Source organism: Peribacillus sp. NPDC006672 (assembly GCF_050274955.1).
Classification (GTDB): domain Bacteria; phylum Bacillota; class Bacilli; order Bacillales; family DSM-1321; genus Peribacillus.
In genome coordinates this window covers 173014-230684 of record NZ_JBNNOR010000005.1, presented here as the reverse complement: position 1 = coordinate 230684, position 57671 = coordinate 173014, and the positions used below count along the sequence as shown (strand labels likewise).

Below are 57671 nucleotides of genomic sequence, written 5' to 3'. Positions count from 1 at the left end.
TTGTTCCTCAAGCGTCAAGGCAGGTTTCTTCATTTCGATCGAAAGCTTTGGATATCGCTTTTTCACTTGATCGATCAGTTGGTAAGTTTCCTCGAAATGTACATCAGTATCCAGAAAAACAATTTTTGCCGAAGGGTTGACCTTCGCTAATAAATCCGTAAGCACAATTCCTTCAATACCAAAACTACAGGCATAAATGAGTTTGTTTCCATATTGTTCATTCGCCCATTGCAGAACTTCCAAAGCACCTTTTGTCTCACTATCTTCAGGAAATATAGGTAAATCCCCGGTGTTGAAATTTTCATAATTTATTAATGCAGCCAACTTTATTGCCCCCTCTAAGAACTTGCTCTATCTTTCACAGGTTAGAGTAACTGTGGATCAATACCCGTTGTATTCTTCTCGAGTTTATATAAGCTTAGGAAAAAGAGACGAATCTAACCAATACTCTCTTTATATCAGTTAAACCCGCCTCTAGTTTTTCTAGTCAGCAGATACCTTATTTAATTCTTAGTTTTTCATTTCTTTCCATTTGAATGATTTTACCATCTTGAACAATAAGTGTAATGGATCCATATTTCATTGAATTAAGCATTTCTTGAAGTCGTTCAAATATTTCTACAAGCTGATTCTCTTTATCCAAACCTGTTCCCCCTTTAAGAAATTCCGTGAATATCTTATTTTCGACGCTGATTAATGAATTTCTTAAATTTATATAATTCCAAACAACCTTACATTGTTATGGTTTGCCAATGATTTTTTCGAAAAACAAAAATCTTTCCATAATAGAAAGATTCCAAGGTAAATATTCATTACCTTATCTTCCAAAATGATCAACATTTTGTTGGAGGTAGCACCTTGCATATCATGCAGGTTGCTGGACTTCAAAGGGCCAATTCCCTCCGTCACTCTGGATAAGTTTTATTATTTTAAATATTAACACATATTAAATCCTTGTCAATGGAGTTTTCTTATAAAATAACTTGGTTTAATATAATGGATGAACTGTTATTTTTATACACACTATTCCATTTATGATTTTATGTTCATTTAAATACGAAAATAGACTCGTTTTTTTAGATAAAGTCTCCAAAAAAATGAGCCTATTTTCATTAATTAGCCTATTATTGACGTCTAGCATTATTTAAAAAAATAATTATTCGAATTCCAGTCCTTTTGTTGAAGTCGCTGCAGTCTTAATTTCTTAATTGAATCGCTTCTACAAATTCCTGAACCTGACTTTGAACTCGATCAACTAAATTCAAATCATTTATCGGGTTTTCTGAATTCTGTTTATCTATTTCCTTATCCACAAAATATATGCCCTGCAACGGCTCGCCTTTCAATATTGAAATTAATGGTTTAAGCGCATAGTCAATCGCCAGTAAATGCCTGTTACTTCCGCCAATCATAATTGGCAGTACTGGCTTTCCCTTAAAAGCCCCTTCTGGCAGCAAATCAATCAAGGCTTTCAATACACCTGTATATGAGGCCTTATATACTGGTGAACCAATAATAATTCCTCTAGCTTCTTGAATTTTTTCTGAAAGCTTTAAAATATCTTCGCTATTATACCTCCCCTCGAATAAATCATCTGCTGAGAAATCCGTAATTGAGTAATAAGTTGTGGTAAATCCTTCGTTTTCAACTAAAGATTGAATATGTTTTAGTGATATGTCCGTTCTTGATGGAACCGCTGGACTTCCTGATAAAATTACGATTTCGCTCATTATAAATCCCCTCCATGTAACATGATTTCCAGATAAGATCCTCATAATGTCATATCATGCAGTATGCATTTATCGTAATAGTCTGAAAAATATAAGTCAAATCTTACACTCGGTTTATTTAATTCACAAATTGACTTCGTCAACAAGAATGATCGCTTCCCATTAAAAATAAAACGGTCATATTTACGGCTTGATGTTCATGCCTTTAATATGACCGTTACATTATGTATGATTTTTTTTTCCATGTATACCATAAACCAAAAGTTGAGCAATGCTCTTAATTCGCTCAGCAGTAAAATATGGTTCCTTTTTCTGTTGATGAATCTCATAATGAGTGGATAATGCCAATGTGAAAGAAATGATCCCTACATTAAATAGGATAATATCAGAAATATAGTGTATCTCTCCGCTATCTATTCTCTTTTGTATTTCTACATGTCTGGCATTCGCCTTGAAAATCTGATCCACATATTGCTTTGAAATATCTTGATCGAATTGCGTTTCCCGAAATAATATCGAAAACTGTTCTTTATTTTCCAGAATTTTGTTTATCATGGTGCAAACATGATTCTCTACAAGATCATCCGTAGATAGATAGCTAGTCCCGTCTTCAGACTCCTCTTTTTCATTAGGAGTAATTGTTGCCAGAAGCAAATCTTTTTTGCTTTCAAAGTATTTATAAATAGTAGCTTCGGAAACATTGCATGCAGAGGCAATTTCATTCGTTCTTGTCATGTCAAAACCTTTGGTGGCAAAAAGCGTCCGGGCTATATTTATGATTCGTTCTTTGGTTTGCTGCCCTTTTTTCAAAAATATCAACCTTCTTTTATAAAGATAAGACCGGTTTCACCAATCTATTTTCCATGATATCTCGATGGTGCTAATCGGTCAATATTACCTTTGATCTATAGAAATCAATATTCCCATATATCATATGTAGAAAACATCGTCTGAATGCGACGATGTTTTCTTTTTCAGAAAATCATTTAAAAGATGCATAGCCATCATCAACCATGACTACACTTCCATTGATTGCATCCGCTTCTTCCAAAGATAATAGATAGACAGCATTTGCGATTGCTTCTGGTTTAATTAATTTACCGCGCATTTGACTTGCATTCAATTTATCGATGATTCCCATATCTTTATAGCCTTGTATGATAGGAGTGTCAACACCGCCTGGTGCAATACCCACTACGCGTATTCCGTAAGCACCCAATTCCAAAGCAGCTGTCTGTGTCATCATCCTTACGGCGCCTTTAGACGCCTGATAGGCGAAAGTCCCGTGAGAAGCTAAGTAGCCAAACACAGAGGCTGTATTTATAATGACACCATTGTTACCTAGTTCCTTCATTTTTCGTGCTGCTGCCATGATTCCAAAGGCCACGCCGTGCTGGTTCACTCCAATCGTTTTGAAGTACCCTTCCATATCTTGATCGAGGATCATCCCACCACCCCCGATGCCGGCATTATTAAACATGACATCGATCCTTCCGTATGCTTCCACCGCTTTATTGATTAACGCTTCAACATCTTCATGCTTAGAAACATCCGTTTTTACATAAATGGCCTCTCCGCCATCCGCTATAATCCGTTCAACGGTTTCCTGTCCCATTTCATCATTAAAATCCGCAACAACGACCTTGTCCCCTTTTGCTGCGAATTTCAAGCATGTTGCTCGGCCAATTCCGCTTGCTCCTCCTGTAATAACTGCAACTCTTGCTGTCATATACATTCCCCTTTCAATGCCAAAATAAATATGTGAGTAAATACTTACTTATTTATTATAGGACTAAAGAATAGTAAATTCAAGCAATATATTATTTTAATCGCTTTCAGTCAATAGCGCATAAAATAGGAGTATTAAAACTTGAGGTGATGACGATGCTTTCGAAACATCATTCTATTCAGCGAGATCAACTTGAAATGATTACTTTGGATCAACTGGTGCCAGCGAACCATTTGGTTCGTAAAATTGAGGCGACCATTGACTTCACTTTCATTTATGACTTGGTGGAAGATATGTATTCAGAGGAGATAGGGCGCCCAAGTATTGATTCAGTTATTTTAGTTAAACTGACATTCATTCAATATACCAGCTTATAAAACACCGACGATTACAAGTTATCTATTTGTTACCTTTGCCAAAATCGGGCGGGATTTTAAAGTACTCAACAACAAATAAAGAGGGCTATTGCGAGCACAAATCACCCAAACACATTTGTGTGACATGTCCATTTTTATCAAAGTGTACCGAAAGTAAAGACCATCAAAAAGTAGTGACACGTCATATTTGGCAAGATTAATAGAAGAAGCAGATCATTTACGTCATCATCAAGATGTAAAACCTATCTATGCGAAACGTAAGAAACGATTGAGCGTGTTTTCGCAGATGCAAAAGAAAAGCATGGCATGCGTTGGACTACTTTAAGGGGACTTAAAAAATTGTCGATGCAGGCGATGCTTACTTTCGCTGCCATGAATGTAAAGAAGATGGCCAATTGGACATGGCAAAGTCCAAGAATGGCTTAATATAGAGGACTCGTAGAGGCCCAATCTCTTAATCTCAAAATTCAAAGGGGATTTCAAAAGGGGTCCGGAATTAAACATTCCGAACCCCTTTTGTCTACAAACTGAGCTGTCCTAATAATAGGACAGCTTCATTTTGTTTAACAGGTTTTCAATTCTTCTTTAATTATGGATGTCTTCACCATTTCTATGAAAAGTTGCAAGAAACGATCATCCCCTGTTAATTCTGGATGAAAAGCACTGACAAGGACATGTTTTTGTCTCGCAGCCACAACATTCTCTTCATAAACAGCCAATATCTCCACATCTTTTCCAATTCCATCCGCGAATGGCGCTCGGATGAAAACTGCCTTAAAAGGTTCTTCCAGTCCTTTGATTGATAGTTCGGCCTCGAAACTATCCCTTTGGCGTCCAAATCCGTTTCTTTTCACGGAAATGTCCATTAGTTCAAGATAGGCCTTCTCATCACCAGTCAATTCTTTGGCCGCCAATACCATCCCTGCACATGTACCGAAAATAGGTTTTTTATGTTCGAAGAAAGTTTTAATCGGTTCCAAAAATCCGTATCGATCCATTAGCTTTCTCATCGTAGTGCTTTCTCCACCTGGAATGATTAAGCCATCGATTTCATGCAACTGTTCGGGTTTTTTTACTAATATTGCTTGTTGGCCGGCAGCTTTGATTTGGTTCAAGTGTTCTTCGACTGCACCCTGTAATCCCAAAACACCGATAGTTATCATATTACCATCCACGTTCCTGCATCCGTTCTGCTGGAGCTAGTTTAGAAATATCAATTCCTTTCATTGCACTGCCCAACTCTTTGGACAACCGACCAATCAATTCATAATCGGTGAAATATGTAGTAGCTTGAACGATTGCCGATGCGAATTTTTCTGGATTCTCCGATTTAAAAATACCAGATCCCACGAATACGCCATCTGCTCCCAATTCCATCATAAGTGCTGCATCTGCTGGAGTGGCAATTCCGCCAGCTGCAAAATTAACTACAGGCAGTTTTCCTGTCCGTTTGATTTCTCTTAAAATTTCGAAAGGGGCACCGATATTTTTTGCTTCAGTCATTAATTCATCATCACTCATGATGCTCACTTTACGAATTTGGGACTGTACCTTTCTCATATGACGCACAGCTTCCACAATATTACCCGTACCTGGTTCTCCTTTTGTACGAAGCATCGATGCTCCTTCGCCAATGCGGCGTGAAGCTTCGCCTAGATCACGGCAACCACAAACGAATGGAACGGTGAAATCACTTTTTAAAATATGATATTCTTCATCGGCAGGAGTCAGCACTTCACTTTCATCAATATAATCCACTCCCATGGATTCCAAAATCCTTGATTCAACAATATGGCCAATCCTTGCTTTAGCCATGACCGGGATGGATACAGCATTCATTACTTCCTCAACAATTCGCGGATCTGCCATTCTTGCTACCCCGCCAGCCGCACGGATGTCGGAAGGAACTCTTTCCAATGCCATGACAGCGACAGCACCTGATGCTTCAGCGATTTTTGCTTGTTCTGCATTAATGACGTCCATGATTACGCCACCCTTTTGCATTTGTGCCATTCCTCTTTTTACTGTGTCAGTTCCTAATAATTTTTCCATTTCTCTTCCTCCTAATATTTGCATTTTTTAGATTTGTTAGATTTAGTATAGAAAATAGTTGACCGCATTGAAAGTGTCAGTTTTAATAAACTTAATGGGTTCAGCATAAATTTTTCTAAAAGGTGGAAACAAAATGAATATGCTTTCTTGTGATTTAAATCGGTTAAGTGAAGTACCTTTGTACGAACAATTATATTCATATATTAAAAAAGAAATCATTGATGGCCGTCTTCTTTACGGTACAAAGCTGCCTTCCAAACGGAAATTGGCAGAGTTCCTTCAAATAAGTCAAAATACTGTCGAGACTGCATATGAACAATTGACTGCTGAAGGATACGTTGAAGTCATACCACGAAAAGGGTACTATATTCAAACATTCGAGGATTTAGAGTATACACAAACTAACCAAGTATCCTTGGAACAAATCAATCATAAAGAAGGGGAATTGCTTTATCATTTTCATCCCAGCCAAATTGACACGGAACACTTCCCGTTTGAAAAATGGAGAAAATACACGAAAAGCAAAATCGATGAATCGCATCAAGATCTTCTTTTACTGGGGGATTCTCAAGGGGAATATGAATTACGATGTGAAATTGCCCATTATTTGTATCATGCACGCGGTGTACAATGTGTTCCCGAACAGATCATCATTGGTGCAGGAATGGAAATTTTATTGCAGCAGCTTGTCCTTCTTTTCGATAAAAATGCCATCTATGGTGTTGAAGATCCAGGGTATCACTTGATTCACCGGATTTTACGCAGCTACCCAAATGAAGTCCATCCACTTCAAATTGATGAAGAAGGCGTAAAAGTGAACCAAATTGAAGATTCAAAGATCGACGTCGTGTATGTCACTCCCTCACATCACTTCCCCAATGGGACGATCCTATCCGTTAACAGACGGACGCGATTGTTGAATTGGGCTCAAGGGGCAGCTAACCGCTATATTATCGAAGACGATTATGATAGTGAATTTCGTTATAGTGGAAAAACAATTCCTTCATTACAAAGTATGGATGCTGGTGATAAGGTGGTTTATTTAGGGTCATTTTCAAAATCATTGATGCCATCAATTCGGATCAGTTATATGGTTCTTCCCGCTCCATTGTTACAAATGCATCAACAGGAATTATCTTTTTACCATTCAACCGTTTCTCGGATTGATCAACATGTATTGACACAGTTCATGAAAGAAGGGGATTTCGAAAAGCATTTGAATCGGATGAGAAAAGTTTACCGGCGCAAGTTGGATAAAGTGATCGATCTGTTTAAACCCCATCAACAAATAAAAATCATTGGAGAGCGGTCAGGATTGCATATCGTCCTCATCGTTAAGAACGGCATGGATGAACAGACACTTATTCAAAAGGCAAACGAAGATCAAATTAAAATTTATGGACTTTCCACATATTCAATCGAAAAAATTGACGAAAATCCTCCAAAAATTATATTGGGCTTCGCGGGGATTCCTGAAGATGAATTGGAAAAGGCCATTCACCTTTTATTGAAATCATGGGGTTTATAAAGACGCGAACTTCTTTAAGTTTGTCGAAAAAATGGGTTCGGAATGGTTACCATGATTTTAATACAAGACTTATATTTGTGATGAAACCACATTAGATTGAAGAATTTGCGACACTCCTGCCGAATGTCTGGAACCGAGACTCCGCTAGATGCTTGCGGTGAGGAGGTTTGGCAAGAAGCCGGCGGAAAGGGAGCAGATTTCAATATGAACCGCAAAAAAGAATGCTCTGGAATCCGAATAATGCGGTGATGGTCGAAAAAATTTCGCAGACGGTCGAATAAAGTGTGGTGTAGGACGAAAAAAATGCGTAGGCGTTCGAATTAAGCTACGTATGACGAAAAAGTGCTCCTGCTGAAAACAACTGAGACGTTTTTTTAAAAAAATACTGCAGACAAACTCGCTTTTCTTCGAGTTTGTCTACAGTCTGAAAGAAGTTCACTGTCGTGAGCTTCTTTTTTAACTATTAGATAAATATTGATCCATCACGAATCTATCCAATCTGTCCTCTGCCGATTTAACCTGTTCCGCTTGGACGATTGGATCTTCTTGATCGGCACCGAAATTTGGATTGAAACAGAAAACTCCATCCTTCTTTATAAGATTTTTAAGTAATGGATCTTTCGCCTTCCGCTCCGTCATCGATAAACCTGCGATTTTTTGCTTCTCCATAGCAGTCCCGCCTAGAATATGTATGAAACAGTATTCATCATCTACCTATAACGCAACAAACAGCCATGGAGATTACATAATTTTTTTAGGGAAAATCAGCTTAGAATGTTAAATTCACTTTTAATTTCCCTCGCACACTATTAATAAACCAAATTTCCTCAGCGTTATTAAGGTCAGCTTTAAAAATGGGTTTTTCCTTGATTTCCTTCATCCTTATTAATTCTTGACGAAAAGTTCCAGCGAGCAGACCTGATTCCACTGGAGGGGTATAGAAGTCACCATTTATCTTCATCACTACATTCCCGTTCGTGAATTCCGTGATGAATCCTTCTTCATTCCAAAGTAGAACGTCATGGAAATCAGGATTATTCCTTTGAAACCCTTCATATACATCTCGATTAGTCGTCTTATGAAAAAGAAAGGGATTTCCACTTGATATAGGAGCTTCAGCCAAGATTGCCGTTAATTCTGAATCAAGGGGCTTTATTGCTTGTCCGGTAACTTCAAATTCACCAGTTTCTTTAAGTAGTACCCTTACCTTTTGCAACATACCTTGGTTTAAATCCGCATATTTTTGGAGTTCATCTCTAAGATTCAATTCAGAGAACCGATAATTGAAGTAATCAGCAGATAGTTTCATTCGATCGATATGATCATTCAACAAATAATATTCGCCATCGCTGAGCTTCATCGATTCCAATAATTCGTAGGCAGGCCTTTCCACCGTCAATAATTTGGCCTTTAAAAAGGCTTCGTCATATTCTTCGGTTAACTCGGAATCCCAAGTGATTCCCCCGCCTACCCCATACTCGGCATTACCTGTTTCCTTTTCGATCACGACCGTTCGAATCGGCACATTAAAAACAGCTTCGGATTCAGGGGTAATAAACCCGATTGCACCGCAATAAACTTCACGTGGTGAATTCTCGATATCGGTGATGATTTCCATCGTTTTTATTTTAGGTGCACCTGTTATCGAACCACATGGAAAAAGGGCCTTGAATATATCAATGATTGTTGTTCCGGGTTTCGTATCAGCTGTTATTGTGGATGTCATTTGCCAAACGGTCGGATATTTTTCAATTTCCTTAAGTTGTGGAACCTTGACGCTTCCTGGTTCTGCAATCATTCCCAAATCATTTCTGAGCAGGTCCACAATCATGTAGTTTTCAGCTTGATTCTTTTCAGAGGCTGCTAACCAATCTGCATTGAACTGATCCATTTTCAATGTCGTTCCCCGCTTTACCGTTCCTTTCATAGGCCTTGTAATTAGCTGGCCATCTTCCCAGCGGAAAAATAACTCGGGTGATGCCGAGAGGATTCGATGCGTCCCCACGTTCAAATATGCACTATAATTCGATCGTTGAGCTCTCTTCAAACGATCAAAGAAAGCGAAGTCGTCCCCTTCGAACTTGGATTGCAAACGCATCGTATAATTCACTTGATACGTATTACCTTTCTCAATTTCGGATTTTATTTTTTGAAAGCCCGAATGATAGGTAGTTGAATCCGTTTCTGATTGCCATTCAGCTAACTTAAAAGGCCCGGGCATTTTTTCAGGTAATTCTTCCGGTTTATCAAAAATACCGAACCATAATAATGGCATTTTGGCTCCATCTTTTACTTTAAAAGATTTTTCAAAAGCAGGTGCCGCTTCATAGGATACATATCCCGCTGCATAATGCCCCTGCTCGATTGCTTCCTGGACTTTTTGAAATTGAGGAAGGACATCCCCAATGGAATGGGCAGTGAACACTTTTTTGGGCTTCGAAAAATAGAGCGGCCTGCTCTCACCTTGTTTATCTGTGAAGTGAAATATTAAGGATAAAGGATCTTCTCGTTTCATTCTTCTCTCCTAACTTTGTTTAAAGAGTCAATCGGTATGTATTTTATAAAAAAGCTTGCAGACATGTGATCTGCAAGCTTATTCATTGACACTTATTTCATTCCAGTAACTTCTGCAATGATTTCATAAGAACGAAGGCGTGCATTCTGATCATATATGGCAGAGTTTATAATCATTTCATCCGCCTGTGTTTCATCTAAAAAGGTCTGCAACTGCTCTTTTACCTCTTCCGGATTTCCGATAATGGAGGCATTCAGCTGTTTCATGACAATGGCCTTTTCATATTCTGTCCAGATGCCTTCCATCGTATCAACTGGAGGAGCAAGTTGGCCAGGTGTGTTCCTTATCAAATTCAAAAACTGCTGTTGATAAGATGTGGCAATCCTTTGTGCCTCATCAGTAGTATCAGCTGCAAATACATTAACGCCAACCATCACAAAAGGTTTATCTAGAACGTTGGATGGTTGGAAATTATTGCGGTAACGAGCTAAAGCTGGTTGAGTATTTTCAGGGGAAAAATGGCTTGCAAATGAAAATGGCAATCCCAGCTGTGCCGATAATGCTGCACTGAAACCGCTTGAACCAAGCAGCCAAATCGGGATGTCCTGTCCTTCGCCAGGGATGGCCCGAACACGATTATGCTTGGAATCCGCATCTAAATAACTCCGGAGCTCTGCCAATTGTTCAGGGAAATCCTGTCCATTATTACGCACATCACCCCGGAGCGCCATGGCAGTAAATTGGTCGCTTCCCGGAGCGCGACCCAGTCCTAAATCTATTCTACCAGGATACATTGCTTCCAATGTTCCAAATTGTTCTGCGATAACCAGTGGTGCATGATTTGGTAGCATTATGCCTCCAGAACCCACACGAATTCTTTCTGTCTTCCCTGCAACAAAGCCTATCAGCACGGATGTTGCAGAGCTTGCGATCCCTGGCATGCTATGGTGTTCTGCAACCCAGAAACGGTTGTAGTTCCATTGCTCCGCATGTTTTGCTAAATCTTCAGTATTTTTAAAAGCTCCCGAAACTGTACCGCCCTCAACTATGGAAGCCAGGTCCAGTACGGAAAAAGAAATGTCGCTAAGTTTTTTTCCATGTTGATCAGCATTCATATCTTCAACTTCTTTCAATTATGATATTAATTGGACGCAAAGTCATCATATAGAAAATGCACACAAAATGCACATAAAATGCTCGAAGGGATTAATTGTTAAGGAGTTCCTTAGCAATCAAACGATAAGAATTCAGCTTGTCCTCCAATTTATGAGTGATGGTTATCAGCATTACTTCATCTGCTTGATATTTCTCCTGAATCTCCAAAAGGCGATACTTCACTTGAGAAGGTGTACCCATAATCAGTTTTTCATGCATGGTTTCCATCAGTACTTTTTCTTTTTCAGTCCAATCATGATTCCTTACCTCTTCTATACTTGGAACCTGTTTTCTTTCCCTTTGTCCACTTTGTATTTTCCAAAGGGTGCTGCTAAGAGCGATTTCTTTCGCAAGTTCCTCGGTTTCTGCACATATGGCTGCAACCGAAACGATCGTTTTGGGCTCTTTAAGAAAACCTTTTGTTTGGAAGTTTTCACGGTACTGTTGAAGACTCTTCAATCCATCATTTTCACTCATAAATTCACCAAATGCGTATGCAGTACCATTTTCAGCAGCAAGTTTTGCACTTTTTCCGCTTGTTCCCAATATCCACGGTTCAGGCGGTTCCTTTGGGATAGGAGCAGCAGAGGTATTTGAAAACAAATGTTCTTTCGGAAATTCATTTCTAAGAAAATTCAACAGTTCCTGAACAAGTTCTGGCATTTTGTAAACATTCTGCAAAAAATTATCGGATAATGCCATCGTAGCTTCGGCAGATCCCCCAGGAGCACGTCCTATACCCATATCGACCCGGCCTGGAAATAGGGTGGCAAGCATATTATAAATCTCTGCTATCCGATATGGCTTATAATGCGGAAGCAAAACTGCCCCAGATCCAATTCGGATATTTTTTGTTTGCGCACCAATATAGCTTATCAATACCTCTGGAACGGAACAGGCCAATCCCGGCAGATCATGATGTTCAGTTAACCAGATCCTGCTATAACCGAGTCTATCTCCTTCTTGTGCAAGTTGCAGTGAAGCCTGCAATGCTTCTTGTGCTGATTGTCCGGATGCAATTGGTGATTGATCTAAAATGCCCAGTTTCATATTGTTACCTCCTTTCTTGTCTTTCGTAACGTAATGGTAAATCATAACTAGCCGAAAGTCGCCTTAAATGCTTGCTTTGTTATTTTAGTTTGCAACCTTTAGCGGAAATTATATGGAGTTGAATCCATACTGGAGTTTGTGAGTGGATTATATATTCTGGCGAGGTCTTTGGTTTAATATATAAATATTTTGGAAGGTGTTCGTATTAATATATATTCTATCGAGGTCATTTAAGGAATATTTACTTTTAAAAACAAAGAAAAGCCCTAATATAGGGCCTTTCCAGAGCTATTCACTTTTTTTGAATTGAGATAGTAATTCACCAGCCATTATTTGCGAATCCAAACGAGCTGCTATAAATGGGGGTTGGATCCGATTATTGGACTCTATAGGCAAACCTAACCAAATAACTCGTTTATCAAAGATGATAAAGGAAAAGGAAACTGGTGAACAAATAAAATGATCAGAGATGATATCAGGGTTCTTTTTTGCTGATATGATCGTCAATTTCACTTCAGGGTTTCGTTTCATTAAATACCCTTGCCATTCTGCCGACAAACTGTTCAAATCCGGCACTGCCATTACCATCTCTTGTTTTGTTGAATCAATATCTTCCAGAAAGTCTCCTAACTTACGGGCATGCATCCACTTTAATTTCGGGTGCTGGTGTTTAACCCATTTTCCAATGTCTTTCTTTGACACAATCTGATCATTTTGAATTTGATGATCGACAAGTTGACGAAGTGTTTTGCTGCGATAAACATGTTTGTTAACAAATGAAGTGTCACTAACATGTACGAACTTACCCTTAGTCCTTGTTATTGCCACATTAATGAGCCTTTCACTTTCTCTTCCGGTCAATAACATTCCTGCCCTGTTTTGCGGATAACTATCGACTGTGTCAAAAATCATCATCTCCCGTTCGCTTCCCTGGAAACGATGTACAGTTGCAGCGATGATATCGGCCGTTTGCCGTTCTTTGGCATATAAATCATCCAATAGTTTTTCCATCAAGTCTGCCTGAGCACGATAAGGAGCGACATAACCAATTGACCTTGTCCCTCCCACATAAGCTTCATGAATCAGTTGAAAAGATAAAAGTAATTGCCATATATTCATTCTCGAGTGGGATGTGCGTTCAGTGATGCAATATTCCCCTGATAAGCTAGTATCTACAAGTGCTGCTGCCATATTGGCAAACGGTTCCGCCAGCATTATGCTCTCCCTGCTAGTCGCAACACTTTCATGATCACCTACAAAATTGTTATAGACGACACGATTAGTGAATGCTGAAATATCCGGATGCATGCGGCGCTGTTCTTTTAGTAGGAATAAATGAGGATGAAGTTCCCCTTCCTCCACAGACTGAGCGACACCCGCCCGATGAAAGATGTCTTCCTTCAGCCAAAGTTTCACGAGTGAATCACGAGCGGAAGCAATCGGGGGCAATTGTTTGAAATCACCACAAACGATAATATGTTTGGATAACGCTGCAGCGAAAGCCACCTGTGGTACGTAAGCCATGCTCGCTTCGTCTAAAATTACTAGATCATATTCCTTTTGATAAACCGTTTCATCATTTGCGGCTTTAGCCAAGGTCGTTCCGATGATTTTTGCTTCTTTTACGAATTGCATCTCTTTATGGCGTATTTTCTCCAAGATTTTTGCCAGTTTTTTCTCTATCTCGATTAATTGATCCGTATCCCTTTTGCTGAAGGAGCCAGACAAGTCATGTTTTAATAAACGTTTCTCTTCTGCTAGCTGTTCTTTTTCATTAATTAATGCCGGCTCATGTTTACCTAATAATTGTCCCGTAACAATATCATCATGTATGGCTAGGGATTCACCGATCTGAGACCCATAGCGAAGCACATCGCCTTCTTTGAAAAGATCTTTCTTTTTAATGAATGAAGAAATCTCAGCCATCAAAACATCGACAGCCTGGTTGCTATGGGACAAGACCAACACTTTTTTCTCTTGTAAATAATGATTGGCTACTGTACGTGCCAATGTATAGGTTTTTCCTGTTCCAGGTGGACCCCAGACGAATGTGACAGGATTGAACTTCGAGCGTGCATATAATTCTTTCACACTGCTTAGTTTTTCATTTACAGGATGTTTTTGCGGCATAGACGGATCCATCAGGCGTTTGATCCGAAGCCTTTTCTTTTTGCTTCTCTTGATTTCGTCCAAGCGGATAATCAATTGTTCTAGCAATTCCCATGGATCATGGTATAAAAAGGCTTCGCCGATCATATCGCCTAACGAGCGATCAAAAACAATGATTATACTTTTTCCTTCCGATGAGAGGATCCTGCCATCCTGTTTAATTCCTCCCCATTCAAGTCGAACGACTGAACCGACTGGAATTTTTATCGATGAACCTGTTTCAAAATAATAGCTGAAAGAACCGTCACTTGTAAGCAGATGACCGTTCGAAACCAGGTATTTTGTGCTGCCATATTTTTTTAAATGCAGGATTTCAAGCTGAAGTGCCTGCTGCCATTCTTTTATAAAATTAACTGTTGAATTCATTTTTTCACTTTCCTCACAAAATATGCCATTGAAGTATAAAGAAACTTGCCCATTGGCTAGGCTTTGATGCAGAATAATTTACTGTCCCTATGACCTTTTTCACAAAGGCACCTATTTTTTACCATATGAAAGAAGGCCCAATCAATAGATTGGGCCTCTCATACGCCAATAAAGTAACTATAGCATTTTTATAGCAGACTTACCATGGGCTCTTTTGGAAGAAATGGTTTAGATTAGCCCTCTGACAACCCTGTGAATTCGTCGACAAGATCACTGAAAATCCTCATGGCGTTTTCTATGGGATCAGGTTTAGTCAAATCAACGCCTGTTTTCTTAAGCAGCTCCAATGGGAAATCGGAACTCCCGCTTTTCAAGAAGGTTAAATAACTTTCAAGAGTTTTTTGGTCTCCAGATAGGATCTTATCTGCGATTGTAATAGCTGAAACGTAACCAGTGGCATATTTGTAGACGTAAAACGGACGATAAAAGTGTGGGATGCGTGACCAGCCAAACTTCACTTCTTCATCGAAAATTATCTCATCTCCATTATAAGCACGGAATATCGATTCATAAGCTGTGTTAAAAACCTCGGCATTTAGAGGCTCATCATTTTCAGCTTTTTCATGTACGATCTTTTCAAATTCCGCAAACATCACCTGTGTGAAGAATGTTCCTTTAAAACTATCTATGAAATGGTTAAGTAAGTGTTTTTTCTTTTGCACGTCTTGTGTTGTTTTAATTAAATGACGAATCAGCAGGATTTCATTAACAGTGGACGCAACCTCAGCAACAAAAATGGAATACCCTGCACTTATTTGCGGTTGGTATTTTGAGCTATAGTACGAATGCATGCCGTGTCCGGATTCATGTGCAAGTGTAAATACACTGTCTAAATCATCACGGTGATTTAATAAGATGAACGGATGAACACCATAAAGTCCTAAATTATAAGCGCCTGAACGTTTTCCAGGTGTTTCCCTGACGTCGATGTATCTTTTTTCCTTAAAGGTTTTTAGGATTGTGATATATTCTTCGCCTAGAGGTTTCAATGCTTCCACCATCAAAGCAAAACCATCCTCGTAAGAAATCTCCTCTTTAGCACCTTCGACCAATGGTACACTTAAATCATATGCACGTAGTTCCTCTACCCCGAGCAATTTTTTTCTTAAATTGATGTATTTATGCATGGGTCCGATATTTTGTTTAGTAGACATAATCAAATTATCATATACTTCTTTTGGAACTTGATCTCCGAATAAGGATTTTTCCAAGGCAGATGGATAATTTCTTAGTTTTGAAAGATTCACATTATTCTTGATTGCTGTAGAAAGTGTGGAAGCGATGGTATTTTTCAAATGTACATATGGCTGATAATATGCGATATACGCCTCTTTTCTTCTATCACGATCATCGTGTTCAATCAATTTGGAATACATTCCTCGTGTAAGCTCAACCCTTTCGCCGTCTTCATTCGTGACTTCCCCAAATTTAATATCAGCATTGTTGATCATCCCGAACGTTTTTTGTGGTGCTGAAAAGGCTTCACCTACTTGGGAAAGGACCTCTTCTTGTTCTTTCGTTAACACATGGGCTTTATAGCGATAGGAATCCAGTAGATCTTCTTCAAAATATTTTAAGCCCTCAATTTCTTTTATGTACCCTTTTAATGTTTGTTCTTCAAGACTCAAAAGAAATGGCATGAAAAATGCAGATGCATTACTAATTTTTTGCCCTAACTGACCTGCTCTATCAAGTAATGCCTGCGATGAGGTAACACGTGTATCCAAATCTGTTTGCAGCATGGCATATACATATAGCTTGTTATAAATGTAGCCGAGCTCCTCACTTAATCGTAAATACTCGAACAAATCTTTAGCAGACTGAATATGCCCATCATAATTTTTTAATTTTTCTGTCATACTAAGGACTTCTTGATAATCTTTTTCCCAATTGGCCTGATCATCGTAAATATCCTTTAAGTTCCATGTTTCTTCTTCTTTGATTTCATTCCGTGATTTAAACGTTTGCATATTATGGCACTTCCTTTCAGACTTATAGGCTTACCCTTTATTATAATCGACTTTCAGAAAAATCTGCATAGAAAAACCAGTATGCTAAAAATACATACTGGTTTTTCTTTTTATCAATTAGAATTTTGCAGCAGTTTCAGCAACTTTCGCCAATCCTTCTGCAACGATATCCTGTGTACGGTCTGGATATTGATTATGTCCCTCGATAACAACGGTTTCCGGGTTCGTTATGCCCCATAATTTTAAATTCATCGTTACGTATTTCACTGCCATTTCAGCAGCTTCCATTCCAGGTAAAGCATAATCCGATCCGCGAGCATTAAGTACAGCCACTTTTTTCTCAGGAATAAGACCAACTGGGCCTTCAGCAGTGTATTTAAAAGTTGTACCCGCTTGAGCAAGATAAGAAATATATGTTACAAGTGGAGCCGGTACCGTTGCGTTCCATAGTGGGAAGGCAAATACCACTTTGTCGGCAGCAAGGAATTGATTCAAGTATTGTTGCACGATATCAGCAATCTCCACTTCTTCCTCAGTCAATTCCATACCTTGACTGCGTTTATATAGGGCAGTAATTGCTGTATTTCCATAGTAAGGTAAGTTCAGTTTAAATAAGTCCAATTCAGTTACTTCATCGTTACTATTCGCTTCCTTGTAAGTGTTCAAAAACGCTTCATACATTTTCACGCTAATAGCTTGATCAGCTGGACGGTCATTTGATTTAACAAATAATACTTTAGACATTGTCAGTTCCCCCAATAGTTAATTTTTATATAATTGCCATGAAAAATAGGACAGTTTCAAAAATATTCAATCCATATATCTCGAATTAACTGCAATTACTACATTCACATTATAAAACTGCTAATCCAATAAGGCAAGAAATATGTTTTTAATATTAAAATGGGCATTTCAAGAATTTCCTCCTGTTTTTTTACAACCCCAAAGCCAAAGAAACCGAGAGCAATTTGCTCTCGGTTAAGTTAACTCTTTATGATGGAAGGGACATTTCCCTTTTATCGGCTCTATATCATCCCCGATGAAAAATTGTTTCCATTCATTATGATCTACATCACCAAAGTGGCTAATATCAGGATGTTTAGGCAGGTTATCCCATTCCTCTACTCGTTCACGAACCTTTTCACGTGACATGATCCCGCCTTTTTCCGTCCCTTCTAAGCCTTCAAATATCATCCGGGGTTGGAATCCAAGAACAAGGCTATTTCCTAAATCTCGGGTTTTTCGCTGTTTATAAGCAGGTGAATTGCCAAAGACGAAGATTGGTTCGCCTGCAAAATGATAGTCCCATAGATAATGATCGGGATCTTTCGGCTTATTAATTGGCCAAGGTTTTTTATCCTCTTTATGCAGGTATTGCAGGATCTCCCAAAACTTTTTTCGGTACAGTCCTATATCTCCTTCTATTGGTTCAGGCTCCATAAAGACAAACAGGCCATGCCTGATATATGGGGGTTCCTGAAATAAATCAAGAAAGCTTTCCACTGCTTTTGGAAGATTGGACCAATCTTCCTGTGTGATATAAGCATAACGAAGTTCCCCTTTATTTTCAGCTTTCATACCAAAATAACAAGGAAATGTTTTATCCGTCACTGTATTATGGAAAGTTTGATATTCTTTAATTAGCCATTGCGGCACTCGATCGGGATTTGTCATATCTTCTTTCGTTAACAAATTTGAATTAGCAGTCAGCATCATTGTTCTCCTTAAATCGTTTTACTATATGATACCCGCTTTAAATAAACTAAAACTTCTTCGAACTGCAAATCACCACAATCAGGTACACCACATGTAAATTCTGATAAGTGCCTCCCCGTTCCATTTTGATTCCAATTCCCACTCAAGAAATGTAATACCGGTTCAGCAAAAAAACAATTGATGCGCATGATAATCATTTTCTTTCCTTTAGGTTAACCTAAGAAAAAACAAGGAGTGATGTTTGATGGCAAGGAGAAAAAAAATTCTGGTAGCTGAAGCGCGTAAAGGACTCGATGATTTAAAAGCCAAAGTTGCTGGTACAAAGAATCCTGAAGAGGCAAAGTTTGAAGTAGCAAAAGATATTGGCGTACCGCTGAAAAAAGACTATAACGGTGAGCTGACATCCACGCAGAATGGAAAAATAGGCGGAAAGCTAGGAGGCGGCATGGTCAAGGAACTTATAAAGATGGCACAGGAAAACTTAGGAAAAAAACATTAACCTTTCGATCCAAATTGTTACGCATGCTTCAGTAGACATATCATCGAAATTATTATTAAACGAACAACTGACAAAACGAACATTTTGTGACTTAACATGATGAAGGGCAGTTATTACACTCGCAAAAAAGCTACCCTTCTGGGGCTGGTTTTTTTAAAAAATTTTATTAATGCTCATGGGTAAAACCCTTGAAATTACTGAGCTTATTAATTCTGACGACAGAGGAAGCCCAAGATCAAATAAGAAAACCCGGAGCTTTTCTACCACTTTCGCCTAAGATCCCATTTGAATCTTCATCAATATTTTCACTTTAAAGGCTTCCGCTATTAAATGGCCTATGGCAGATATAACTCCGGGTTTTACTCCATGACAAACGGCAATAACACCGCATTGGCCAAACCATACGGTATACGGAATAACGCTCCATATGCGTGAGCAAAGTTCTGAACTGGAATCACATTCTGCGCACTACAAAATGCCCACATTCACTTGCTGTGTGTAACCTCGAGAAACTTCCCCAACTATTTCAGCTTTGGTGACTAAAGTCGTCTGCTCAAAAATTTCGGAAACTTTTTTAACGACAACTGCATTTTCCAAACCCACATTACTCACGAGAAGAATCCTTTGGGCCCCAATACCATTGACTAAACCCGGAATGATTGAACGAGTATTCGGACCACTGTAAATCTAAGCCCTTAACCAAAAATTGGAACGGCCGTTTACCTTCATAAATTTTCACCTCAGGTAAATTTGTCTTTATTTGCGATTAAGATTTTTCAATTCCTGCTTCCATGTTCCTGGTGTCCTTCTTTAGGATCCAAAATTCAGAAATGCAACATAGTAAGCTGTATCGGCTTCACAAAACCCCATATTCCTTTACGTTACTTTGATAGATCTCTTCAATTCCCTTTCCTTTTGCCCTTGCCAAGATCTCCATCCGTACTGATAATTGTTTCATGGTAAAATCGTAAACAGCTTGTTTGTCATTACCAAATGGATTGCCTAACCGATCATATCCCTCTGTATTTAGCGCGATGGCTAATGGTGAAAGTTCCTCCATCCTCTTTTCAACTTGTTTAAAGATATGTGGATGTTCACTGATGATTCTCTGCAGCAGGAAAGTCCCATAAGCAATATGGCGTGATTCATCTTTTTTCAAAAGACCCACGCCCTTTAATAAACCAGGCATCATTTTACTAGCTTCAAGAGTCTGATAGAACCCAAAATATCCAGTTTCTGCAAGCACGCCCTCTGTAAACATATTATAAACAGTCGCCGCTTCTGCCAATGCTTCAGGGGATTGATCGGATAAAAGTTTCCCCATCGCTTCCGGCAATATTTCATGAAAAATGGATTTATAAATGTCTGAGTGATAAATCGACAAATCACCCGTTTCACCAAGTTGATCTAATGTATATCGAAAGAACTCCGTATGCTTCGCTTCTTCGAACAAGAATGTCGTTAAGTACATTTCTTCCTCAATTCTACCTTCTTTGGCTATCGTCATAATGAGGGGGAGCAAATCCAAAGTCACGGCTTCTTCTCCGCCCTGAAAAAGGGAGATGATCCGTAATAATACTTCCCTTTCATCATCAGTAAATGACTTCCAATCTTCTTTATCTTGGCTGAAATCAATGTCACGAGGATTCCATATACCGAATTTCTTTGCCTTTTGATATAGTTTAAATGGTAGGGTATCTTCTCTAAAACTCTGGCTGGTGGTCGTTAAATTCTTTCTTTTCATGTTAATGCCTCCTTGAATTTATGAACTGAAAACTTCTGAATCCATAAGGAATTATTTAATTTGTAAGGGTTTTCATTATATTGTAAGATATTAGTAGCATTTATCCTAGCACTGAAAATGTAGGGAGGAATAAAGTCGAATGCTTGAGGAAACCCTGATGAATCATGTAAAAAAGATTTCCCATCAAAAAGATATGGCAAATAAATCACAAATGATTGTAAAGGGCTGTGTGGATTTTTTTTCTTTTCAACGTGCATCTTTATTCAGTTACTCATGTTTAACAGGAGTGGGTGAAGGAATATGTGCATGTACTAGTGAAGATACCTTTTCATTACATAATATTAAAGAAAAAATTCATGATATATACCCCATCCACCAAGCTGTCATCCATAACAAACCCATATACTTAACCATCCAACATGCGAAATCCTCCATCCCTGCAAAATACGTTAAAAGATTTTCCATCTCATCATTGGCAATCATTCCGATGATGGTAAATGACATGGTCATCGGTTTTGTTTTGGTTGACCCCATTCAGGCAAACGAGTCAGTTACCAAGAATGATTTAATGAAGCTGTCCCATTATTTGAAACTGACTGTCAGTTCAACATCGGATTCCGCTCCTCCCTCTTACCTTCTAAGTAAACGTGAAACGGAGGTCCTTCAATATTTAGCCAATGGTTTAGGATTAAAGCAAATGGCACCAAAAATGAGCGTTAGTGAATTTACTGTCAGAGATCATATTTCATCTGCAATCAGGAAATTAGGAGTGAATCACCGGACTGAGGCCGTGGCGGTTGCTATAAGGCACAAAATGATTATTTAAAAACACAAAGAAGGTTTCAGTCTGTAGACAAACTCGATGAAAATCGAGTTTGCCTACAGTTTTTTTATGGCTTTTACAATTTGTTGATTGGAACGTAAGGCACTCGCTTTCCGCGGGCGGGCGGGCGGGCGGCCCGCCCTCGGCTTGCGCCTGTGGGGTCTCCCCTAGACGCGCTTTTCCCGCAGAAGTCTCGCACACCCGTTCCAATCAACTTTGAGTATTAAAACTTAAACATGATTCTATTCAGTGAGATCAACTGGTGCCAGCGATCCATTTGGTCCGAAAAATGGAGGCCGCCATTGATCTCTCATTCATATATGACTTGGCGAAAGATTTGTATTCAGAGGTAGGACGCCCAAGTATTGATCTAGTTATTTTAGTTAAACTGACATTTATTCAGTATACAATTCGGTATTCGTTCCATGCGTAAAAAGCTTGAAGAAGTCGAAACATATATGGCTTACCGTTAGTTCTTAGGCTATGGTTGCCATGATAAATGCCTCTTTCAAAATTCGGGAAAAATTATGAGCGACGCTTTAAAGATACTTATTTGAACAGATATTCTAAAGCATCTTAATGACAGCTGCTGATAGAAAGTTAATCAGTGCAGAATACGTATTTGTTGATTCCACACATTTGAAAGCCAGTGCAAATTAGCGGAAATTCGAAAAGAAAATCGTTCGCAAGGAAACACGCGCGTATCAAGGACGACTTCAAGAAGAAATAAATCAATGACCTGAAAACCATAATAAAAAACCTTTTCAGGGCCAGTAAAGGTCTTAATAATGACCTCGGATAAGACACTATTCTATAACTGCTTCAAATCCAATAAAAAATCAAAAAGGTTTCGGAATAAGAACATTCCGAAACCTTTTCATCTACAAACTGAAACCTTCAAGAAGGTTTTTTTGTTTAAGTATCATTGAGTCACTTTTTCTTCAACTTTCGTAGTCCAATTTAACTCGTCTTCAATTTTACCTGTTTGGACACCTGTCAGTGTATCATATAGCTTTTTAGATAGTTCCCCAGTTTCCCCGCTTTGAACGACCATTTCTTCACCATTCCACAAAAATTCACCAATTGGCGATATCACCGCGGCTGTACCCGTTCCGAAGGCCTCTTCCAGGTGACCTGATTTATATGCTTCTTGGACCTCCTCCATGGAAATGCGTCTTTCCGTCACGGGAAGATTCCAATGTTTAAGCAATTCTATAATGGAATCACGAGTAATCCCCGGAAGGATACTTCCATTTAAAGCAGGAGTGATAATTTCACCATTAATTTTGAAGAAAACATTCATGCTTCCAACTTCTTCAATATATTTTTTCTCTACTCCGTCTAACCAAAGAACTTGGGCATAACCCATCTTTTCGGATACTTCCTGGGCTTTTAGGCTCGATGCATAGTTCCCGCCCGTTTTAGCTTCTCCTGTACCGCCATTAACTGCACGTGTGAAAGCTGACTCCACTGCTATTTTAACTGGATGAATGCCTTCTTTATAATAAGAACCTACAGGTGACATGATGATGATGAACTGATATTTTTCTGATGGAGAAACTCCAAGGTAAGGCTCAGTAGCTATAATGAATGGTCTGATATATAAGGAGGTACCTTCTGCCTGAGGAACCCAATCCTTATCAACGCTAATTAAAGTTTTTAAGGCCTTCAACGCAAAATCAACGTCGATATCCGGTATGCATAATCGGCTATTTGAACTATTTAAGCGTTGGAAATTCTTTTCCGGACGGAATAATATAATTTCATCTTCTGGTGATGCATATGCTTTTAATCCTTCAAAAACAGATTGACCATAGTGGAAAATCATAGCTGACGGCTCTAGTGCGAGCGGTTGATAAGGAACAATTCTTGGATCATGCCACCCTTGCCCTTGTGTGTAATCCATAATAAACATATGATCGGTAAACTGCTTACCGAACTCAAGCTGGTCCGCCTGTGGTTTTTCTTTCTTTGTTGTACTAAGCGTGATTTGCATGTCATGTTCCTTCATTACCAAAACCCCTTGTTGAATAAATTTACAAGATTTCACTTCCATAAAATCTATCTTTAATTAGTTTACTCCTATCAGGAATCATAGTTCAAGCCTTTTGACCAAATTTTCGGAATTCTTTTAAAATAAATGGGTTTTTTTCGACTTACTTACTATGATTCCTGAAAAAAGAACCGGTTATTCCTAAAACCTCTCAATAAATACCAAATCTGGTTGTTCGTTCAAGTTTAATTGAATTCCTGAATATTAGGGTTAATTTTAACAAATTATCTACAATAATGCCAATGTGATTTTTGTAGTTCTTCCTACATGGAACAGGTAGTAATCCGCTTGAATCGTTTCCACTCCTTTAAATGGAGAATGACTAAATAAAAAGATGTGCAGGCAGATTCCTTTTGAGTTGCACCTCCATAAGACTTCGAACCGATACTCAACTAAATCCTTATATGTATATTAACAAGGAACATACAAGGAAATGAAACATTTTATATACTATTTCATAAAGTGGGATCATGAATGGTTTTTTTAGATATTTTTCCAATTCCAATCCATTATGGGATATAGCTACAAATTTGTTGTGAAATTCAATTTAGTAGTTTACTACTAAATAATAATCTTATATACTTATCCCACAAGATAGATAAAATGCATGCAAATCAAATTATTATAGATAGAACGCATGGTACTTTATTATTTTTGACGAAAAGGGGTAACAACATGACAAAAAACAGGTGGTTAATCGCTTTATCCGCTATCGCTATTCACCTTTCCATTGGTGGTGCATACGCATATAGCGTATACAAAAAACCTTTGGTTGAGACTATGGGGTGGTCAGAAACTGAAGTCACGTTAGCATTCACAATTATGATGGCGCTTGCAGGAACTTCTGCAGCCTTCTTTGGGAAATTCGTAGAAAAAAATGGTCCAAGAAAATCAGCTTTGGTTGCTGCTGTATTATTCGGCTTAGGACAAGCTGGTTCCGGGTTGGCCGTAATGGTCGATTCACTACCACTTTACCTATTGACATATGGGGTTTTAAGTGGTCTTGGTATGGGGATTGGGTACATTTCACCAGTATCCACTTTAGTCAAATGGTTCCCTGATCGCAGGGGATTGGCTACAGGAATGGCAGTATTAGGTTTCGGTGCCGGAGCCCTCATAACAGCCCCAGTAGCTGCAAGCCTTATGGAGTCCGTTGGCATTTATACAACTTATTATATTTTAGGCGCAGGCTATTTCATCCTAATGTTCTTAGGTGCAACCTATATTGCACCTCCAAAGGCCAACTGGTTACCTGAAGGAATGATGAAGGATATTAAATCCGGTAAAAAAGAATTGAAGAAAGACCTAAGGCAATTAACTGCAAAAGAAGCGGTTAAAACTAAACACTTCTGGATGTTATGGTCTATGAAATTGATTAATACAAGTGCAGGGATCATGATGATTTCGGTAGCGTCACCTATGGCTCAAGACGTTGTAGGGCTTTCTGTGGCAGGTGCTGCAACATTAGTCGGTGTTATGGGAATCTTTAATGGTGGAGGTAGACTTGGCTGGGCAGCGGCCTCTGATTATATAGGCCGTCCAAATGTCTTCGTCATTTTCTTCATCATACAAATCGGAGCGTTCCTTTTACTTCCAACTACTACAAATACATTATTGTTCCAAGGACTCATCTTGTTAGTAGTTAGTTGTTATGGAGGAGGATTTTCAAATCTACCTGCATTTGCCGGGGATTTATTTGGAACCAAGGAAATTGGGGCCATTCACGGTTATCTTTTAACTACATGGTCTCTAGGCGGAGTTTGCGGACCAATGTTGGTTACTGCAATTAGGGAAAGTACGAACAGTTATATCCCGGTATTCTACGTTTTCGCCGTATTAATTGCGATTGCATTCGCTATCTCCATCTGGTTGCGTTTGGACATAAAAAAAATGCAAAGGGAACAGAAACAAGGATTAACGAATACATTAAGTAAAATATCCTAATTTATAACAGGTATCTTATGACCTTGCAAAAAGGCATGATCAAGTAAGCTTCCAAAAGCGGAGGTTAGCTTTGATCATGCCTTTTTTAGTTTTTGAACATTATCCAATGAATATAAGTCTTCACAATCTCCTGGACATACTCCCCCTTTCCTTCCTTGGCGCCCGTCAACAATATGGGAATTTCAAAAGTAAAAGAAATTCGAATTCCAGCTTTTATCTGTTTTCCGATTCCCTGTTACTGGTCATAGGAAACTGAACAAGTTATATAGTTTAACATTAAGCCAAATAAGGGAATCAAGTAAGAGATGGAATTAGGGGGGATTGTCTTGTGGATCAATAAACCGTTTTTTAAATATGCAAGCGCAATAATTTTGATCATTTTAATTATATTTTTACTAGGTAAGATTGATTATATTTTGCTTCCGCTACAAAAAATCATTGCAGCTATATTCTTCCCCATTATAGTGGCTGGGCTTTTATACTACATATTACGGCCAGTCGTTAACTTTTTAACTGAATATATCCCTAGGACTATTAGCATTTTCATCGTCTTTTTGATTATATTCAGCATGATTGGGATGGTAAGTTACTTTGGAAGTCCTGTAATTGTGGACCAATTTCAAAAAATATCTGAAAACCTCCCAAGTAAAGTCAAGGAATTCTCTAAAGAATCCGAAGATATAATTGAAAAAAATGATTTTGGCATGGTTAATATGGAAGATTTGAAAGAAAAAGCGGTCACACATTTAAAAGATTACTCGGAAAAACTCATAGGGAATGTCCATACTATTTTCTCCACGATCACTAGTGTATTAACAGTTTTGGTCATTACACCATTCATTTTGTTTTATTTCTTGAAAGATGGAGATAAACTAAGACCATTTCTATTAAAATTTATTCCGAACGACGTAGAATCAGAGGGTAACACGATTTTAAAAGACGTTGATAGAGCCCTATCAATTTATATTATCGGACAATTCATCGTATCAATCGTCATTGGGACTTTGATGTATATTGGCTACCTAATTATCGGTCTCGATTATGCACTCGTTTTAGCCCTATTCGCTATGATTTTTACTGTTGTACCATTCCTTGGTCCATTAATAAGCATCATCCCTGCCCTTTTCATCGCCTTACAGCAAGACATTGGGTTGGCAGTGAAAGTACTCATTGTCCTTACCGTCGTTCAACAAGTCGAGGGCCACTTGGTTACACCGAATATTATGGGAAAACGGCTCAACATTCATCCACTGTCCATTATTTTATTGCTGCTTGCTGCAGGTTCAATATACGGTTTCATTGGCATTTTAATAGCTATCCCCACTTATTCCGTAGTAAAAACGATTATAGGAAACTTTAGGAAATTTTATAGGTTACGAAAAAGGATCCCATAATCAGGAATGGTTTTCTCCACCCTTTATATCCACCCAATTAAGAGGGACCTATCCTTGAACTGCACCCCAATTGTTGATAACAGTCTAACAATTGGGGGTTTTTTATGACCAATTATCATTAAGATAAATGTAATAGCTGTTTTGGCTTAGAAGGAAAGGATTCTTTTTCAACGGTTGCTACTGGAATATAATGCTAATCTAATACCTAAGAATTGGGAGGCTCATTTTAAAGAACATGGTATGGAAGGTTTTACTCTTACCTATTCAAACTATAATCGAAGATTTAAAATGAATGCGCTAACTTATATGACCGATATTGGAGTGTCCATTACACAAGCGCCGAGTTTTCTTAGACTATCCAGAAATGGATGAAGAAACTTGATGAACACGGAATAACGGTCTAGAAACGAACCATTAGAGGCTGAAACTGAACGTTTACGTACGGAAAGTGCCTAATTTCAGAAAAGTGTATTGTCCAGCCGCAAGAAAAAGCGAAAGTAGTTTACGGGCTAAGGGGAGATATTTAGTTAGGCAGCATGAACCCGGTAACTCGGGCTCATGCCTTTAAATTTTAGCTTGATTCGTTGATGATTGCAGGAATGTATATAATCTTCTAGCTTTTGTCTAAAAAAATGCACAATGCTCTCGAATTCCTGTAAATAAGTATTTCAGATATTAAACATCTGTGACTCATTTTTCATTAGGCATTGTTCTCATCAGTGTTTGTTTAATATTTTTTTAATCCACCGTTTGAAAAACGCTTTGACACTTTTCTTTTTTATTTCTTGAATGGCTTGATTTTGCTTTTCAATATAAATTACTTCATTGTTTATGGCATTATTTTCTGCTAGAACTAGACCCAAATCGGAGTTATGGTCTTTGTTGAGAACAATTTTGTAAGGAATATTATGACTCATCGCCAATTTAATATATTTCCCTAGATATTGATAGTCCATCTGACCATTTAAAAATAAATTTGAATGGGGATGCCGTTTCATCATTTGCTCAATCTCCGGATATACATTCATTTCAAAGACTTGGCTTTTTTTTAGGACGATGACGACTCGCTCCCGTAATGTACCCAGGTATTTCCTTCGTTCGCCAGGCTTGATTTCTTTTGGACCGTAGATTCCTTGTTCTAGATAGTCCTCCACTTTTGGGCGTGACAATTCTTTCCACCTCCGGTTTCACTTCAATAATGTATGAAAAATGGCCAAAAATAGTGCCCATCTTCTTTAGGAATGCATAAATGTAAAAAGTAGTTGGGGTTATCTTTCCCCTTTTTTAGTCTACCCTTCCTTTATAAAATTGTCACCCCAGCTTCGCTTCATGCATAGGATAGTATATGTGTGAATGTAGGTTGCTTAAAAGAGGGACGGGGAAAAACATGAAAAAATTAATTGTATTTGTATTGATATTCTCCTTTAGTTTCGTTGCGTTCAGCAATACTTCAGGTGCGGCGGCGAGACAACTGATTATCATCAATAAAGCCAATAATCAGCTAGCCTATTATGAAAATGATAAATTGGTGAAGGTGTTCATCGTGGCAACAGGAAAAAAAGCCTCCTATACTCCTGAAGGAAAATTCAAGGTCGTGACTAAGATTGTGAATCGTCCCTATTATAAAGGCAACATTAAAGGAGGAGACCCCAAAAATCCTCTGGGGAAACGATGGCTGGGGATAAATGCACGGAATACGCCAGGTAATACGTACGCAATACACGGCAATAATGATTCTAAAACCATTGGGAAGTATATAAGTGCCGGTTGTATTCGCATGTATAACGATGATGTTCAATGGCTGTACGATAAAGTGGGAATGAACACTGTTGTCTTAATTGCCAGTTCGAATAAATCATTTGCTTCCATAGCTGCTACGAATGGATATAAGGTGAGCGGATCTAAAAGTCTACCTGTACAGACTACCTACTCTATCCTGAAGAAAGGAAGTAGTGGCCCCCAAGTAATTGAGCTACAAAAAAGATTAACGAAACTTGGATACAGCACTAAAGGAATTGATGGGGGATTTGGAAAAAATACCGAAATGGCTGTAAAGAAATTTCAAAAGGCTAAAAATCTTACATCTGATGGAGTTGTCGGACCGCAAACGAAAAAAGCGCTTGGGCTTAAATAATTACTATTACTGATATCCCCTGATTAGAGGATATCTTTTTTATGTCTAAACTGTAACAAACCATACATTATTACCCAAATTGTCTGTAATTTCCCACCATCACTTATTGGCTTTATGTTATAATTTATACATAAACAGCTAATCATAATCGCACTGCATTACATACAAGGAGGTAATACAAATGTACGATGATCTTCTCATATTATCCATTAAATCAATTTTTGTTATCGGCACCATTGCGATGTTTGTGATTTTAGGATTCGTAAAAGGACGCAAGTTTTAAATTTACCCACTTCTTTAAAATATCCTCATTGCCTGATTACTTGTATTATTTTCATACTGGTAATCAGGTTAATTTTACTCAGAAAAAAAAGCATATCCTAACTGGGCATGCTTTGCTTTACCAATTCCAGTAATCCGTTTTTTCTAAAAGTTGATCAATATCAAATGTATCAAGAGGGATTGGAACTGATTCTTCTGCAATCTCTTCAGTCGCTAGCAATAATTGGTCGATATCAATAATGGCCAAAACAGTCCTCTCCTTTTTTAATGGTCTTTACCCTCATTTTTAATACATTAAACATTTCGTTCAAAAGATATTTTATTAGAGGGTAGCCCTTTAATTTTACATTTGACAATTATTTAAGGTGCAGTGAACCATTTTTTTCCGACCCTTCCGGAGAAAGCGTATGTATCAATTTAACCAGCTTATAAAATGTCCCGCTGCAGATGGTTACCTCGGGCAGATTATGAAAAATTGATTTTTTATTAATATGATAATTGTCTTTCTCAGGTGAATACACAATAATTTTCTTATTTAATGATAAAGCATATCCAAGCTCATAAAGATTACCTTTACCTGCAGTTAGGAAGATCAGCATGAAATCAGCTTCCTCAATCCCCTTTTTTTCATATTCTCCAATATCTTCAGCATTTTGGTTATTCTCATCATCCTCAATTAAATTCCAGTCATTCACACATGTAAATCCTTTTGAAGTCAATTTCTTGATCAATGACCTTACTTGCTTTAAATTTTTTTCGTCAGATGCTATATAATATTTCACTCATACACCTCCAAAATATATAACCATTGATACTTTTTACCTATATTAACTATACTATACATATTCGTTATAAAGAACGCAATATCCTTTCCCTAAAAATTAAAAATATTTAAATGACACAGTTTCAATCAAAGAAATTTTAAGCGAAAAAAACCATCATTCCTTTACAGATAATGATGGTTTTTCGTTTAAAAAATTAAATTCCAGAATTAACCTTACAAAAAAGATAATGTAATTATGTAAAAAAGTTTATAATTTAGGACTATTAGAATCCACCGATCCATTTTGTATAGATGGTCATTCTTATAAATCTGGCATTCCGGGTAATAAAGTATAGATTAACCCTTCAATAAATCCAAAATAAAAACCTTGTCCTCTACCCGGCAAGGTTTTTTTATTTTTCATATGTGATATTTTCTATTTCAATCCTGAAGGGTGCAGCCTCACATATATTAATTCCCCTATCTAGATTCACCTTTTCCAAATCACTTGCATCCGGTATTGTTTTTTTATCGTGAATAAAATGTTCGACCATGGATTCCAATAGTTCTTGAGCACAAGCTAAGGCATCTACCCGATTCCTGCCGCTAACGGAAGAAATAATTCCTTCTCGCCTAAAATCCGGGAAACAAACTTGAACGGAAAAAGAGTCGATAATCAATGGGTGTTTTTCATAATAGAATACGGCTGGATACTCAAATATTTGAATGGTCAAAATATCATCCCTTCATACAATATATAGGATTTTAAGTTAATTATAACATGAAATTCCATTAAAAATAGATTTACTTACTTTTTCTTTGTTTGTCAAGTTTATTTTTACATTCAATAAGTTGTTATGTCCGTAGATACTACGAAACCAAAAAACACCAGAAAAATCAAAATCACGATAACATTCAAGATTATTCCAATAATGCTGCACACTTTACCAGCTGTCACTAAACCATTTCCGGATTCATCAGTAAGATTAATTTCTTTTTTGCTCTTAGATGCAAATATTAAACCTAGAATACCTAATATGATGCCGATGAATGGAATTAGCAGGGATAATACCCCTAGTATTAATGATACAATCGCTTTGCTGTTGATTGGTTTAATTTCCGACATATATTCCACCTTCTTTCTTCCCCTTATATATACGGTTATTAAAAGCAAAAGATTCATTTTTTTTGTATTCATCCATCTCTAAGGTTCCTTGCTCCCCTCCCCCGGTATTAGACCGCCCGCGGAAAGCGAGTGCCTTACGTTCCAATCAACGTTCAAATTGTACAAGTCATAAAAAAAACACCCCGTAAATGTTAGTTTGGTGTTCAACATTTACGGGGCAGTTCAACTTGATTTTCATCGAGTTTGTCTACAGTCTGAAAGACAGCAATCGCTGTCTTTTCCATCATTCCTTTATCGCATCTTCAAATGGTGCTGAAAATAAACCACTTGGCGCCAACATATCCGTTTCCGATTCACGATTTTCACCAACTACAATATATGAACCAGCTGGAAAAAAATCAAACATCTTACTTTCCTTATGTATGATTAGGAAGTATTCATATAAATCATCCATAAGTTCCTGATGTTCGTCTAATTTCATGATTTCTCCACATTCATCAATGTCAAAGTTTTCATTAATTGCATCTTGGAGTTCTTCATTATTTGAATACGCGATATAAAAATCCACATCTCCACACTCCATGCATAGCAAGAGTTTTTCTTCTAGTGCTTCTTCATAGGATTTCTGGACGAGAGCTTTTAAAATGGCATCAACCCTTTCAGAATTAGTTAGTTTAATTTTAGTCTTGAACACAAAATCCCTCCCCAATTAAATACAATGGCATATGAAAATTATATGACAGTTGAATGAAAAATAAAAAAAGTAAGCTCACCCTTAGAGTTCAATTAATAAAAAACCGTAACGCTCCGTTTCCTATTAAGACCTAAATCAAATCCATAGTTCGTTCTTTATCCAGGACGCGTATGATATTCATGATTCCACCCGCTCTCAACAAGGGCAATGCGTGTAATCTGGCCGGATCCCTTTGTAATTTCCTCCCTTATAATATCTTGATAGGAATCCTCCGCCCCGTACATATATTCATTTTTCCGGCATATTTAGAATGATAATCTTCTATAATACAAAGAAAAAGATGATCGGAAGCGTAATCAAGCTTAATGAAGTACTAATGAACGTAGCACTTGATACGAATTCAGGCTCCGTATTGAATTGGAGCGCTTACATCGTAGTATTGGCCGCCGTTGGCATGGCAGCTACGATGATCATGATATGTCTGACCATTTCATCCACTGGTAAAGCAAGTGATAACAGGAAAACAATGGCTGGGGAAACAGCAAGTTTAAGAAGCAGCGAAACTGATAGCTTTCGGTAGGCAATATTTTTCAGCGAAATGTTAGCAAGCTGCAGCCCGAGTGTAATCATGATTGTTGGAATCGCTGCATTTGTAACAAGGTTAACAGCTTCCAAAACCGAATTGCTTAAAGGAATGTTCACAAACTGAAAAACCGCACCTGCAATTGCCCCATGCACAATTGGCATCCTACATACTTCTTTAAGCGCTGTTTGAGCCCCGTTGCCTCTGGGCTCCCCTTCGCTGCGAAATAAATGCCAATAGTACACATGACTAACTGTTGACCCACCATCAGGATAATTGCATAATCGAGGCCTGCCGCTCCGAATAACAGGGAAATGACAGGTGTTCCGTAATTCCCGTTATTCATGAATGCGGACGCCAAAATCATTCCGCTTGTTTCAGTGACTGTATAATTACCTTTTATTCAGCAGAATTTGATTAATTATTTTTACCTGTTCTTATTCACGATAGTCCTCTGCCTTTCTCTCGTCTTGGTAGTCTATATTATATCGTTTTGCCGTATCGTGGAAATGGATTTTGGATCAAGTTTAAACTTTTTCTGACCGACGAACCCTAAAATAAAAATACCGAATATCGGTAAAAGAACACCCAAAAACCCCATAATATTACCTTCATAATCCTAATGATTTTCTTCTAACAATATCATATTTGTAATTTTTTGTAAAAATCCTTTCAAACCGTTCCTGATTGAAATGTTATATATTCTCACAAGAAATTACTTTTCTTTACTTTCAGAAAATTTAATTCTGGTTTCGTCTTCACATCAATATTTACGTTAAAAAAAGTAACATCTAAGCTTTTGGCTTATTAAATATGAAGGGGTGTTTTTTAGTGGATGTAAAATTCATGGAGATGGCTGTTCGGCTTGCATATGAAAATGTAATCGCAAAGAACGGAGGTCCTTTTGGTGCTATAATCGTAAAAGATGGCAAAGTCGTAGGAAAAGGATGTAATAATGTGACAACAGCCAACGATCCTACAGCTCACGCCGAAGTACAGGCGATTCGTGATGCATGCAGGAATCTCGACACCTTCCAGCTTTCAGATTGTGAAATATACACTAGCTGCGAACCTTGCCCCATGTGCATTGGTGCCATTTATTGGGCACGTGCTAATGCCATTTATTACGCATGTACGAAAGAAGACGCTGCACACATCGGCTTTGATGATCACTTTATCTACCAAGAACTTGCACTGCCAATGGAAAAGCGCAAAATAAAAATGGAACAAATGTCATTTAATGACCACGATTTACCATTCCGAACATGGGAAACCAATACTGAAAAAGTGAAATATTAACCGGTTTTATTTTTGCCAAAGGGGTTACGATATGAAAAAAAACTTGCTTAAAAGGAGAATAGACGTTGCTGCAGGGAGAATGCCTGCGGATTGCGTCATTAAGAACGGGAAAATCATAGATGTTTTCAATGGTGATATTTATACAGGCGACATTGCTATCATCGATGGTTTTTTTGCCGGAATTGGGCGTTATGAGGGTATTTCAGAAATCGATGCAGCAGGAAAATTCGTATCCCCTTCATTCATTGATGGCCATGTCCATATTGAATCATCGATGGTCAGGCCTTCTGAGCTGGCAAAAATCCTCCTTTTACATGGGGTGACCAGCATTATTGCAGATCCACATGAGATTGCCAATGTTTCTGGCAAAAAGGGCATGGAATATATGATCGAACAATCCGATCAAATTCCGTTCGACTTTTACTTCATGATGCCCTCTTGTGTACCTGCTACGGAGTTTGAACATTCTGGTGCTGTCTTAAGAAGTGAAGATTTAATTCCGTTTTATCAAAACCCGAGAGTGCTCGGTTTAGCCGAAGTCATGAATTTCCCGGCCGTTTCACATTTGGAGGAGGATATGCTGCAAAAAATATACGATGCTAATAGATTAGGCAAAAGCATCGATGGTCATGCGGCAGGATTATCCGAACAACAGCTCGATGTTTATATGTGTGCAGGCATTAAAACGGATCATGAATGCACTACAGCGGAAGAGGCAAAAGAAAGACTGCGTAAAGGAATGTATCTTATGATCAGGGAAGGCACCGTTGCCAAAGACTTAATAAACCTGATTCCAGTTATTAATGAGAAGAACTCCCGCCGTTGTTTATTCGTCACCGATGACCGGCACCTTGACGATATTGTATCTGAGGGTAGTATCGATCACAACGTTCGACTTTCCATAAAAACAGGTGTCCCGCCAATTACCGCCATTCAAATGGCGACCATTAATGCAGCAGAATGCTTTGGCTTAAAGGAACATGGTGCTATAGCACCTGGATACAAGGCAGACTTCCTTCTATTAGATGAACTTGATTCAGTCATCATCCACTCGGTCTTTAAAGAGGGAAAGCTTATGGTGCAGAATAATCGTTTATTTAACTTTCCAGATGTATTGGAACAGGTTATTGACGACGGATTGAAGCACTCCGTTCAATTTCATGAAATAACGGAGAAGGATTTGGCGATACCTTTTAGAAATAAGTTCGCTAATATTATTGAGATAACTCCAAACAGCTTGATTACAAAACATTCGATTGAACCGGTTACACTTAATCATGATGGTCTATTCCAGTTCTCCGAACATGTTGATCATATAAAACTTGCTGTTATTGAACGGCATCATATGACCAAACATGTAGGTCTTGGAATCGTCAAAGGGCTCGGTTTGAAATCAGGCGCAATTGCCACTACAGTAGCCCATGATTCACATAATTTGATTATTGCCGGCACGAATGACCAGGATATACTAATGGCAGCAAAGGAAATCAAAAAGATGCAGGGGGGATTGGCCGTAATCCAAAATGGGGACATACTCGCTTCCCTGCCCCTTCCAATAGCTGGATTGATGAGTGAATGCAATTATATGGATGTGGTTCATTCATTGAAACGAATCGATGAATCCCTATTGAAACTCGGTGCAAACCAGCATTTCAACCCCTTCCTTACACTTGCATTCTTGGCGTTACCTGTCATCCCCGAAATTAAACTGACGGATCAGGGTTTATTTTCCGTTTCTGAGTTTAGGCATATTCCAATCGAAGCATCAAAGCCAGTCGATAAAATTTGACCCCCTAGTCGGGGTTTTTTTCTTCTCACCCCAGTAATTTCTATATGAATCAGGTTCCAAATCGACTTAAACTGGGAAAAGGATATAATGGGTATCATCTATGTTAAAATAAAATTAAACACAAATCTTTCTTGGAGGAGATAAATATGGCAAAACATGATCAACAAACCATAATTGGATACATAGGAACTTACTCAAAAGGAAATAGCAAAGGTATTTACCGCTTCACTTTAGATACAACAGAAGGAAAACTCAGTACACCGGTACTTGCAGCTGAATTAACCGATCCGACTTATATCGCCATAAGCCAGGACAAGAAGAATCTATACGCCATTTTAAAAGAAGCGGGTAGTGGTGGTGTTTCAGCCTACTCGATTAATGAAGATTCAGGTGAGCTTACCTACTTGGGCAAACAACTAACACCCAATGGTTCTTCCTGCCATATAAGTGTCGACAGCAAGAAACAGGTATTGGTCACATCCAGTTATGGAGAAGGCGTGATTGAATCATATCCGCTTCATGACGATGCGACCCCTTTGTCCGTTTCATCCACTGTTCAGCATGAGGGTCAAGGACCTAATGAAGAACGTCAGGAAAAAGCGCACACTCACTTCGCCGGGTTCACACCGGATGAAAGGTTCATTGCTGCAGTCGACCTCGGAATAGATAAAGTAATAACCTATAAAATAGATAATGGGGTTTTGGAAGAAGTAAACAGCTTATCTGTTGCTCCCGGCAGCGGACCACGGCATTTGACCTTCCATCCAAACGGAAAATTTGCGTATGTTATGGCAGAGCTTGTACCAGAAGTCATTGTTTTGACCTTCGATAGTCAAGCCGGGAGCTTTTCTGAAGTACAAACGGTTCGGTCCGTCCCGGAAGATTTCAAGGAAAATAACCAAGGAAGCGCCATCCATGTTTCTGATGACGGGCAATTCGTATATGCCGCAAACCGCGGACATGATAGTATAGCCGTTTACCAAATCAATCAAGAAACAGGCAAACTGGCATTTGTGGAACTGGTCAATTCCGAAGGGCATTGGCCACGTGATTTTTCATTAGACCCTAGCGGAAAATTCCTGATCGCTTCCAATGAACAATCAGGAAACCTGACACTATATGCACGGAATGAACAGGACGGAAAATTAACATTATTGCAAAAAGATGTTCAAGTTCCCTTCCCTGTTTGTGTGAAATTCCTTTAGATCTCTCATAAAAAAGGATTGAAGCTTTTACCACAGCTTCAATCCTTTTTTATAAATCCTTCTTTAACTCCATTTCTCCGCCATTTCGGGGAAATCTATAAATGGGTTTCGATTACCCTGAATCTCATGTATAGCCAGGTTTCTATGTTTTTCATAAGTGCTGACCGGAAAAAGCCGGTGCCACTCCATAAGCAGGGCCAGGTTAATTTTGCCGCTATCGATGATTCCCTCATATCTAAGTAAAAAATACATGGTAGCCCTCGCTACGATGCCTTTGCCGTATTCAGGTTCGAATTTACCTTCGTCTGATTTCCCGCAACCCGCTTTTATTCCGGCAGCCGATGCTTCTGGGATATAATCCTCAAAATCATGGTATGGATTGTTACCCCGGCTACTGTTACAAGTTGGTTCGCAGGCGAACAGATGGTGCAAATCCCCCCTCATCGGTTCTTTTTTATTGAACCATGATTGAGGTACAACATGTTCACAATTAACGAGCATGTTCTCCCTCTCCGTTGATTCAATCCCTTTTGACAACACTTCAAGTATACGGATATCTTCCTCAATGACTTCCACAGGATCCATTCCTTTACCGGAATATAGACTTTTCAGCTTGCCATTTTCCTGTAGGTCAACCCAAGGGTAAACATAACGATGTGGTGAGTAGTTCAGCTGGTTTTTATGGGTTGCTACTAGTAGTTTCTTCAATCCTTCTCGGTCCAAGGAACCATCTTGATAATATACTCGCTTAAGTTCCTGATCTTTGATTTCATCGTAGTATTCGCGGTTTTCATTGAAGTTCACAAGCGCAGCCATTGCCATTTCCCGTTCTTTTTCAAGTATTTCAAAACTATTCTTCATCCACTCATCCCCCCCGATTCTATTAAAAACCTAACTTTTACCATAATTTAAGTTTAATAGAAATCCATTGAGAAAAAAAGGTGCTTTAGAAGTGTCTAACGAAGAATTTCTATAAAATGGGTAAGGATTTTCGCTGTCATTCCCCAGATTACTCGATCATTATATAAGTAAAAATATTCTTCCATTTGTTTTGGCTGCCATTTATAATTCTCCCCGCCAACGATTAAATCTTGGGGGAAGTTTTCATGTGGTTCTATTTTATATTTCACATGATAGATCTCTGGCGGTTTTTCCATGAAAAAGGAAAGCGGTACACTAAAAATGGTTTCTACCTCAGCTGGATTAGGTATTATCCGTTGATGGTTACGAACAAATCCTGCATAGGGATATACAATCATCCCAAAAGGGGATACCAAATAATCAATTGGAAAGACATTATAGATATCTTCTTTTTTTAAACCTAGTTCCTCATGTGTTTCCCTTAGGGCAGCCGATTGTTCATCATGGTCCAACTTGTCTATTTTCCCGCCTGGAAAACAAATATCCCCCGGCTGCCTCCTTAGTGTGTGTGAGCGCTCTTCAAAAAGAACATGTACTCCATCTTCTTTTTCTATAAGCGGTACCAATACAGCATACTTTGAAAAATTCTCACTACCTAAAATTTCAGGGTTATGTAATATGAGTTTTTTTGTTATATCTTCATTTTTCATGTCCCACACCTCTTCTGACGTTAATATTGACAATATGAAATTGGTATTTTCAACCACTCATTATCATTCCATTTTCAAACATCCTCGATAACTAAGCAAGGAAAACGATTCCACAATGTTCCCTTTAATTCGTCATATCTCTCTTATTCTCTGTATCTGTAATTTCATATAGCCTTTTTATATCTATGTAATGGAATTAAATCTATATTTAGCCTATGGGACAAGCTAATTTATGTATGGACAAATTACAGACTTTTAGTGGTTTATTCCGCTTTATACTCGGACCTTTAACTATAAATAAAAGCACCGTTCAATATTTCTGAACAGTGCTAAAACTAAACGCAGCATCCTCATTTAAAAGGAAATCTTCCTGCTATTTAAATACTGGATTTTCAGAAAACGTATTTCAAGGCCACCTATTTTATTCTGGAGTTTTTTTATTATAGTTCTGTTAGTGTTCGCTTTACAGTCGTTACGATGAATAAGAAATCCTCTTCGGTGATACTTAATGGGGGAGCAAGTGTCAGGACATTATTGAAGCCTGCTACTGTATCACCATTTTTACCTATGATCAGCCCTTTTTCTTTGCATGACGTAATCACTTTATTGATTTTAGAAAGATCGATCGGTCGTTTTGTCTGTTTATCTTCCACTAGTTCAATCCCTATCAACAAACCTTTCCCACGTACATCCCCAACATTAGGATGAGATTTGATTTCTTCAAACTCCTGCAGAAAACGAAGCCCTAAGTCTTTAGACCGTTCTATTAGTTTTTCATTTTCATATATTTCAATATTCTTTAAAGCAAGGGCACAGGAAGCTGGATTGCCACCAAATGTATTTACATGTCGAAAGCGATCATATTCATCTGAACCAATGTACGCTTCATAAACTTCTCGTTTGACGGCTGTAGCGGATAATGGCAGGTAAGCGCTAGTGATTCCTTTAGCCATTGTTACGATGTCCGGTTTTACATCATAATTCATAAATCCGAATTTCTTTCCAGTACGGCCAAACCCGCAAATGACCTCATCCGAAATGAGAAGGACACCATTTTTCTCACAAATTTCTTTTACCCGTTTCATATATCCATCAGGTGGCATCAGGATCCCGCCTCCAGTGATGATCGGTTCCATGATTACCGCGGCCACCGTTTCTCCCAACTCCCACGTAATGGTACGGTCAATTTCCGCCGCACTTTTTTCACCGCTTTCATCCTCTGGATTTCGGTATGAATCCGGCGGTGATACATGAAGAAACCCAGGGGCGAGTGGTTCATATTTAAACTTTCGTTGTGCCTGCCCGGTAGCTGCCAGTGCCCCCATTGAATTGCCATGATAACCTCGATAACGGGAAATGAATTTATAACGTCCATGTTCACCTTTTTGCTGATGGTACTGCCGAGCAATTTTAAAAGCTGTCTCATTTGCTTCTGAACCGCTGTTAGAGAAGAAAATCACATAATCCCCACCCAGCCATTCATTTAACTTCTCTGCTAGCTTAATAGCCGGAATGTGGCTGTTCGTTAAAGGGGCATATGGAAGCTCTTTCAACTGCTCGTAGGCTGCTTCGGCCAACTCCGTGCGACCATATCCTACGTTGACACACCATAAACCTGACATCCCATCTAGGAAACGATTCCCATCAACATCCGTAATCCATGCTCCTTGCCCTTTTTGGACCACCATTGTCCCAGGGTTTGGTTCAGCCCCTTTCATATGATGCCATACATATTTGCCATCCATCGTTTTAAGATCCTGACCCTGTTTTTCAACCGGCATATGCCACACTCCTCCTATAATAGTGAATAAAGGTATAAAGGAAGGCCGACCACAAATTGCGTCGACCCCTTTTTCCTATCAGTATCTTGCCGTTAACATTTTCTTTCTAGTGTAAAATTCCACGCCGTCCTTCCCATTGGCATGAAGGTCTCCATAAAATGAACTTTTATAGCCGGAAAAAGGAAAGAATGCCATAGGGGCGGGTACGCCAAGGTTAACACCAAGCATCCCTGCATCAATTTCTTCACGAAATTCCCGGATGGCTTTTGCACTATCCGAATAGAGGCAGGCACCATTGGCAAATTCGGATTGATTGGTCAAATCGATTGCTTCTTCAAGCGTATTAACCCTTACTATGGATAAAACAGGGGCAAAAATTTCATCCTTCCATATTTTCATGTTAGTTTTTACATGATCAAATAATGTCGGTCCAACATAATAGCCATTTTCCTGATCGCCTTCATTCCTGCCATCACGAAGGAGAACAGCTCCTTCTTTTTCCCCGATTTCAATATATTGTTCTGTTCTCTTTTTATGAGTATCACGGATCACAGGGCCCAAGAAAACGTCCTTATCCATTCCATTACCAATCTTGATGTCATCGGCTGCAGCCTTTAATCTCTCAACGAGCAAATCTCCCACTTCTCCCACCGCAACAACCACCGACGCGGCCATGCAACGCTCGCCTGCTGATCCGAAGGCGGCATTCGTTATGTTCGTTACCGCATTATCCAAATCCGCATCAGGCATGACGATTGAATGATTTTTCGCTCCTGATAAAGCCTGGACACGTTTTTTATTGGCAGCTGCCGTTTTGTATACATACTCTGCTACAGGCTGGGATCCAACAAATGATATCGCTTTAATGTCTTCATGCTCCAAAATCCCATTCACGACATCGTGGGCACCATGGACAATATTGACAACACCATCCGGTATGCCGGCTTCCGTCAGTAATTCTACAAGGCGGTTAGCTAAGAGCGGTGTCCGTTCTGAAGGTTTTAAGATAAACGTATTTCCACAGGCTATGGCAAGCGGGAACATCCAACAGGGAACCATCATTGGGAAATTAAATGGCGTAATCCCTGCAACGACACCCATTGGATAACGATACATGCCAGATTCAATTCCAGGGGATATATCAGGAAGCTGACTGCCCATCATCAAGGTAGGCGCACCTGCAGCGAATTCCACGCATTCAATACCACGTTGAACCTCACCATATGCTTCCGTATAACTTTTTCCATTTTCGATCGTGACCAGCTTTGCAAGTTCATCCCAATGTTCTATCAATAATTGCTGGTAACGGAATAAGAAGCGCGCTCTTTTTGGCACGGCCACCTTTTTCCATTCTTTATACGCCTTTTTAGCAACCTGCACCGCCTGGTCGACATCATCCTTTGTGGAAAGGGGTACGATTGCCAAAGCTTCTCCTGTTGCCGGATTAGGCACTTCTTCATGTTTCGATGTTGTGGAATTCACCCACTTGCCACCGATATAATTTTTCAACGTTTCTACATCATTGATAACTGTCATTAAAGAAACCCTCCATTTCAACACAATTTCATAGTTTTATTATATTTTTCAAACGGGCTTTTTACATTAGACGTTTTGTATAGTTTTTGATTCAATATTTGCACATATTGTTTGATTTCGATTTTCCTATATTCATATAATCATGAAAAGAAATTACCCCTGTCAATACTCATGTAAAATCCGCTTTTAACCTTTTACTTTCCCTTTAATCAGCAGGCTTTCAAATCATCATTTAATAATGGAGTATAACTTTAGATCCTCATGCTTCCCTTTAACAAACATCCCTTTCCTTATGATTCCCTCAAAAGACATTCCAGCCTTTTGCATGACTCGCTCCGAACCCAAATTCCCTACGAAGCAGCGTGCTTGTATTCGGACAAGGTTCATATTATCGAAACCAAATTCGATTATCTTTTTGGCTGCCTCCGTCATCAAGCCCTTCCCCCAATATTCTGGTGCCAGCACATACCCAATTTCAGCTCTATGATGATCAGCCTGCCATGAAACAAAGTCAATAGTACCAATCAACTTACCACTTTCCTTGTATTGTATTCCCCATGGAGCGATTTTCTTATCCTCATAATTCTGTAATACAAATCGGATAAAATCCCTTGTATCACATAGGGAACGATGGGCTTCCCATGTGACGAAACGGGAAACATCACTATTCGATGCATAAGCGAACATGTCTTCGGCATCATTCATGGTGACTTTCCTCATAACTAAACGTTTTGATTCTATAGTAGGCAGCTGTCCATATATATCTTTCACGTTCATGATTACACCCCATTCCATTAATTATTTGTATTATAGCAAGATTGTAAAGCAATCACTGTTCCCAATTGAAATTTTATTGTAACTTATATAAATCAGAAAATTAGCCAAGGGCATGTTCATGCCAAGAAAACTCATAAAAAGCCATAACTTGAATGGACCTTTATTACAGAGAGTTAAAAAATTGGTACCTGAGTGGACTATGATCTCCTGAAGATCTCCGGAAATTTGGAAGGATCATATAAGATCGCAGGCTGGAAAAAGGAAATGTCTGAATCAATTGACACAAGCGAAATAAAAGGATCCAGACATGAAGTTCCGGAGTGAATGCTTTACCCCTGGAAAGCTTAGAACAAAAGAATGTGCAGATTACAACTGCAAATGGCGTCCATGCCTACCCCCATTCCAGAAACCATTTTTCTTGTTAATGCTTGCCTTATAAGCAACAGCAGAAAAGGCTTGGCATCACGCAAATAAGAAGCAGGAAATTCATGAAAAGACCATCGGAATCATCGGTGTTGAAAAAGTCGGAAAAGAAACCGCTGAAATTGCAAGGCTTTTGCCATGACCGCATTAAGAATGCACCGGTAAATCTGAAGAATTTGTCGATGAGATGTTCACACAAAAAAAATTTAATGCCTTCTTCCTGGGTGCGATTATATTGGCGTGACATTCCGACTGACCCCGGAAACACGGAATATGTTCGGGAAAAACGAATTCCAACTAATGAAACCCTTCGTTTTTCATTTATTTAGGCAGAGGAAATATCGTAATTCAAGACGAATTGCTTCAAGACCTTAAGGACAAAGATATTGCCGGTGCCTAACTTGATGTGTTTGAAATGGAGCCACTTCCAGAGAGTATCCCATTATGGGAAATGTCATCCGGAAATACGGAATTTTTACGACCAACGGCTTATTCAGTATTTTCATGCCAAATTTAATGAACTATCTTAATGGTAAAAAACCCTTCAACAAATTTACTTGATTACAAAAAAAGGTATTAACAATTTTTTAACATCTGTGCATTATAAATAATCTTGCTTTGTTTGCTTGCAGATTCCGACATTATCTGTTATATTTAAAAAGAATTATTTTTGTTCGGGAAGATTGATAAGTGAAACACTTTTCGTCTAATGATTGAGCAAGGGTAGTAACACAATGTGTGGATTCACACTAGGAGGCAACAACAATGGAACAAGGTAAAGTAAAATGGTTTAACGCAGAAAAAGGATTTGGCTTCATCGAACGCGAAAACGGAGACGATGTATTCGTACATTTCTCAGCTATCCAAAGCGAAGGATTCAAATCATTAGACGAAGGTCAAGAAGTTACTTTTGAAGTTGAGCAAGGTCAACGTGGACCCCAAGCTACTAACGTTCAAAAAGCATAATTTTAAATACAATATATAACGGACTCTACTTGTAGAGTCTGTTTTTTTTGATTGAATCGCAATAATTAAAAAACCCCTATTCACAGTGAATAGGGGAACATGAAACAAGTTTAGTAAATGGTAAACACAGTATAACACACTAAGAAACGAAACCCTAATTTATCCGAAAAGTAAAAATTATCACGCACTTTCCTAGGCTTTGACCCTACCATTCATTTCTTATCCACTTCATATGTTCGATCCGTTCCCCAAGGATAAAACGGGGGCATATCTGAGCTGCTTTTCATTTTGAAATCAGCTTTCCTTTTTTCCAGGAAGGCTTCGATCCCTTCTTGTGCATCCGCTTGTTTTCCGGTCCAATGAATCATTTTCGATTCTATTTTATGTGATTCAACAGGATGGTTTGCACCGAGCATGCTCCACATTAACTGGCGGGATAACGTCACCGAGACGGATGATGTATTTTCCGCAATGTCTGCTGCAATTTCCATTGCAGCAGACATCAATTCATCCGGCTCGACGATCTTATTTACCAATCTTCCCTCATATGCTTCACTGGCCGAAATCATTCTGCCGGTAAAAATCCATTCGGAAGCTTTACCCATTCCGACAAGCCTAGGTAAGAACCAACCGCTGCATGCTTCCATCGTTATCCCTCTCCTCGCAAATACAAAACCCATTTTTGCATCTGTTGAAGCGATTCTAATGTCCATAGGCAAAGTCATTGTTATCCCAATCCCAACTGCCGCTCCATTAATGGCTGCTATCATGGGTTTCTTCATCTCAAAAATCCGTAATGACAACATCCCCCCTGCATCGCGGTATTCAACCAAAGGGGTGTGATCCATAAAGGTTTCTGCACCTTTCTCCAAATCCATTCCAGCACAATAAGCATCCCCAGCGCCAGTTAAAATTACGGCTCGTACGTCATCATTTTCATCCGCTTCATCTAAAGCAAGAATCATCTCCTCACACATCTTTTCATTGAAAGCATTCATTCTTTCAGGACGATTAAGAGTAATTATCATGACACGATCGACGATTTCACTAGTTATCGTGGAATACAATATCAATCCCTCCTTCTCTCACAAATTGGTACAAGAAACAATTATTTAATTTTACATATAATTACATTTTATATCTTTTATTTTCAGATTCCTAGTTATTTATTTTGACATACTGATAAAATAATTTATTCTTCAAGATACCACTTATATCAAAAAATATTTTACATAAATATGTAAAAAAAACCAGTCGCAAACGCAACTGGTTTTTTTGTTTACCAATATAAATGACAAGCTACGAAATGTCCCGGTTTTTGTTCTTTCCATTCAGGTGCTGTACTGGAGCATATCTCCATCGCTTTAGGGCAGCGAGTCCGGAATACACAGCCGCTCGGCGGATTTATCGGACTTGGTACATCGCCTTTAAGTACAACTCTTTCCCGTTTAATAGTGGGATCCGGAATCGGTACTGCAGAAAGCAAGGCTTGCGTATATGGATGTAGCGGATCTTTCGTTAAAGAATCACTATCCGAAAGTTCCATCATCCTTCCAAGGTACATGACTAAAATGCGATCTGAAATATACTTGACCATCGATAAATCATGCGCGATGAATAAATAGGTCAAGCCCATTTCTTTTTGTAGCTCTTTTAATAAGTTAACCACTTGAGCTTGTATCGAAACATCCAGGGCAGAAATCGGTTCATCACAAACGATGAATTTAGGATTTAAAGCCAAAGCCCTTGCAATTCCAATACGCTGGCGTTGACCACCGCTGAATTCATGCGGAAAACGGGTGATATGTTCTGGACTTAAACCAACCAGCTTTAATAGGTCTTCCACCCTTTTTCTTCTCTCTTTACCTTTTGATATCCCATGAATGGCAAGTGGTTCCCCAATCAATTCCTCCACCTTCATCCTTGGGTTCAAGGAAGCGTATGGATCTTGGAAAATCATTTGTATTTCACGGCGGATATGGGACATTTCCCCCGGTTTGTAATCGAAAATATTTTTCCCCTGAAAAAGAACTTCGCCATCTGTCGGTTCATATAACCTCGTGATTGTACGCCCTGCAGTCGATTTACCACAACCGCTTTCACCAACAAGACCGACAGTTTCCCCCGGATAGATTTTGAGATCCAAACCATCTACCGCTTTCAGCGTCTGAGAACCAACGGGAAAATACTTCTTCAGATTCTTTATTTCAACAAGAGGAGAATTTTCGTTGACTGTCTTTTCTTTTACTAACTTATTTTTTAGTGAAACCATTGGTTCTCCTCCTTTATACATTAGTCGGTGCTTGTACCTGTGTTGCCTTTGCCATTGGATGGTGCAGCCAGCATGCAGCTGTCTGACCCTCTTTCACTGCTTCAAGTTCCGGATCATGGTCTTTGCACACTTTCATTGCGGATTCACATCTTGGATAAAATGGGCATCCTTTTGGCGGATCCAATAAATCCGGTGGTGAACCGATAATGGGAACCAACGGAGCCGTTTTTTCCATATCCAGCCTTGGCACCGTTTTAAGCAGGCCCCTTGTATATGGATGCTGTGGGTTTGAAAATATAGCTTCTACTGTACCCGTCTCCACAACCTTGCCTGCATACATGACGACTACCCGTTCACAAGTTTCCGCAACCACACCTAAATCATGAGTGATTAAAATGATGGAAGTATCCATTCTACGTTGGATATCTTTCATCAGTTCCAAAATTTGCGCTTGTATCGTTACATCCAATGCCGTTGTAGGTTCATCCGCAATTAGCAATTTCGGTTCACAAGCTAGGGCCATTGCTATCATTGCCCTTTGGCGCATACCACCTGAAAACTCATGTGGATATTGTTGCATCCTTTTTTCCGGCTGAGGAATACCTACCAGTTTAAGCGTTTCCAACGCCCGTTCATATGCATCTTTTCGGGACATATTTTTATTATGCTTTAAAATACCCTCCATGATTTGGCTGCCAATTTTTGTCGTTGGATTGAGCGAAGTCATTGGATCCTGAAAAATCATGCTGATTTCATTTCCGCGAATCTTCTGCATTTCCTTTTCACTCATTTTAATAAGATCTTTACCGCCAAAGTTTATTGACCCTTTTCCATACTCTGCTGGAGGTGTTTCCAATAATCTCATGATGGATTTCGCAGTAACACTTTTGCCGCATCCGGACTCTCCAACAATGGCAACGGCTTCCCCTTTTTTCACTTCAAAGTTCACGCCGCGAACTGCTTGCACTTTTCCTGCATAAGTATGGAAGGTGATGTGTAAATCGTTGACTTCTAATAGGTTCTCCATCATCGTCCCTCCTATTCTAGTAATATCAAATCTTTATGTTAGGACTCTTTTATTTCCGCAGTTTTGGATCTAGGGCATCCTGCAGTCCGTCACCAGCCACATTGAACGCGAACATTGTTAAGGAAATCAATATTGCCGGGATTAAAAGTTGATAGAAGTTTCCCACCAAAATGCTTCCCAGTGCATCACTTGTCAATGTTCCCCAGCTTGCTTGAGGCGCTGGCACTCCTAGTCCCAAAAAGCTTAGTGTAGCTTCGGCAAAAATCGCAGTGGGTACAGTCAACGTTAAATTGACCAGGATCGGTCCCATTGTATTTGGAATCATGTGTTTTCTTAAAGTCCAGCTCGTATTGGCTCCAGAGATGGTTGCTGCATGGATATATTCATTCTCTTTAAGTTGCAAGACCTGCCCCCTTACTAGTCGCGCCATGGGAATCCACCCTGTAATCGACATCGCAATGATGATCGGCAGAATACCAGGTTTTAATACGACCATCATTAAGATAACCATCAATAGGTAAGGGATTGCATAGATCACTTCAGCAAACCGCATCATAATATTATCTGTGCGTCCGCCACGAATGGCTGAAATCCCGCCATAAAGGACACCAATCAAGAAGTCAATCAGCGCAGCCATCAATCCAATGAACAATGATATCCTCGCACCATACCAAGCTCGCGTAAATAAATCCCTTCCTGAAGAATCCGTTCCAAACCAATGCTCGGCATTTGGACTAAGATTCTTTTTCTCGAAATCTTGTCCATAATAAGTATACCCGTTAATATATGGACCAAAAATCGCCAGTAAGACCAAAAGGATAATAAGCACGAATCCCGTCATTGCCAGCTTATTTTCTTTAAAACGACGCCAGACGTCAGACCAATATGAAACTGTTGGTCTGGCAATTTTTTCAGCTTCCTTAAAGTTTCCTTCAGCGGGTTGGAACATATCTTCGGTTAAATGCACTTTATCTGCCATTATCTCTTCTCCCCCGTCACTTTAATTCTTGGATCAATCAACGTGTAGGCTATATCAACGATGAATATCAATAGAATAAGCACTGCACTATACACAATTGTGGAACCAAGAATGACCGGGTAGTCTCGGTTGGATATTCCCTTAACGAACATATCTCCCATGCCCGGAATACCAAAAATACGTTCAATGATGAAGCTTCCTGTAACGATATTAGCCGTCAGGATACCTAGAATCGTGATAATCGGCAATAACGCATTCCGAATAGCATGTTTGATTATGACACCGCTCCGTTTTAATCCTTTGGCCTTTGCAGTCAAAATGTAATCCTGTCCCATTACTTCAAGCATGCTTGTCCGCATCAATCTGGCGATGAAAGCAAGAGGCATCATTGACAGGGCAATGGATGGTAAAATGGTATGCTGCCATGTCGCCCACGTAGCAACAGGGAATATATGCCATTTTATTGCGAAATAATTGATTAAAATAGTCGCCAAGATAAAGTTCGGAACAGAGATCCCTACGATGGCAATGACCATTGATAAATAGTCGGGCCATTTATTTCTTTTCAGTGAAGCCACTACACCCAAAATTAGCCCAAAGAAGATGGCAATCACCAATGCTTGTGCCCCTAAGTGCAACGACACTGGAAATCCCTTCAAAATGTAATCATTCACAGAAATGGATGAGGATTTCAATGATGGACCAAAATCGAATTGAACGACTTCCAATAAATAATTCCCATATTGGGTCAATAACGGCTTGTCCAATCCATAGTGGACTTGAAGGTTTTCATAAACTGCAGGAGGCATTGCTCCTTCTTTCGCAAATGGATTTCCCGGAATCGTATGCATTATGATGAACGTTAATGTAATAACCGCCCATAAAGTAATAAACGCCCATTTAAAACGGTTTAATGTATATCTCAACATGGTAATCACCCCAATCATCGATTTTCTAAGGAGTTGAAAACGGAAATGAATTCATGAAATATTCAAATTCGCAATTGAAAAATGGGGTATGTCCTTAATCGGACATACCTCCCATTTCACTTTTTTCCTTCTCTTATTTTTTATCCGCGTAAATAAAGTTCGGATAAGCATTAATCGGTGCATAAACTCCAGTAACATTCGCTTTAACCATATATGGTTTTGTGTAGAAGTACACCGGAAGGATTGGCATATCTTCAATCAGAACTTCCTCTGCTTTATGTAAAGCAGCCATGCGTTCTTTTGGTTCCATCGTAGATTTTGCCTTATTTAATAAATTATCATATTCTTTGTTGGACCAACCTGCATCATTATAGGCACCGTCTGTTTCCCAAAGCATGAAGGTCATTGGGTCAACATAGTCACCAACCCACCCGGCACGGGAAATTTCAAAGTCGCCAGCTTTTTCACGGTCAAGCTTAACTTGGAATTCAGCATTTTCAAGTGTCACTTCAACCCCTAGGTTATCGCGCCACATTCCTTGAACGGCTTCAGCGATTTTCTTATGGGAATCTAATGTATTATACAAAATTGAAAAATTAGGTAATTCTTTCATACCTTCTTCAGCAAGACCTTCTTTTAACAATTTCTTGGCTTCGGCAACATCTTCCTTAAACAAGTCACCTGTATTCTCCTGGAAATCTCCAGATGCATCAGGAATACCCGGAGGGATTACTCCAAATGCAGGCTTTTGACCACCCTGAGCAACATTTTCCGTAATTTTTTTACGTTCGATCGCCATTGATAGCGCTTTCCTTACTTTTGCATTATTGAAAGGTTTTACTTTCGTATTAAAGTTGTAATAGTAAACAGCAAGTTCTGCGCCATTTTTGAATTCTTTGTCTCCAGAATTAACCAATTGCCCTTGCACGTCCACCGGCAGTGGATAAGCGATGTCCAATTCGCCACTCTGATACATTTGCCATGCAGTATTTTCATCTTCAATTAGAGCAAAATTAACAGCATCCAATTTGATTTTGTCTTTATCATAGTAATTTTCATTCTTTTCGATTTTTAGGCTTTCTTTATGTTTCCACTCCGTTAACTTGAACGGACCGTTTGATACATGTGTTTTGGCATCCAAAGCCCATTTCGGATTTTCTTCCTGTACCTTTTTATCGATCGGGTAGAAAGTATAGAAAGAAGTCAAATCAAGAAAATATGGTGTAGGCTGTTCCAATGTAACCTCTAACGTAAGGTCATCCGTTGCCTTTACTCCTACATCCTCTTCCTTGCCTTTTTTACTGTTGTAAGCTTCCCCGCCTTTAAGATAATAAAGCTGGTAAGCATAATCAGCAGCAGTTTCTGGTTTCAAAGCATATTTCCAAGCATATTCGAAGTCATTAGCTGTAAGCGGGTCTCCATTTGACCATTTCAAACCATCTTTCAATTTAAATGTCCATTTTAATCCATCTTCACTGATATCCCATTTTTCTGCAGCACCAGGGACGATTTTGCCTTCTTCTGTTTTCTTGGTCAATCCTTCAAACGTATGTTCAAGGATCCATGATTCATGAGTACCTTGGGCATTGGCAGGGTGAAGCGAACCAGGTTCACTTGAGTTGTTTACGTTTAATACTTTTGATTTGGTTGAGTCACCCGAGCCACCTTCTTTTTCATCATTCGAGGTTTCCTTCGAACCGCCGTTGCATGCCGCAAGTATAAGCATGATGGCCATAAGAAGGGCAAGCACTGAAAATTTAGACTTTTTCAAAAAATATTCCCCCTATCTTTAATCTTTCTTCGAATATTCCCATTTAAGAGATTATCCTTATACCACCCATTAATTCTTGGTATAGTACATTCTGAATATCAGCGAGGAAAGTTAGAAGCATTCATTGCAGGAATTCACCGAAAACAACTAGCGAACCGTTTGCATAAACCTGTGAATCTTCCTAAAAAAACCAATTAATGCAGTTTACTAGTTAAAAATCACCCTCTTTCCAACCTCGCTAAGGGTACTATGCCTCGAATTAAAGATGTTGAATTTTAAGTATATTACGAATAAACCGAAAAATCAATAAACCGGTGAGTACTTTTTCACAACATAGTAATTATTTGCTAATCAATTCGATCTAGATAATAGGTAAAAAGAATGGAAAACCCTAATAAATATAAAATGACTACCGACATCTTGTGGTTTTTCCACACTCTCTAATTCCAGTATCCATATATGTTCGCTCGTCTTATGGTGATATCATTTCCCTAATATTCAAATAATTAAAAGGGAATCGATTGCTAAGAGCACTTTCCTGCAAACCGATTCCAGTTAAATGATAAATTTTAGTAGAATAATACATCCACTAAAAAAAATATCGAGTTCTTTTAAATCTCATTCCACATAATGGGTAATCACTTTTGGGGAATAGCAATATTTTAATGGTTCTCAACTAAATTCACTATTCAAATCCCATATCATATCGATTGGTACAATTATGGCCCTTACACCATCTCATTTATGATTAAATAAATATAATGACACGAAAAGTAAACATATGCCTGCAACCTTTTTCGTATCCAATGGGATGCGAACCCCGCCAAATAAACCGAAATGGTCAATGACGGCCCCAATCAGTATCTGGCCTGCGATAACCCCAACCAATGCAGGGGCCACTCCAATCTGAGGGATAACCAATATTATAACAATGACATAAACAGCCCCTAGAAGGCCGCCTATCAATTGCCATTTAGGTACAGTCGCAATGGCAGAAATATTTCCGTTTCCTGCAAACAAAACAATAAATAATAAAGCGAGTGTGCCGATTGCAAACGAAATGAATGAGGCTTCAATGATCCCTACTTTTTTTCCTAATCCACCATTGATTTGTCCTTGGATGGCAATGGTAATGCCACCTAGGACCGCAAGCAACGGAAATAATATCTTCACAATGATTACGCTCCTTTTTATGTCCATCCGGACTGATTAATGAATCCCTTTTCTAATTTTAGCATGAAAAATATGTATATTGTCCCTGATTGATCTAAAATGATCTATAAGTGGAGAAACATTCTTTAAATTAAAAAACTGGCACTATTGGCCAGCTGCTATCTAATATCATCTTTTTTGAAAATGAATCCTAAACGCTTTGCTGTTGTAACTGACTATATTCTGTGCTTAACAAGGAAAATACCAGGGCATCATGCGATTGCTTCCGAAGAAATATATAACTTCTAAGAATTCCTTCCTCTTTAAAACCAAATTTCTTCAATAGGTTTCTGGATGCAAAATTATCCTTGAAAGTTAATGCGGCCATTCTGTTTAGTTTCAATTCTCCAAATGAATAGCGTAATACCTCGTTGACAGCCTCGGACGTAAAGCGTTTCCTCCAATATTCAGGGTGGATTTCATACCCGATTTCAGCTCGTTTGTTGGCAAGGCTCAATTGATTCAGGCCAACTGTACCAATGAATTCACCTGAATCTTTCACAACAACTCCCCACCGTATCCCCCGTTTATTTATATAAGCACTTTTAAAAGAGTCGATTAAACGGCGGGCATCTTCAACATGAGTTAAACTTTCTATCCCATCATATTTGGTCACTTCATCTTTAGACAAAATATCAAACAGACTCTTAGAATGCTGTTGACCTATTTCGATTAACTGCAGCCTTTCTGTTTCCAATTCCCTAAAACCCATCGAAGAATCCCCCCGTATATATTCAGCTGTCTACTAATTCTATTCCTGAAGAAGAGATACCTGTCTTAAAGAACAATACTTTTTGTTGAACTACCCGCCACTTATCGACCTTACGGTCTGATTGAAGTGGGGGATTCCTAAGAACATTAGCCTATCGGCCAATTTTTAATTAGGCTATCCCCTTAGTTCCTGCGGTTAGAAGCCTTATGGCTTCATTCATTAGATTGAGTCCTGCATTAATATCTCGATCGTGGTGAGAGGAACAAGAAGGACAATCCCATTCACGAAGATTCAGATGTTTAACGTCTTTATTTTGGTACCCACAGCCAGAACACAATTGGCTAGAAGCAAACGTTTTAGATACGGTCACGATTTGTTTACCATACCATTTTGCTTAGTATTCCAACATTTTTTTGAATTGGTACCAAGCTACTTCACTAATCGCTTTAGCTAGTTTGTGATCTTTCATCATATTGGACACTTGCAAGTCTTCCATTCCAATAACACCGTGGTTTTTGATGATTTCGGTTGAGACTTTATGTAAGTAATCCATTCGAACATTTGAAATTTTTTCGTATAGGATGGCCACTTTTCGTTTTTGTTTTTGATAGTTTTTGGCTTCAGCCAATGGTTTATTTTGATTCAAGGCTATTTCTTGTCGCCTTGAAAGAATCCGTTGTGCTTTGACCATTTTTTTTCGACCAACCGGAAGAATTTTAGGTTTTGATAGACCGTACCATCTGAAAGAATCGCAAAGCACTTCAAACCAAGATCTACACCGCACGAACGATTCGTTTTAGGAAGTACTTGTACATTGGTTTCCGCTAAAACGGAAAAGAAATATTTACCCGAAGGGCTCCACCTGATTGTGGCATTGATGATTCGCCCTTCGACCTCGCGGCTTTTAGCAAAACGAACGAGACCGAGTTTGGGCAATTTAATTTGGTTTCCAATCATTCCGATATTTCCATTCGTATGTTTAGTCGTGTAGGATTGGACCGGATTCTTTTTCGATTTGAAGCGTGGTGACTTGTTTTGTTTTTTATAATATCGACTATAGGAATCTGCTAAATTTTCGACTGATTTCTGTAAGGCTATACTGTCTACTTCTTTTAGGAAAGAATACTCTTTCTTTAAAGCTGGAAGTTCTTTGATTGTTGCGTATATACTCACAAAAGAGCCTTTCCATTCATTAGAGGGTAATTGGCCGTTTTGCTTCATTTCTTCACAGATATACCAGTAAGCATCTTTGTCATTTTGTTTGCTTAAAAAGAAGTTATAGACAAAACGAGAGCAGCCAAACGTTTTATTGATAAGAACTAATTGTTCTTTCGTTGGATAGATTCGAAATTTATAAGCCTTGTTTACAACCATTGATTTCACCCCCTTATTGTTATTATCAATCAGAGAACGTACGTTTGCCAAAAGAATACTTTGGCTTAGGCCAACCGCCATTCATCTCCCCCTTACCGTTGGGCTCTCGCCCTTCACCCGCTTGAAGAGGGAGTCTTCTGGCGGCAAATGATAAACTCCTTTCCTTAACACACAATGGCGTGTCCTTATATCCGTCCTTTATAATTAAAACCCGGATGAATTCGTTAAAGAATGACACTGAAGACAGTCCGGGTTCCCTCATACTCTAATAAGAAATAACATTTATGCTGATCAGGATACATTCCTGTTGTCCGTATACCACCATGGGTCCCGCCATAGATAACGACCCGATTCATTAAAGCCACATATTTTAATCCCGTCGTCATTTTTTCTCTTATAAATAAGTCCGTGCCGTTTCCCAAATCATCCTATCATCAAGTCATTTGATTTGTTGCGATGGAAATGAACTGAGAATAACAGCATTTTATCCTTAACTTCTTCCTGGGCTTCACACCCATTTGCAAAATTGATCACAGTGCAAGTTCATAAGGATTGATTTCCGCATCATTCCCCTCTAACAGTGCTCTTGATTTGAAAACAAAAACTTGTCTTAAATCTCTTTTTCAGGATAATATTCAACAGGAAAATATCCCCTGTATATTTAATATCTATCCTTCCAGATACCTTCCAGGCCTTAAAATCCATAAAGTTCAATCCTAAGGGAAATTATTATCATTTCCATCATTATTATAATTCCTTCCATATATATGCTTATCGTTTTGATGTCCATATTATTTAGCATGAAAAACTTAGCCCGCAAACGAAAAATGATTCTTTTTTTACATGGAATAATTCTTCCCATCTATCAAAAAGCCCTATGATTTTGGTTTACTGAAAACACTTTCAGGTCATATGGACCCTCATCATGCATGTTCCCATTCGCTACCTTTTGCCTATTCCAATAAAGAATGGGAATGACCTAATTTTACATACAACAATTTTTATAGGATACTAGACTTCCAATCCAGATATTCTACTAGGAGGAAACAAAATGAAGAAAATCATCCTTTTATCAGCACTTTCTCTATCCCTATTATCTCCAGCAGTTGCTCAGGGAGCAAATACTTACGTGGTAGCAAAAGGGGATACCCTAACGAATATTGCATCTGAATACGAAGTCAGCCTTTCCGAAATACTTAAAACGAACACTGGTATAAACAATTCAAATCAAATTCAAGCAGGACAAATCATAAATCTTCCTTCAACCATCTACACAACTAATCAAGAAAAAGGTCAGTCAGTTGAACAGCAGGTTCTTAGTTTAGTTAACGAAGAACGTTCAAAATCGGGCCTCCCTTCCCTTGAAATGGATACCGCCGTTTCCAACATTGCAAATATGAAATCTGAAGATATGCGTGATAAGAATTATTTCAATCACACAAGCCCAAGTTATGGATCGCCCTTCGATATGATGAAATCCTTTGGGATCAGCTACAAATACGCAGGGGAAAATATCGCAGCAGGTCAACCTAGTGCAGATGCTGTCATGAAATCTTGGATGAACAGTCCTGGACACAAGGCAAACATACTCAACAAGAACTATACCCATATTGGAATTGGGCATGCGACAGGAGGGAAATACTCCCACTATTGGACCCAGCAATTCATTGGAAATTGAAATCGTAAGAGGCGGCAGATTGCCGCCTCTTTTTTATCCTTATCTTCAATTCCAAATCTAGGGCTTTCCCTCATCCGTTATATGAACCTATTCACCATGAATATGAACTCTCGGCAAAAAGGTAGAGGGATCTTTCTCACTTTAAATGGAAAAGACGTCATGCAGTTTGATCGCTTCAATAAAAAATCGTACGTCATTTCTTTTTTTGTTGGACGGATATACAGGAAAAACACTTAAAGTAGTTATATCATACTATTTTTCAATTATTTTACTGATAAAAATAAAATTATGTTAAAATAGAATTCTAGACATAGGTATAAAGGGGCAATTGCAATGAAAATAGAGGTTGGCTCTGTTATCAACGAATTACGAATCAAACAAAACCTTACAAGAGAAGAACTGGCAAAGGATATATGTGAACCTAATACCCTGTTAGATTATGAAAGGAGCATCACTTCTCCGACAATTGATGAATTGGCACTTTTTGCGGATAAACTTAAAGTTGACCTGCCGTATTTCTTCACTACCAAAAATGAACCAATATATAATTACATAGAAACCATTAAACTTTTGATAAACAAATATAAACGCACACGTAATTTTGAAGCAATCTATGAAATAGTCCAAAAAGAAATGGCAACGGCACCGGAAAAATCGATATCATTTTATCAATTCTTGAAATGGCATGAAGGTATATCTCTTTTTTACTTGTACAATGACAAACAAAAGGCTATAGACTTATTGAATGAGGCCATTCAGATTACAATGGGGAAACGTGTCATTCTTCATCAACAGGAGATAGAAGTTTTAAATAGTATCGGAATCATCCATTTTAAAACGAAAAATTATGAAGAGGCCATCACCATCTTCAATGAAGCATTGGAATTCATCGAGAATATTCCCCATGTGAATCAAGAAGGTACCATTGTCGTGAAGATTATTCATGGATTAGCACAGACTTTGTCTAAACTTCATTACTATCAGGAATCGCTAAATTATACCCTTAAAGGGATCAACATTTGTAATTCGACAGAATCATTATATTTATATGCAGAACTCCATCTTTTAACTGGTATGAATCTGATTCATCTTCAGCAACCTGACGAAGGACTACAATATATAAATAAATCCAAGAGCATTTTCAGACTTCAAAAAAACGAAGAAACCATACAAATCGTCGACGATGAACTGGAAAGCATTTTACAATGCTTGTGAACTTCAATTGATAGAAAGAGATAGAGAGTGCTTTTTCAAAGCAATCTCTATCTTTTTTTATAGAATTGTTCGATTTTAATGGAAAAAGCTTTAAACTATTTGGTTTTATGGTTATCCTCGTCCACAACCAGCATGTATCATGCAGCTCATTCTGAAATTCCTTCACTTATCAATTCGATTTTTGGGAATGCCTAAAAAAAATGCATCACACTTCCAATCGCCATCCTATGTCAGCTATAATAGATGAATGTAACCCAACTGGAGGAAAAAAAATTGTCTAATAGAATAGGTTTAGTGCTAGACGTAGAAACAACTGGTTTACGTCCCTCTTCTGATGAAATTATCGAGCTTGCCCTTATACTGTTTACCTATAGCAGTGAAACCGGGGAAATTATTAATCTTATTGATCAAGAATCATTTTTAAGGGAGCCTCTCTCCTATCAAGCAAGAATGAATTATAATCAAGCATACAGAATTCATGGAATTCCATATAGCACTGTGGAAGGAAAAAGTTTTCACGATGAAAAAATTAAATCCTTAATAGCCCGCACTGATTCGATTTTCGCACATAATGCTTCTTTCGATAGAAGTTTTCTCTACCAAATGTATCCAGAAATCAATGATCAAAAGTGGTTCTGTACGATGCGGAATGTTCCTTGGAAGCAATACGGGTTTGAGAATAGTAAACTCTTAACATTA

54 protein-coding genes, 5 pseudogenes and 1 riboswitch (2 of these 60 only partly in view) are annotated in these 57671 nt (G+C 38.6%); of the genes and pseudogenes, 17 read left to right on the top strand and 42 right to left on the bottom strand.

All coding sequences use genetic code 11. From position 1 onward, the window contains the following. From ACQKKK_RS10535 to ACQKKK_RS10515, 5 genes are all read right to left on the bottom strand, one after another. On the bottom strand, positions 1–312 hold the 5' portion of the coding sequence (locus tag ACQKKK_RS10535; protein ID WP_427616216.1) for a phosphoadenylyl-sulfate reductase. The gene continues 393 nt to the left of window position 1, outside the view; the window shows 312 of its 705 coding nt (coding positions 1–312); the start codon lies at positions 310–312; its stop codon lies beyond the left edge, outside the window. A gap of 187 nt (positions 313–499) precedes the next feature. Next, positions 500–616, bottom strand: a complete 117-nt coding sequence (locus ACQKKK_RS10530) for a YezD family protein (protein ID WP_375166291.1) — start codon at positions 614–616, stop codon at positions 500–502. A 198-nt stretch (positions 617–814) separates the two neighbouring features. Beyond that, a riboswitch (SAM riboswitch) is annotated at positions 815–921 on the bottom strand. 275 nt (positions 922–1196) lie between these two features. Next, positions 1197–1730 carry an NADPH-dependent FMN reductase gene (gene ssuE, locus ACQKKK_RS10525; protein ID WP_427616107.1) on the bottom strand — a complete coding sequence of 178 codons (534 nt, stop codon included), beginning with the start codon at positions 1728–1730 and terminating at the stop codon, positions 1197–1199. A gap of 222 nt (positions 1731–1952) precedes the next feature. Beyond that, the gene (locus ACQKKK_RS10520; protein ID WP_427616106.1) at positions 1953–2540 is read right to left on the bottom strand and encodes a TetR/AcrR family transcriptional regulator; all 588 of its coding nucleotides are present in this window, start codon (positions 2538–2540) and stop codon (positions 1953–1955) included. Positions 2541–2712: 172 nt separating this feature from the next. Next, entirely contained in the window at positions 2713–3459 is a 747-nt protein-coding gene (locus tag ACQKKK_RS10515) for an SDR family NAD(P)-dependent oxidoreductase (protein ID WP_427616105.1), read from the bottom strand. A 155-nt stretch (positions 3460–3614) separates the two neighbouring features. On the opposite strand from ACQKKK_RS10515, the pseudogene ACQKKK_RS10510 reads away from it, so the two are divergent. Beyond that, positions 3615–3821, top strand: a pseudogene (locus ACQKKK_RS10510) (IS5/IS1182 family transposase); the annotation flags it as partial. Positions 3822–3863: 42 nt separating this feature from the next. After that, positions 3864–4262 (top strand): annotated as a pseudogene (locus tag ACQKKK_RS10505) (transposase); the annotation flags it as partial. 137 nt (positions 4263–4399) lie between these two features. Here the strand turns inward: ACQKKK_RS10505 and pdxT are convergent. After that, positions 4400–4999 (bottom strand): pyridoxal 5'-phosphate synthase glutaminase subunit PdxT, encoded by a 600-nt coding sequence (gene pdxT / locus ACQKKK_RS10500; RefSeq protein WP_427616104.1) that lies wholly within the window; start codon positions 4997–4999, stop codon positions 4400–4402. Between the two features lies 1 nt (position 5000). Then, on the bottom strand, positions 5001–5888 hold the full coding sequence (pdxS, locus tag ACQKKK_RS10495) for a pyridoxal 5'-phosphate synthase lyase subunit PdxS (protein ID WP_089364659.1): 888 nt from the start codon (positions 5886–5888) through the stop codon (positions 5001–5003). 133 nt (positions 5889–6021) lie between these two features. Here pdxS and ACQKKK_RS10490 point away from each other — a divergent pair, with 133 nt between their 5' ends. After that, positions 6022–7416, top strand: coding sequence for a PLP-dependent aminotransferase family protein (locus ACQKKK_RS10490; protein ID WP_427616102.1), 1395 nt, complete (start codon positions 6022–6024; stop codon positions 7414–7416). 456 nt (positions 7417–7872) lie between these two features. On the opposite strand, the gene ACQKKK_RS10485 is transcribed toward ACQKKK_RS10490, so the two are convergent. The 8 genes from ACQKKK_RS10485 to ACQKKK_RS10450 form a co-directional block, all read right to left on the bottom strand. After that, complete coding sequence (locus tag ACQKKK_RS10485; protein WP_427616100.1) at positions 7873–8085, bottom strand: hypothetical protein; 213 nt, start codon at positions 8083–8085, stop codon at positions 7873–7875. Between the two features lie 100 nt (positions 8086–8185). Beyond that, the gene (gene pabB / locus ACQKKK_RS10480) at positions 8186–9931 is read right to left on the bottom strand and encodes an aminodeoxychorismate synthase component I (protein WP_427616099.1); all 1746 of its coding nucleotides are present in this window, start codon (positions 9929–9931) and stop codon (positions 8186–8188) included. A 92-nt stretch (positions 9932–10023) separates the two neighbouring features. Further along, on the bottom strand, positions 10024–11046 hold the full coding sequence (locus ACQKKK_RS10475; RefSeq protein ID WP_427616097.1) for an LLM class flavin-dependent oxidoreductase: 1023 nt from the start codon (positions 11044–11046) through the stop codon (positions 10024–10026). Between the two features lie 91 nt (positions 11047–11137). Then, a complete protein-coding gene (locus ACQKKK_RS10470) occupies positions 11138–12136 on the bottom strand; it encodes an LLM class flavin-dependent oxidoreductase (RefSeq protein WP_427616095.1) in 999 nt (332 codons plus the stop codon). A 288-nt stretch (positions 12137–12424) separates the two neighbouring features. Then, complete coding sequence (locus ACQKKK_RS10465; RefSeq protein ID WP_427616093.1) at positions 12425–14671, bottom strand: AAA domain-containing protein; 2247 nt, start codon at positions 14669–14671, stop codon at positions 12425–12427. A gap of 233 nt (positions 14672–14904) precedes the next feature. Further along, positions 14905–16701 (bottom strand): oligoendopeptidase F, encoded by a 1797-nt coding sequence (gene pepF / locus ACQKKK_RS10460; RefSeq protein WP_427616092.1) that lies wholly within the window; start codon positions 16699–16701, stop codon positions 14905–14907. 117 nt (positions 16702–16818) lie between these two features. After that, a complete protein-coding gene (locus ACQKKK_RS10455; RefSeq protein ID WP_061463396.1) occupies positions 16819–17460 on the bottom strand; it encodes an FMN-dependent NADH-azoreductase in 642 nt (213 codons plus the stop codon). A 219-nt stretch (positions 17461–17679) separates the two neighbouring features. After that, the gene (locus ACQKKK_RS10450) at positions 17680–18414 is read right to left on the bottom strand and encodes a YqcI/YcgG family protein (RefSeq protein WP_427616215.1); all 735 of its coding nucleotides are present in this window, start codon (positions 18412–18414) and stop codon (positions 17680–17682) included. A 247-nt stretch (positions 18415–18661) separates the two neighbouring features. Here ACQKKK_RS10450 and ACQKKK_RS10445 point away from each other — a divergent pair, with 247 nt between their 5' ends. After that, entirely contained in the window at positions 18662–18916 is a 255-nt protein-coding gene (locus ACQKKK_RS10445) for a small, acid-soluble spore protein, alpha/beta type (protein ID WP_427616090.1), read from the top strand. Between the two features lie 468 nt (positions 18917–19384). Here ACQKKK_RS10445 and ACQKKK_RS10440 read toward each other — a convergent pair whose 3' ends face one another. Together ACQKKK_RS10440 and ACQKKK_RS10435 are read right to left on the bottom strand one after the other, a co-directional pair. Next, on the bottom strand, positions 19385–19528 hold the full coding sequence (locus ACQKKK_RS10440; RefSeq protein WP_427616089.1) for a hypothetical protein: 144 nt from the start codon (positions 19526–19528) through the stop codon (positions 19385–19387). A 244-nt stretch (positions 19529–19772) separates the two neighbouring features. After that, complete coding sequence (locus ACQKKK_RS10435) at positions 19773–20660, bottom strand: R2-like ligand-binding oxidase (RefSeq protein WP_427616087.1); 888 nt, start codon at positions 20658–20660, stop codon at positions 19773–19775. Positions 20661–20799: 139 nt separating this feature from the next. Between ACQKKK_RS10435 and ACQKKK_RS10430 the strand changes: the two genes are divergently transcribed. After that, positions 20800–21486, top strand: a complete 687-nt coding sequence (locus tag ACQKKK_RS10430) for a response regulator transcription factor (RefSeq protein WP_427616086.1) — start codon at positions 20800–20802, stop codon at positions 21484–21486. A gap of 256 nt (positions 21487–21742) precedes the next feature. Beyond that, positions 21743–22218, top strand: a pseudogene (locus ACQKKK_RS10425) (transposase); the annotation flags it as partial. Positions 22219–22405: 187 nt separating this feature from the next. On the opposite strand, the gene ACQKKK_RS10420 reads toward ACQKKK_RS10425, so the two are convergent. Further along, entirely contained in the window at positions 22406–23494 is a 1089-nt protein-coding gene (locus tag ACQKKK_RS10420; RefSeq protein WP_427616084.1) for a branched-chain amino acid aminotransferase, read from the bottom strand. Between the two features lie 717 nt (positions 23495–24211). Here ACQKKK_RS10420 and ACQKKK_RS10415 point away from each other — a divergent pair. Next, positions 24212–25480 carry an L-lactate MFS transporter gene (locus tag ACQKKK_RS10415; RefSeq protein ID WP_427616082.1) on the top strand — a complete coding sequence of 423 codons (1269 nt, stop codon included), beginning with the start codon at positions 24212–24214 and terminating at the stop codon, positions 25478–25480. Between the two features lie 326 nt (positions 25481–25806). Continuing rightward, positions 25807–26874, top strand: a complete 1068-nt coding sequence (locus ACQKKK_RS10410) for an AI-2E family transporter (RefSeq protein ID WP_427616081.1) — start codon at positions 25807–25809, stop codon at positions 26872–26874. A 527-nt stretch (positions 26875–27401) separates the two neighbouring features. Here ACQKKK_RS10410 and ACQKKK_RS10405 read toward each other — a convergent pair. Together ACQKKK_RS10405 and ACQKKK_RS10400 are read right to left on the bottom strand one after the other, a co-directional pair. Next, on the bottom strand, positions 27402–27515 hold the full coding sequence (locus ACQKKK_RS10405) for an IS3 family transposase (protein WP_427616214.1): 114 nt from the start codon (positions 27513–27515) through the stop codon (positions 27402–27404). A 75-nt stretch (positions 27516–27590) separates the two neighbouring features. Then, a complete protein-coding gene (locus ACQKKK_RS10400; RefSeq protein ID WP_427616079.1) occupies positions 27591–28043 on the bottom strand; it encodes a YueI family protein in 453 nt (150 codons plus the stop codon). 218 nt (positions 28044–28261) lie between these two features. Here ACQKKK_RS10400 and ACQKKK_RS10395 point away from each other — a divergent pair, with 218 nt between their 5' ends. Continuing rightward, positions 28262–29008, top strand: a complete 747-nt coding sequence (locus tag ACQKKK_RS10395; protein WP_427616077.1) for a L,D-transpeptidase family protein — start codon at positions 28262–28264, stop codon at positions 29006–29008. A 400-nt stretch (positions 29009–29408) separates the two neighbouring features. Here ACQKKK_RS10395 and ACQKKK_RS10390 read toward each other — a convergent pair whose 3' ends face one another. From ACQKKK_RS10390 to ACQKKK_RS10365, 6 genes and pseudogenes are all read right to left on the bottom strand, one after another. Then, entirely contained in the window at positions 29409–29537 is a 129-nt protein-coding gene (locus ACQKKK_RS10390; protein ID WP_427616075.1) for a hypothetical protein, read from the bottom strand. A 109-nt stretch (positions 29538–29646) separates the two neighbouring features. Further along, a complete protein-coding gene (locus ACQKKK_RS10385) occupies positions 29647–30072 on the bottom strand; it encodes a nucleoside 2-deoxyribosyltransferase (protein WP_427616074.1) in 426 nt (141 codons plus the stop codon). A 394-nt stretch (positions 30073–30466) separates the two neighbouring features. Beyond that, the gene (locus ACQKKK_RS10380; RefSeq protein WP_427616073.1) at positions 30467–30787 is read right to left on the bottom strand and encodes a type II toxin-antitoxin system HicB family antitoxin; all 321 of its coding nucleotides are present in this window, start codon (positions 30785–30787) and stop codon (positions 30467–30469) included. A gap of 110 nt (positions 30788–30897) precedes the next feature. Further along, entirely contained in the window at positions 30898–31179 is a 282-nt protein-coding gene (locus ACQKKK_RS10375; protein WP_427616213.1) for a DUF4190 domain-containing protein, read from the bottom strand. 283 nt (positions 31180–31462) lie between these two features. Next, the gene (locus ACQKKK_RS10370; RefSeq protein WP_427616072.1) at positions 31463–31873 is read right to left on the bottom strand and encodes a hypothetical protein; all 411 of its coding nucleotides are present in this window, start codon (positions 31871–31873) and stop codon (positions 31463–31465) included. A gap of 321 nt (positions 31874–32194) precedes the next feature. After that, positions 32195–33057, bottom strand: a pseudogene (locus ACQKKK_RS10365) (AEC family transporter). Between the two features lie 212 nt (positions 33058–33269). Between ACQKKK_RS10365 and ACQKKK_RS10360 the strand changes: the two are divergent. From ACQKKK_RS10360 to ACQKKK_RS10350, 3 genes are all read left to right on the top strand, one after another. Beyond that, positions 33270–33755: a nucleoside deaminase gene (locus tag ACQKKK_RS10360; protein WP_427616071.1), complete on the top strand. Its 486-nt coding sequence runs from the start codon at positions 33270–33272 to the stop codon at positions 33753–33755. 31 nt (positions 33756–33786) lie between these two features. Then, entirely contained in the window at positions 33787–35544 is a 1758-nt protein-coding gene (ade, locus tag ACQKKK_RS10355) for an adenine deaminase (protein WP_427616070.1), read from the top strand. A gap of 146 nt (positions 35545–35690) precedes the next feature. After that, the gene (locus ACQKKK_RS10350; protein ID WP_427616069.1) at positions 35691–36749 is read left to right on the top strand and encodes a lactonase family protein; all 1059 of its coding nucleotides are present in this window, start codon (positions 35691–35693) and stop codon (positions 36747–36749) included. A 63-nt stretch (positions 36750–36812) separates the two neighbouring features. Here the strand turns inward: ACQKKK_RS10350 and ACQKKK_RS10345 are convergent, their stop codons facing one another. The 5 genes from ACQKKK_RS10345 to ACQKKK_RS10325 form a co-directional block, all read right to left on the bottom strand. Beyond that, entirely contained in the window at positions 36813–37610 is a 798-nt protein-coding gene (locus tag ACQKKK_RS10345) for an endonuclease I family protein (protein WP_427616068.1), read from the bottom strand. Between the two features lie 95 nt (positions 37611–37705). Continuing rightward, entirely contained in the window at positions 37706–38320 is a 615-nt protein-coding gene (locus ACQKKK_RS10340) for an NUDIX hydrolase (protein WP_427616067.1), read from the bottom strand. Between the two features lie 440 nt (positions 38321–38760). Then, positions 38761–40101, bottom strand: coding sequence for an aspartate aminotransferase family protein (locus ACQKKK_RS10335; protein WP_427616066.1), 1341 nt, complete (start codon positions 40099–40101; stop codon positions 38761–38763). Between the two features lie 78 nt (positions 40102–40179). Next, on the bottom strand, positions 40180–41637 hold the full coding sequence (locus ACQKKK_RS10330) for a CoA-acylating methylmalonate-semialdehyde dehydrogenase (RefSeq protein WP_427616065.1): 1458 nt from the start codon (positions 41635–41637) through the stop codon (positions 40180–40182). 228 nt (positions 41638–41865) lie between these two features. After that, positions 41866–42414, bottom strand: a complete 549-nt coding sequence (locus tag ACQKKK_RS10325) for a GNAT family N-acetyltransferase (protein ID WP_427616064.1) — start codon at positions 42412–42414, stop codon at positions 41866–41868. 488 nt (positions 42415–42902) lie between these two features. On the opposite strand from ACQKKK_RS10325, the gene ACQKKK_RS10320 reads away from it, so the two are divergent. Together ACQKKK_RS10320 and ACQKKK_RS10315 are read left to right on the top strand one after the other, a co-directional pair. Beyond that, positions 42903–43166, top strand: coding sequence for a hypothetical protein (locus ACQKKK_RS10320; RefSeq protein WP_427616063.1), 264 nt, complete (start codon positions 42903–42905; stop codon positions 43164–43166). Positions 43167–43602: 436 nt separating this feature from the next. After that, the gene (locus tag ACQKKK_RS10315; RefSeq protein ID WP_029714163.1) at positions 43603–43803 is read left to right on the top strand and encodes a cold-shock protein; all 201 of its coding nucleotides are present in this window, start codon (positions 43603–43605) and stop codon (positions 43801–43803) included. A 212-nt stretch (positions 43804–44015) separates the two neighbouring features. On the opposite strand, the gene ACQKKK_RS10310 is transcribed toward ACQKKK_RS10315, so the two are convergent. From ACQKKK_RS10310 to ACQKKK_RS10260, 11 genes and pseudogenes are all read right to left on the bottom strand, one after another. Continuing rightward, the gene (locus ACQKKK_RS10310; protein WP_427616062.1) at positions 44016–44870 is read right to left on the bottom strand and encodes a crotonase/enoyl-CoA hydratase family protein; all 855 of its coding nucleotides are present in this window, start codon (positions 44868–44870) and stop codon (positions 44016–44018) included. Between the two features lie 212 nt (positions 44871–45082). Further along, positions 45083–46075, bottom strand: a complete 993-nt coding sequence (locus tag ACQKKK_RS10305) for an ABC transporter ATP-binding protein (RefSeq protein WP_427616061.1) — start codon at positions 46073–46075, stop codon at positions 45083–45085. 13 nt (positions 46076–46088) lie between these two features. Beyond that, positions 46089–47102, bottom strand: coding sequence for an ABC transporter ATP-binding protein (locus ACQKKK_RS10300; protein WP_427616212.1), 1014 nt, complete (start codon positions 47100–47102; stop codon positions 46089–46091). 49 nt (positions 47103–47151) lie between these two features. Next, positions 47152–48081, bottom strand: coding sequence for an ABC transporter permease (locus ACQKKK_RS10295; RefSeq protein WP_376109882.1), 930 nt, complete (start codon positions 48079–48081; stop codon positions 47152–47154). After that, the gene (locus tag ACQKKK_RS10290; RefSeq protein ID WP_427616060.1) at positions 48081–49010 is read right to left on the bottom strand and encodes an ABC transporter permease; all 930 of its coding nucleotides are present in this window, start codon (positions 49008–49010) and stop codon (positions 48081–48083) included. The genes ACQKKK_RS10295 and ACQKKK_RS10290 overlap by 1 nt, the downstream gene beginning before the upstream one ends. Positions 49011–49143: 133 nt before the next feature. Beyond that, positions 49144–50781 (bottom strand): peptide ABC transporter substrate-binding protein, encoded by a 1638-nt coding sequence (locus tag ACQKKK_RS10285; protein WP_427616059.1) that lies wholly within the window; start codon positions 50779–50781, stop codon positions 49144–49146. A 738-nt stretch (positions 50782–51519) separates the two neighbouring features. Further along, positions 51520–51954, bottom strand: coding sequence for a DMT family transporter (locus ACQKKK_RS10280; protein WP_427616057.1), 435 nt, complete (start codon positions 51952–51954; stop codon positions 51520–51522). Positions 51955–52144: 190 nt separating this feature from the next. After that, complete coding sequence (locus ACQKKK_RS10275; RefSeq protein ID WP_427616056.1) at positions 52145–52705, bottom strand: GNAT family N-acetyltransferase; 561 nt, start codon at positions 52703–52705, stop codon at positions 52145–52147. A gap of 169 nt (positions 52706–52874) precedes the next feature. After that, entirely contained in the window at positions 52875–53075 is a 201-nt protein-coding gene (locus ACQKKK_RS10270) for a zinc ribbon domain-containing protein (RefSeq protein ID WP_427616055.1), read from the bottom strand. Between the two features lie 24 nt (positions 53076–53099). Continuing rightward, a pseudogene (locus ACQKKK_RS10265) lies at positions 53100–54079 on the bottom strand (RNA-guided endonuclease TnpB family protein). Positions 54080–54303: 224 nt separating this feature from the next. Then, the gene (locus ACQKKK_RS10260; RefSeq protein WP_427616053.1) at positions 54304–54465 is read right to left on the bottom strand and encodes a hypothetical protein; all 162 of its coding nucleotides are present in this window, start codon (positions 54463–54465) and stop codon (positions 54304–54306) included. Between the two features lie 665 nt (positions 54466–55130). On the opposite strand from ACQKKK_RS10260, the gene ACQKKK_RS10255 reads away from it, so the two are divergent. The 3 genes from ACQKKK_RS10255 to ACQKKK_RS10245 all read left to right on the top strand — a co-directional run. Continuing rightward, positions 55131–55757, top strand: a complete 627-nt coding sequence (locus tag ACQKKK_RS10255; RefSeq protein ID WP_427616052.1) for a CAP domain-containing protein — start codon at positions 55131–55133, stop codon at positions 55755–55757. A 333-nt stretch (positions 55758–56090) separates the two neighbouring features. Further along, a complete protein-coding gene (locus ACQKKK_RS10250; protein WP_427616051.1) occupies positions 56091–56972 on the top strand; it encodes a helix-turn-helix domain-containing protein in 882 nt (293 codons plus the stop codon). Positions 56973–57245: 273 nt separating this feature from the next. After that, positions 57246–57671: the 5' portion of an exonuclease domain-containing protein gene (locus ACQKKK_RS10245; protein WP_427616050.1), read on the top strand. The gene runs 174 nt beyond the window's last position; only the first 426 of its 600 coding nucleotides appear in the window; the start codon lies at positions 57246–57248; the stop codon falls past the right edge of the window.

Excerpts from the sequence above, each read along its gene's own strand:
- ACQKKK_RS10470 (WP_427616095.1), bottom strand. The coding sequence starts at position 12,136 with ATGAAACTGGGCATTTTAGATCAATCACCAATTGCATCCGGACAATCA.
- ACQKKK_RS10515 (WP_427616105.1), bottom strand. The coding sequence starts at position 3,459 with ATGACAGCAAGAGTTGCAGTTATTACAGGAGGAGCAAGCGGAATTGGC.
- ACQKKK_RS10350 (WP_427616069.1), top strand. The coding sequence starts at position 35,691 with ATGGCAAAACATGATCAACAAACCATAATTGGATACATAGGAACTTAC.
- ACQKKK_RS10435 (WP_427616087.1), bottom strand. The coding sequence starts at position 20,660 with ATGAAAAGAAAGAATTTAACGACCACCAGCCAGAGTTTTAGAGAAGAT.
- ssuE (WP_427616107.1), bottom strand. The coding sequence starts at position 1,730 with ATGAGCGAAATCGTAATTTTATCAGGAAGTCCAGCGGTTCCATCAAGA.
- ACQKKK_RS10320 (WP_427616063.1), top strand. The coding sequence starts at position 42,903 with ATGAAAAGACCATCGGAATCATCGGTGTTGAAAAAGTCGGAAAAGAAA.
- pepF (WP_427616092.1), bottom strand. The coding sequence starts at position 16,701 with ATGCAAACGTTTAAATCACGGAATGAAATCAAAGAAGAAGAAACATGG.
- pdxS (WP_089364659.1), bottom strand. The coding sequence starts at position 5,888 with ATGGAAAAATTATTAGGAACTGACACAGTAAAAAGAGGAATGGCACAA.
- ACQKKK_RS10305 (WP_427616061.1), bottom strand. The coding sequence starts at position 46,075 with ATGGTTTCACTAAAAAATAAGTTAGTAAAAGAAAAGACAGTCAACGAA.
- ACQKKK_RS10450 (WP_427616215.1), bottom strand. The coding sequence starts at position 18,414 with ATGCTGACTGCTAATTCAAATTTGTTAACGAAAGAAGATATGACAAAT.
- ACQKKK_RS10395 (WP_427616077.1), top strand. The coding sequence starts at position 28,262 with ATGAAAAAATTAATTGTATTTGTATTGATATTCTCCTTTAGTTTCGTT.
- ACQKKK_RS10255 (WP_427616052.1), top strand. The coding sequence starts at position 55,131 with ATGAAGAAAATCATCCTTTTATCAGCACTTTCTCTATCCCTATTATCT.
- ACQKKK_RS10300 (WP_427616212.1), bottom strand. The coding sequence starts at position 47,102 with ATGGAGAACCTATTAGAAGTCAACGATTTACACATCACCTTCCATACT.
- ACQKKK_RS10485 (WP_427616100.1), bottom strand. The coding sequence starts at position 8,085 with ATGGAGAAGCAAAAAATCGCAGGTTTATCGATGACGGAGCGGAAGGCG.
- ACQKKK_RS10250 (WP_427616051.1), top strand. The coding sequence starts at position 56,091 with ATGAAAATAGAGGTTGGCTCTGTTATCAACGAATTACGAATCAAACAA.
- ACQKKK_RS10490 (WP_427616102.1), top strand. The coding sequence starts at position 6,022 with ATGAATATGCTTTCTTGTGATTTAAATCGGTTAAGTGAAGTACCTTTG.
- ACQKKK_RS10290 (WP_427616060.1), bottom strand. The coding sequence starts at position 49,010 with ATGTTGAGATATACATTAAACCGTTTTAAATGGGCGTTTATTACTTTA.
- ACQKKK_RS10325 (WP_427616064.1), bottom strand. The coding sequence starts at position 42,414 with ATGAACGTGAAAGATATATATGGACAGCTGCCTACTATAGAATCAAAA.
- ACQKKK_RS10445 (WP_427616090.1), top strand. The coding sequence starts at position 18,662 with ATGGCAAGGAGAAAAAAAATTCTGGTAGCTGAAGCGCGTAAAGGACTC.
- ACQKKK_RS10375 (WP_427616213.1), bottom strand. The coding sequence starts at position 31,179 with ATGTCGGAAATTAAACCAATCAACAGCAAAGCGATTGTATCATTAATA.
- pabB (WP_427616099.1), bottom strand. The coding sequence starts at position 9,931 with ATGAAACGAGAAGATCCTTTATCCTTAATATTTCACTTCACAGATAAA.
- ACQKKK_RS10465 (WP_427616093.1), bottom strand. The coding sequence starts at position 14,671 with ATGAATTCAACAGTTAATTTTATAAAAGAATGGCAGCAGGCACTTCAG.
- ACQKKK_RS10415 (WP_427616082.1), top strand. The coding sequence starts at position 24,212 with ATGACAAAAAACAGGTGGTTAATCGCTTTATCCGCTATCGCTATTCAC.
- ACQKKK_RS10260 (WP_427616053.1), bottom strand. The coding sequence starts at position 54,465 with ATGACGACGGGATTAAAATATGTGGCTTTAATGAATCGGGTCGTTATC.
- ACQKKK_RS10420 (WP_427616084.1), bottom strand. The coding sequence starts at position 23,494 with ATGAAGGAACATGACATGCAAATCACGCTTAGTACAACAAAGAAAGAA.
- ACQKKK_RS10340 (WP_427616067.1), bottom strand. The coding sequence starts at position 38,320 with ATGAAAAATGAAGATATAACAAAAAAACTCATATTACATAACCCTGAA.
- pdxT (WP_427616104.1), bottom strand. The coding sequence starts at position 4,999 with ATGATAACTATCGGTGTTTTGGGATTACAGGGTGCAGTCGAAGAACAC.
- ACQKKK_RS10295 (WP_376109882.1), bottom strand. The coding sequence starts at position 48,081 with ATGGCAGATAAAGTGCATTTAACCGAAGATATGTTCCAACCCGCTGAA.
- ACQKKK_RS10330 (WP_427616065.1), bottom strand. The coding sequence starts at position 41,637 with ATGACAGTTATCAATGATGTAGAAACGTTGAAAAATTATATCGGTGGC.
- ACQKKK_RS10430 (WP_427616086.1), top strand. The coding sequence starts at position 20,800 with ATGCTTGAGGAAACCCTGATGAATCATGTAAAAAAGATTTCCCATCAA.
- ACQKKK_RS10345 (WP_427616068.1), bottom strand. The coding sequence starts at position 37,610 with ATGAAGAATAGTTTTGAAATACTTGAAAAAGAACGGGAAATGGCAATG.
- ACQKKK_RS10475 (WP_427616097.1), bottom strand. The coding sequence starts at position 11,046 with ATGAATGCTGATCAACATGGAAAAAAACTTAGCGACATTTCTTTTTCC.
- ACQKKK_RS10335 (WP_427616066.1), bottom strand. The coding sequence starts at position 40,101 with ATGCCGGTTGAAAAACAGGGTCAGGATCTTAAAACGATGGATGGCAAA.
- ade (WP_427616070.1), top strand. The coding sequence starts at position 33,787 with ATGAAAAAAAACTTGCTTAAAAGGAGAATAGACGTTGCTGCAGGGAGA.
- ACQKKK_RS10315 (WP_029714163.1), top strand. The coding sequence starts at position 43,603 with ATGGAACAAGGTAAAGTAAAATGGTTTAACGCAGAAAAAGGATTTGGC.
- ACQKKK_RS10360 (WP_427616071.1), top strand. The coding sequence starts at position 33,270 with ATGAAGGGGTGTTTTTTAGTGGATGTAAAATTCATGGAGATGGCTGTT.
- ACQKKK_RS10275 (WP_427616056.1), bottom strand. The coding sequence starts at position 52,705 with ATGGGTTTTAGGGAATTGGAAACAGAAAGGCTGCAGTTAATCGAAATA.